The sequence below is a fragment of the Pseudoxanthomonas indica genome (assembly GCF_900167565.1).
Taxonomy (GTDB): Bacteria; Pseudomonadota; Gammaproteobacteria; order Xanthomonadales; family Xanthomonadaceae; genus Pseudoxanthomonas_A; species Pseudoxanthomonas_A indica.
This window is the reverse complement of sequence record NZ_FUZV01000001.1, coordinates 2,115,419-2,172,664: the sequence shown is the minus strand read 5'-3', so window position 1 is coordinate 2,172,664 and position 57,246 is coordinate 2,115,419. Positions and strand designations below refer to the sequence as shown.

The window sequence follows — 57,246 nt, the reverse complement described above, 5'->3', positions numbered from 1 at the left end:
TAAGCCGACTGGTCACGTTTGTGTAACACGGCGAAAGACCGGGGTCAATAATTTATTCTTGAAGTTCGGCAAAAAAGAAGTAAATATTCCTCGGACCCGGGGCGGGACGCGTTCGACCATGCAACGCCGCCCGGGGACAGCCAACCCGAGGGGAGTCGGATGAAACAACGCGGTGGCCACACCTGGTCCCAACCGTCCTGCGAGGCCGCGGGTGCGGCGCGCCTGCATCCGAACCTTTTTCCCACCGCGCTCCACCACGGAGGCGTCATGCGCTCACTTCTGCTCTCGCTTGTTCTGCTGGCGCTGCCGTCAGCGCCGCTGCTTGCCCGCGACAAACCCACTCCCCTGCCGGTCCCCGCGCATGCGGTCATCGGCGTGGAAGATCGGCATCTCACCGCCGACTACTGGATCAAGAAACTCCAGCAGCCCAACCGCGTGGTGCTGGATCGCCAGGCGATCGCCGCACAGAACGGTCGCCTGCATCAACAGGATGGCTCCGTGCACGACGTGGAAGGCCTGCCGGCAAGTTTCAGCGCGGAGCAGGTGCGCGACTGGGTCGGCAAGTTGTCGAGCGCGCCGACTCGCACGCTGTATGACGTCAAGGGCCAGGAAGTCGGCAAGGCCGCGCTGGACGCGATCGTCGCCAACGCCGCCCTCGATGCCGTTCCCGCCACCACCCAAGCGCGCTACGCGCTGGTGGTGAAGCGCGCGGACCTGCGCGCCTTCCCGACCCGCACCCGCGTGTTCCGCTCCAACGACGACACCGACATCGATCGCTTCCAGGAAAGCGCGCTGTTCCCCGGCACCGCCGTGGTGATCGTGCATGGCAGTCGCGACGGCCAATGGTCGTTCGTGGTCAGCCCGCTGTATGCCGCCTGGGTGGAAAACCAGTACCTGGCCGAAGGCGCGCGTGACACCGTGTTCGCCTACGGCCATCGCACGCCGACGCTGGTGGTCACCGGCCCGACCGTGCATACCGTGCACACACCCGAGCAACCTGGCGTGTCCGAACTGCAGCTGGACATGGGCGTGCGCGTGCCGCTGTTGAAGGATTGGCCGGCCGACAAGCCGGTCAATGGCCAGCACCCGTATACCTCGTGGGTGATCGAGCTGCCCATCCGTGGCGCCGGCGACAAGCTGGAACTGGTGCCTGCGCTGCTGCCGAAGAACGCCGACGTGGCCACCGAGTACCTGCCGCTGACCCAGGCCAACCTGCTGCAGCAGGGCTTCAAGTTCCTCGGCGAGCGCTACGGCTGGGGCCATTCCTACAACACCCGCGACTGCAGTGGCTTTGTCTCCGAGGTCTATCGCAGCTTTGGCGTGGAATTGCCGCGCAACACCAGCGACCAGGGCGTCAGCCCGGCGCTGAATCGCGTCGCCTTCACCGATCAGGACGACCGCGCCAAACGCATGCAGGTGGTGCGCGATCTGCAGGTCGGCGATCTGATCTACATCCCGGGCCACGTGATGATGGTGATTGGCAAGGAGAACGGCCAGACCTACCTGATCCACGACACCACCGGCATCACCTACAAGAACCCGCAGGGTCAGATCGTCCGCGCCTCGCTCAACGCCGTCTCGGTGACGCCGCTGGAGCCGTTGCTCGCAGGCAGCGACAAGACGTTCGTCGACCGCATCTACAGCATCCAACGCATTCGTCCGTAAAGGCCTTCATGAAAATCACCGACATCCAGTTCGGCATGCTGCGCGTGCCGCTGAAAACGCCCTTCAAGACCGCGCTGCGCACCGTCGACACGGTGGAAGACATCGTCGTGCTGGTGCATACCGACACCGGCCAGGTCGGTTACGGCGAGGCGCCAGCCACGGCGGTGATCACCGGTGACACCCACGGGTCGATCATCGAAGCGATCGCCCGCTTCATCAAGCCGCGGTTGATTGGCCAGGAGATCGCCAACCTCAACCAGATCACCCACCTGATCCAGACCGCACTGGAGCGCAACACCAGCGCCAAGGCGGCGGTGGAAATCGCCATCTACGATTTGTGGGGCCAGCTCTACAACGCGCCGCTGTACAAGATGCTCGGCGGCGGCGACCCGGTGATCACCACCGACATCACGATCAGTGTGGACTACATCGACAAGATGGTCGCCGACTCCATTGCCGCCGTGGATCGCGGCTTCGAGTCGCTCAAGATCAAGGTGGGCAAGGACATCGGCCTGGATATCGAGCGGGTCAAGGCGATCTACTCGGCGGTGGAAGGACGCGCCCTGCTGCGCCTGGACGCCAACCAGGGCTGGACCGCCAAGCAGGCGGTATTTGCCATGCACAACCTGGAAGACGCCGGCGTCGTGCTGGAGCTGCTGGAGCAGCCGGTCAAAGCGGCCGACATCGATGGCCTGAAGTACGTCACTGATCGCGTGCACACGCCGGTGATGGCCGATGAGAGCGTGTTCGGCCCCACCGAAGTCATCGATCTGATCAAGATGCGCGCGGCCGACATCATCAACATCAAGCTGATGAAGACCGGCGGCCTGTCCAACGCCATCCGCATTGCCGACATCGCCTCGCTGTACGGGGTGGAATGCATGATCGGCTGCATGCTGGAGAGCAGCATCAGCGTGGCGGCGGCCTGCCATGTGGCGGTCGCCAAGTCGCAAGCCATCACCAAGATCGATCTGGATGGCCCATCGCTGTCGCAGTTCAATCCGGTCGAGGGCGGGGTCATCTTCAACGAATCGGAAATCTCGATCACCGACGCGCCCGGCCTGGGCATCCAATCCATCCAGGGCCTGGAATTGATTTCGGTCTGAGCCACTGGACCGGACCGAACCGGGATGGGATAAAGAGCGCACGATGCCGCCACTGATCAAGATCCGATCCGAACGCGACCAGATGTCGGCGATTGAACGCCGCATCGCCGACTTCATTCTCGAAAACGCCCACCTGCTGCGCGACTATTCCTCGCAGCAGCTGGCCAGCGCACTGGGCATCAGCCAGTCCAGCGTGGTCAAGTTCGCGCAGAAGTTCGGCTTCAAGGGCTATCCCGATCTCAAGTTCTCCATTGGCGAAGCCGTGGCCCGGCTGGGTGGAGTCGAGCCGCCGACGCCGTTGGCGGCCAACGCCGAGGCCGATGTCTTTGTCCGTATCGAGTCGGGCCTGCGCCGCAGCAAGGCGGCGGCGGAAGAAGAGACCCGCGCGATCAATCCGCGCCAGAACCTGGAAGAGATTGCCGAGCTGATCGATCAGGCCGGCAAGGTCTTCGTCTGCGGCCTGGGCGACGACGGCCTGTATGCGCGCGAGTTTGCGATGCGCCTGTCCCTGCTCGGCGTGCTGACCGTGCACCACGCCGATCCGATCCTGATGATGGCCAACCTGTCGGCGGCGCGTCCGGGTGACGTGCTGCTGGTGTTTTCCGAGTTCGGCAAGCTGGCGACGCTCTCGCAGATCAGTCGCCAGTTCCAGGCGGCGTCGGGCAAGGTGGTGTCGATTACCCGGCATACCGCCAATCCGCTGCGTGCGCATGCCGATGCCGCCCTGGTGGTATCGGCGCACGACAGCGAGCCGCACGTGGAAGCGCTGCTCTATCGCAGCTCGCTGCAGTACCTGCTGGATTTTCTGTTCGTGCTGCTGTGCCATGTCAACGATGACCGGCACCGCCAGTTGAACATCAACCTTGAACGCATCCAGCATCTGCTGGATTCCTGAGCCTTTCGCCGGAGCCCGCCATGGCGTCCCTGTTTCGTTTGCTGCGTGCCGCAGTGTCTTGCGGGCTGATGGGCCTGGCCGGTGTTGCGACGGCGCAAAGCGGCGCCTCCGCGCCGCCGGAACTGCTGCATGCTTCCGGTCAGTTGATGCTGGTAGTCACGGCCGACTGGGATGCCACGGATGGCCAGATGCAGTTGTTCCAGCGCGCCGATGACGGCAAGGACTGGACCGCACTGGGTGCGCCGGATCGCATCGCCGTGGGTCGCACCGGCCTGGCTTGGGGCGCTGGCCTGCACGCGGCCCAGGCGCAGGGCCCTCAGAAGAAGGAAGGCGATGGCAAGGCGCCCGCCGGCATCTTCACCTTGGGTGAGGCCTTCGGTTACACCGAACGGGTGAAGACCGGCTTGCACTACGCGCCGATGAGCGCGACGAACTACTGCATCGACGTGCCGGGTTCACCGCTCTACAACCAGATTGTCGACAGCCGCGAAGTCGGCGACGCCGCAGTGAAGGAGTCGACCGAACCCATGCGCCGCGACATCCATGCCCAGGGCGACCAGCGCTACAAGGAAGGCTTCGTGATCCAGCACAACGCGAACAACGTGCCCGGCGCGGGCAGCTGCATCTTCGCGCACTTGTGGAAGGCGCCCGGCGAAGCCACGGCGGGCTGCACCGCGATGGCCGAGCCGAGCATGAACCGCCTGCTCGCCTGGCTGGATGCGCGCAAGCAACCGCTGCTGGTGCAACTGCCGCGCGCCGAGTACGAGCGCCTGCGCCAATCCTGGAAACTGCCTGCCCTTGACGGAGCCGCACCGTGAGCGAAACCAACCCTTCCTCGCCCGGTTTCGTCCGCGCGGTCAGTCGCTGGCAGATTGTCGGCCTGTCCATCAACGACGTGATTGGCAGCGGCATCTATCTGCTGCCTGCCGCGACGGCGGTGCTGCTGGGCCCGGCCAGCGTGTGGGCGGTGCTGCTGGCCGGCCTGGCGGTGGCGCTGCTGGTGCTGTGCTACGCACAGGCCGCAAGCTACTTCGATGAGCCCGGCGGCAGCTATCTGTATGCGCGCGAAGCGTTTGGTCCGTTCATCGGCTTCGAGATCGGCTGGATGGTGTGGCTGACGCGCATCGCTTCCGCGGCCGCGTTGAGCAACGCGCTGGCCGATGCGGTGGCTCGCTTCTGGTCCCCGGCGTCCGATGGCGCGGGGCGCCTGGTGATCGTGGTGGGTTCGTTGGCGCTGCTGACCTTCATCAATGTGATCGGCGTGAAGTCGGCGGCGCGTACCGGTGTGGCGCTGGTAATTGGCAAGCTGCTGCCGCTGGCGTTGTTCATCCTGATTGGCGTCTTCTACATCGACCCTGCCCTGCTGGGCGGTGGCGAAGCGCCGCCGTTGCGCAACCTCGGCGAAGCCGCGTTGTTGCTGCTGTTTGCCTACGCCGGCTTCGAGAACATCCCGGCCGCCGCAGGCGAATTCCGCAACCCTCGTCGCGACGTGCCGTTTGCGCTGTTGACCATGATCGCCACCGTGACGCTGATCTACGCGGCGGTGCAGCTGGTGGCGCAGGGCACGCTGGTCAATCTGGCCGCGTCGCAGACGCCGCTGGCCGATGCCGCCGCCAGTTTCAGTGGCGAGGGTCTGGCGCTGATCCTCACGGTGGGCGCGACCATCTCGATTCTGGGCACCAACAGCAACACCATGTTGTTCGGTCCGCGCGTGCTGTACTCGCTGGCGCAGGATGGCTTCGGTCCGCGCATGCTGGCCAGCATCCACCCGCGCTTCCACACGCCGGCCGTGGCGATCATCACGCAAGGTGTGTTGGCGCTCACCCTGGCCTTGTCCGGTTCGTTCGTGAAGCTGGCGCTGTTGTCGGTGGTGGCGCGCCTGTGCGCCTACATCGGCACTGTGTTGTCACTGCTGGTGCTGCAGCGACGCTACGCCAATCATCCGGGCGCATTGAAGTTGCCCGGCGGCCCCATCATTCCGCTGGCGGCGCTGCTGTTGTCGCTGGGGCTGTTGGCCAGCGCCACCTTGGGCAATTTGTTGGCGGCAGGCGTGGCGTTGGCGGTGGGCGCGCTGCTGTATCTGACTCGGCGCAAGGTCTGAGCGCGGATCAGCGTGGCGCGCGTACCCACGGCGCCAGTACCCGCAACCAGCGCGGGTGCGAACTCAGGGTAAAGGCCACCAGCAGTGATGCGCCGGTCACGGCCATCACCCATACCAGCGTCGCCATGGTGGCGTGATCCACCGTCAGGCACAGGGCCAGCACGACGACTATCCCGATGCCGCCCATCCAGCGCAGCAGGCGTGAACTGGTGGCGGACAATGCGGTTCCCCACACCTGTTGCGCGTGCACCTGCATGGAAAGCGCCAGCCAGCCCATGCTGACGACACTGACCAGCAAGGCGCACGCCAGCAGCCATGCAGCGTGGGTGGACTCAGGCATGCGCGGCTTCTCCACTGGTCTCGCGACGCTGGCTCGCCACGGCCCGCTGGCCCAGCTTGCGCGAGACGACGAGCGCGATCACCGCGGTCGCCAGCAATGACAGGTCGATGCCCGCCACCGGCCAATAGCCGGCTGACAGGGTCTTCAGCAGGTGATCGCCGGTGGTGATCCAGTTCAACGCCACCGCGGCAAGCGCAAACACCACGATCGCCCAGGTCTGCTCGCGCCATGCCGGATTGGTCAGGCCCTTCGAAACCGCCGCGCTGCGCCAGCCCGCATGCAGCAAGGCCAGCACCCAGGTGGCCCAGAACGCGTAGCGCTCCCAGTCACCGCGCAAGGGCAGGTTCTCCGGCAGCAAGCGGTTGGCGATCAGGATGCCCAGCGCCGCCAGCACCATGCCCGTCACCGTCGTCACCGCGAGTGCGTCGACGATGCGCGCGCCCTGGCTGCCCTGCAATGCGTGCTGACGCTTGCGCTTCTCGACAAAGAAGATGAAACCGGTGGCGATGCACACTGCGCCGGCCAAGCCGCCGAGCACGTACATCCAGCGCAACAACCAATGGCGGAAATGCTGCAGGTGCAGGCCGGTGAGGAACTCGCTGACCCGGCCCACCGAGGTGGCCGGCGGATCTTCACGGATCAGTGCGCCGGTCGATGCGGTGTAATGGATGCCATCGCCCACCAATGCGATGCGGTCGGTACCCGCGCGATACACGCTGACGTAGCCGTTGGCGTCGCCCACATGCTGCAGCACCAGGAAGCCGACATCGCCGGCCTTGTCCTTGGCCGCCCAGCGGCGCTGCGCGTCGGCCACCATCGCATCCACCGAGGCCAGGCCTGCGGCGACGCCGGCGCGCTCATGCGGCAGGCCGGTTTCCTGCGCTTCCACCTGCTCGTGCAGGTCATGCAGGTCGTGCAGCTGCGTATGGCCGACCGGGAAGTAGTAGGTGGTGGCGAAGATCACCAGCCCGGTGAAGGCGAAGAAGAAGTGGAACGGCAGCGCCACCACGCCGGTGAGGTTGTGCAGATCCAGTGTGCTGCGCAGACGCGCCTTGCCGGGGCGGAAGGTAAAGAACTCGCGGAAGATCTTGCGATGCATCACCACGCCGCTAACCAGCGCGGCCAGCATGATCAGCGCGGAGAAGCCGACAATCCAGATGCCCAGGTTTTTCCAGTCCAGGGTCAGTCCGTAATGCAGCGGGAAGAAGAAGCCGCTGCCGATCTTCAGGTGATCATCGGGAATGAGATTGCCGTTACGCGGGTCGATCGTCGCGTAGGCCCAGATCGCTTCCTCCGGATCCTTCGCATTCGGCACGTCGTAACCCGCGAATATAGCCAGTACCGGATCGCGGTGCGTGGTGTAGGCACTCCAGCTTTCCACCGTCTTGAAGGTTTCCGGCATGGCTCCGTTGACGCGCGGACGCATGTCGTCGATGGCCTGTGGTGTCGGCTGCATGCGCTCGAACGCCGGCCGCAGCACCGCTTCGAACGACGGCATGGGCTGGGGTTCGTAGCGGGTGGCGGGAATCGACCAGCGATCGAATTCGCGATCAAACACCGACAGCGCGCCGAAGAAGAACGCCGCCATCAGCACAAAGCCCAGCACCAGACCGAACCAGGTGTGCAGCCAGGCCATCGCCTGGCGAAAACTATTCATCATGGCATCAGCCTCCGATCAACCACGATTGCACGAGTGACCCGATGGCGGCCATCAGCAAACCACCGCCCAGCATGACCGCCCACACCACCGCCAGACGGCGCGCGGCGAAGGTCCACAGAAATACCACCAGATAGGCCAGCAATCCCATGAGCCCGCCCATGAATTCGGCGTCGTGGAATTCCAGCCCGGCGGCGAACATCAGGCTGGTGACCGCAGCCACCGTGCCCCAGGCGAACGCATAGCCACCGAACACCGCGGCGCACACGCGCGCGGCGATGCGCAGGCGCACGGCGCGGGAAGTGGAGCTCATGACCGGGTTGCTCGACATGGCGTTCGGCTAGTCTCTTGTCGTGGATCGGAGCGGATGATCAGAACCGCCAGTTCAGACTGAGGGTGTAGTTGCGCGGTGCGCCGTAATAGCCGCTGTAGCGCAACGTGTTGATGTATTTCTCGTCGCCGATGTTGTTGACGTTCAAGCGCAGCGTGGCGTTCGGCACAAAGTCCCAGGCGACGAAGCCATTGAACACCGCATAGCTGTCCTGTCGCACGACGAATCCATTGTTTTCCTGGTTCGAGATATCGCTCTGCCAGCGCGCGCCCAAGCCATACGACAGCGCGGCGTAGCTGGGCAGGCGTGCGCTCAGCAGCAGGTTGGCGGTGCGGCGCGGGACCCAGCGGAATGTGTCGTCGCCATCCCGGCCCGTCAGCTTCAGCGCGGTGGCGCCGACCACCAGGTCTACGTTGTCACTGATCTTGCCGGTCGCTTCGAATTCGACACCCTTGGATTCCACGTCCACGGGCACGTAGTAGTACTGGCCATGCTGGTTGTAGCCCTCGCCGGTCGCCAGGCCATCCTGCTCGGCCTTGAAGACCGCCAGCGTGGTCAGCAGGCGCTTGTCCAGCCAGTCGGCCTTGACGCCCACTTCGTAGTTGCTGCCCTTGGTGGGATCCAGGTACATGCCGTCGACGTCGGTCTGGCTTTGCGGGTGGTAGATGTCGGAGTAGCTGACGTAGCCCAGGATCTGCTCGTTGAAATCGTAGGTCAGGCCGGCGTACGGGCTGGTGTGGCTTTCGGTCTGATCGAAAGCAGCGCCGTAGCTCGCGCCATCGCGGTGGTACTCCGCATAGTTGAAACCGAGCACGCCCTTGAAACGATCGGTAAAGGAAAGATGGGTGGCGCCGAACGCGCGCTTCAGGCGTTGGTTCAAGCTGCCGTACAGCGAGAGCGCGCCCCACTCCGGCTCGGGCACCACGTTGCCGGCCCAGGGGAAACCAGGCATCTGGATGTAGCCGTACTCGTTGCCGCCGGCGTAGATCGCCTCGGCGTATTCCCAGTTGTTGGCTTCGCTCTTGGCCCAGCTGACACCGAACATCACTTCCTGGTCACGGCCCAGCCATTGGAAATGGCCGTTGATCGTGGCAGTGCCCAAATGCGCCGACATTTCATCATCGCCACGCCAGGGATAGCCGAACAGTCCCAGGTTGCTGCCGGGTTCCAGGCCAGTGGCGTTGTAATCGATCGCGTAGAACAGCTTGGTCGCGTTTTCGACGTCGCGGTAGTTGTAGGAGAGCTTGAGCTGCCAGTCTTCGCCGAGTCGGTGGGTGTATTCGGCAAAGGCGTTCTGGGTGGTGGTATCCCAGTTGGTCCAATCCTGGGTGGTGGAGGCGCTGCGATCCCACTCGGCCTGGGTGCCGTCGCTGTACATGAAACCCAGCGCGCCCCACATGTTGCCGTTGGTCTGGCCCTTCTGCCAGGAATAGCCCACGGTCAAGGTGCCGTTGTCGCCCAGCTGGCCGTCGACTACGCCGTAAAGGAAGTCGCGCTTGTCGTCCTTGCCGCGCAGATAGGAGTCGCCTTGCTCATGGGCGGCGACCACGCGCCCGGCCCAGGTTCCGTCGGCGATGAAAGGCGTGGAATAGTCGACTTCAGCGCGCGTCGTGGCCCAGCTGCCATAGCTGATGCCAACCAAACCCTGCGCATCGTTGGTCGGACGCTTCCGCACGTAGTTGATGGTGCCGGCGGCGTTGCCCACGCCGGTCAGCAGGCCGTTGGCACCGCGGATGACTTCCAGCTTTTCATAGCCGAACGTATCCATGGCGCCCGTCACCACACCCCAGTCATTGGGCAGGCCCACGCCGTCGATCTGCGTGTTCTCGATATCGAAGCCGCGCGAGGTGAAGGTGGTGCGGTTGGTTTCCCATTCGTCCACCTGGATGCCGGTGGACAGGCGCAGCGCCTCGTTGAGGCTGTCGGTGCCGAACTGCTGCATCTGCTCGTTGCTCACCACGCTGATCGACTGCGGGGTGTCCTTGATGTCCAAGTCCAGGTTGGTGGCGCCATTGCTGACGCGTTCGGCGCGTTGGGCCACCACCAGCACCGAGTCCAGCTCGGTGGCCGTATCGGCCGTCGCGCTCGGACCGCCCGACGCTTCTTGCGCCATCAGTGGACCTGACACACAGGCCAGCGCCAGGCAGATCGACAGCGGCAGGCGGCCACGGACGACCGGGAGCAACGAAGTTTTGCGCAAGGGCGCGGCATGCAGGTTTTGGGGGGACATGGGGTCTGGGAGTGGGCTGGAAAACAGGCAGGGCATAGCCGCACGCACGGGCCGCGCCGCTCCAATCGAGCAAGGCGCGAGGCCATGTGCGTGCCGTCAGGGGCACCAGAAGTGTGACAATTAAATGCGAATGGTTCGCATCTTGCAAGCCCCGCATCGCTGGGCAGCGATTGCGCGGAAGGGTCTTCCCTATGGCCGAGGCTCCCGGGTGGCGGCCCGGAGGCCGCGCCGCATGTGGCGAAAGTTCCCCATTCAACCGCCTAATTTATGTACTACTCAGTTTGGTATTCAGTGTGAGTTGAAGCACGTAACGGATAATTCACATCACCAGCAGCGAACGGGCACTGCCTTCAGCGCTGGGTTGGATACCTAACAATTACAAAGAGGTTTGAACACATGAAGAAGTCCTTGCTTGCCCTGGCCCTGGTTGCTGCTGTCCCGTTCGCCGCATCCGCCGCCGATGGCGTCTCGTACAACTATGTGGAAGGCGGTTACACCAAGACCAATGTTGACGGTCCGGATTCCGACGGTTGGGCGTTGAAGGGCTCGGTGGCCATTGCCCCGAACTTCCACCTGTTCGCCGATTACAGCAACCAGGAAGTGGACAACGTCAATGTCGACTTCGACCAGTGGCGCGTGGGCGTGGGCTACAACCACGAGTTGTCCAAGCGCGTCGACCTGCTGACCCGCGTTGCTTACGAGAAGGTCAAGACCGACAGCTTCCACGTCGGCAATGTCCGCGTGCCGGGCTTCAGCGCTGATGGTTACAGCGTGGAAGTGGGCGTCAACAGCGCGCTGACCAACAACCTCAACGGCTACGCGCTGGCCGGTTATGAAGACGGCGACGACTACGACGGTGACTTCTACGGCCGCCTTGGCGCCCAGGTGAAGTTCACCCCGAACTGGAGCGCCTCGGCCGACGTCAAGATTGTTGACGGTGGCGACGCCCAGTGGTTTGTCGGCCCGCGCTTCAGCTGGTAATCGCTACACGTTTTACCGCGACGTGACCCTCTCTCTCCCACGTCGCACCGAAGCCCGGCCATTGGCCGGGCTTCTTCTTTGCGGGAAATGAAAAAAGCCGGCTTGCGCCGGCTTTCTTCATGGCCTTACTTGAACAGCGTTTCCGGATACTCCGGCTTCTGCTCACGCGCAAGCAATTGCTGAAGACCCGCAGCCGGGGTCATTTCGCCGTGCAGGACCGCGCGCACGGCGCTGGAGATGGGCAACTCGATGCCGTTGCGTTCGGCCTGACGCATCACTTCGTCAGCGGCCTGCATGGATTCGACCACCTGGCCAATCTCGCGCACGGCATCCTGGATGGACTGCCCGCGTCCGAGCGCAAGGCCCAGACGGCGATTGCGCGAGAGGTCGCCGGTACAGGTCAGCACCAGATCGCCCAGGCCGGCCAGACCCATCAACGTTTCAGGCTTGCCACCAATCGCAGCAGCCAGTCGCAACATCTCGTTGAGTCCACGCGTGATCAAACCAGCGCGCGCATTCAGGCCTAGCTGCATGCCATCGGACACGCCCGTGGCCACGGCCAGCACGTTCTTCATGGCGCCGCCGAGTTCCGCACCGACCATGTCATCGCCGGTATAGGCGCGGAAGGCCGGGCCGTGCAGCACTTCGGCCATGGTCTGCGCGAAGGCGGCATCGTGGCCATGCACGGTCACCGCCGTAGGCAGGCCCAACGCGACTTCCTTGGCGAACGAAGGACCGGTCACCACCGCCAGCGGCACGTCGGCGCCGAGGATTTCCTCCGCCACTTCGTGCAGGAAGCGACCGGAACCGGGTTCAAAGCCCTTGGTCGCCCACGCCACGCCGGCCTGCGAAGGACGCAGGGGCGCGAGCAGACGCAGGGTCTCGGTGAAGGCGTGCGATGGCACGACCACCAGCACCAGATCGGCATCCGCCAAGGCGGTGGCCAGATCGGCAGTGGCGCGCAAGCTGTCAGGCAAGGCGATGCCTGGCAGGTAGCGTGGATTCTCGTGCTGCTGATCGATGGCGCCAATCACGGCTTCATCGCGTCCCCACAAGGTGACGCGATGGCCGTGGCGTGCCATCAGTGCGGCCAGCGCGGTGCCCCAAGAGCCCGCACCGAGGACGCCTATGCGCAAGGCGTCGCTCACTGAATCAGCCATGCATCACCCCCATCGGCGCAACGGGCGCCACGACGGGATTGTGCCCCATGGAATCAGGCGTTGCCTGCCGGTTCCGTGGTCGCCAGCGATTCACCGCCGGCCTGCTGGGCCGAGCGCTGACGCAGGGTTTCGGCGTACAGGGCTTCGAAGTTGATCGGCTGCAGGAAGAACGGCGGGAAGCCGCCGGCCTGGACCAGGTCGCTGACCAGCTGACGCACGTACGGGAACAGGATGTTCGGGCACTGGGTGCCGAGCAGCACGTCCACGGCCTGCGGGTCCAGGCCCATCAGGCCAAAGATGCCGGCCTGCTGCACTTCGGCCACATAGGCGGTCTTGTCGCCGGCTTTGCAGGTCAGGGTTACGCCCAACACCACTTCAAAGGCGTTGTCGTTCAGGCGCTGCACGCGCTGGTTGAGGTTGAGCTGCAGGTCCGGCTGCACGTTCTCGGTGAAGATCGCCGGTGCGCCCGGAACCTCGAACGAAACGTCCTTGACGTAGATCTTCTCGACGGTGAATGCGACGGCGTTGTCGGCCGGCGCCACTGCGCCATTGGTGGTTTCTTCGGACATTTCGTAACTCCGGAAATTCGGTTGAGCGGAAAAAGAGGGTGATTATCTCACGTCATGGAGACGTGACCGCGCTGGTTCAAGGGTGGTTCAGCGGCCTTTGACCAGCGGGAGATCGGCTTGCTGCCAGGCGGCAATGCCACCTTCAAGCCAGTAGACCTGGGTGAAGCCGGCCTTTTTCAGCCGCTTGGCGGCATCGGCCGAGGCGTTGCCGGCGCGGCAGACCAGCACCACAGGCAGGTTCCTGGCCGGCGCCAGCAGCTTGTTCTCGGGATCGAACTGGCTGGAGGTGACGTTCCGGCTGCCCGCGATGTGGCCTTTCTCGAAGTCGGCGCTGGCCGACAGGTCCACCACCAGGGCGTTGTCGCGGTTGATCAGCGCGGTCAGTTCGGCCGGACGCAGAGCCTTGTAGCCGCGGAACAGGCGCGCCACTTCGGTGAAGAGGAGGGCCACGGTGACGACCACGAAAATCGAAGTCAGCAGCGGGCTCGAGGCCGCAAAGGCCTGCAGTTTGTCGAAGTTCACAGGGAGGCGGGAATCAGGGTAAACCGCGATTGTCGCACAGGGGCCGGCTTATTCGCCCTTCCAGAAGTCCGGCAGGCCACCGACCACCCACCAGCGCTTGGCCTCGTCATCCCAGCGCCAGCGCTCGCGGTAGCGCACGGTCCGTTCGGCCTGGGTGTGCTTGTTGATGATCCGCACCTCCACCGACCGCACCACCGTGCCGTCAGGCTCCATGCTGGTATTCATGTCGCGGTAGCCCGACACCTGGATCTGCTCGAAGCGGCTGAGTTCGAACTCGCCCACCGGGTGTTCCTCGAGCCAGGCCGGGTCGAGGAAATTGACCGCGCCCTCGAAATCGCCCCAGCGGATGGCGGCAGCGTAGGCGTTCTGGGTTTCGTCCAGCTTGCCTTTCTGGCGGGCGTCGGCCTGGCCCAGCACCAGCATCAGGACCAGCAAGGTCGCCGTCTTCAGCAAAAGTCGCATCGTCATCTCCCCCCGGGTCGCGCCATCCTACCTTTTCGCAATCGCCACGAAGCGCCCTTCCAGGGTGGTGGCCTGCCCGCCTTCAGGCAGATCCACCCAGGCACGGACCTGGATGCGCGCCCGTCCGCGCTGGCGCAGCGTCGCCAGGAAGCTATCCCAGTCCTCACCCTCGGCCCACTGGGCCCGCGCCAGCAGGTCGTCCCGCAAGGGGGCCAGATAGCGGATGGCGCTGTCGGCCACGTAAACCTCGGCCTGTTCACCGGCCAGATCCAGCTGCATCGTCACCAGGCCCCAGCCGGCCACGGTCATGATCGAGGTCAGGCTGCCGCCAAAAGCGGTGCCCTTGTCGTTGACGTTGGCGCTCAAAGGGGCCTGCAAGCGCAACTGACCGGCTTCGAATCCGGCTACCGTGACCTGCATCGCCGCCACCGGTGGCATGCCGCGGCAGTAGTCCGCCAGTTTTTCCAGCGCGTGCGATACATCCATCGCAGATAATCCGCCCATGACCGATACGAAGAACGAGGGATGGTACGTGATCTCCCTGCGCGCCAGCGGCGATCATCAGGCCCTGCGCCGAGCGGCGGCACGCCGCGGCGCGCGTCTGCTGGCGCTCTCGCCCTGGCGCATACAGGCACGTGCTGATGAGGCCACGCGCACTGCGCTGACCAGTGCGCTGCAGGCCGAGCGAGTGCTGTTCACCAGTCCTGCCGCGGTCGATGCGGCCGCCGGGCTGGAGACGTTGACAGCCCGTCGCGGGCAGCAATGGCTGGCGGTCGGGTCCGGCACCGCCCAGGCCCTGCACCGGCGTGGCATCACCGACGTGGTGCACCCTTCGCGCATGGATAGCGAAGGCCTGCTGGCCATGCCCGAACTCCAGCACCTTGAAGGCAGCCAACTGGGTTTCGTCAGCGCGCCCGACGGTCGCAACCTGCTCGCGCCGAGCTTGGTCGCACGCGGTGCGCACGTGCTGCGTGCCGATGTCTATGCGCGCCACGACATTCCGTTGCTGTCCACCGCGCTGAACAAGTTGCAGAACCTGGCGGCGCCTGCCTGTGTCCTGATCAGCAGCAGCGGCGCCCTCGACCGGGTGTTGCAGCAACTGCCCGCGCCCGCACGCGCGGCGTTGCTGGCCCGTCCCGCGGTGGTCGCCAGCGAGCGCCTGGCCGAACACGCCCGGGTCAGCGGTTTCCGGGAGGTGCTCACGGCGGCGGGTCCGAGGCCCGTCCAGTTGCTCGACGCGGCCGCGACGCGAACGCGCGCCGCAATCCGCTAGCATGAGTCCGCCGCCTGCGCGGGCGACAACCCTGGATGTGCGTGTGAACGAGGCAAACGTGGCCCCACCTTCGACCCACCGAGGCCGTGGCGTGGCCGCGTTGATCGCCGTGTTGTTGCTGTTGGCGATTGCCGCCGTGGCGTGGCGCTGGTGGAGCCAACGCCAGGCGCAGGAGCAGGCGCAGTCGATGGAGACCGCCCAGCAAATCGATGCGCTGGATCAACGTCTGGATTCGGTTCGCCGCGATCAACGCACCTTGACCCAGCGTGTGCAGGATGCGGCGGCCACCAATCGCGTCCTGCGCGATGAAGTGCTCGGCCTGGGCCAGCGCGGCGCGTTGCTGGAGGAGAGCGTCGCCAAGCTTTCCGACCCCTCGCGCCATGGCGCGCAGGCGCTGCGTCTGGACGAAGTCGAATTGCTGCTGTCGCTCGCCCAGCAGCGTTTGCTGATCGCCGACGATCTGGAGGGCGCCCGCCGCGCCTACGCGCTGGCCGCTGGCGCGCTCGACGGGATCGATGACCACCGCCTGCTCAACCTCAAGCAGGTGCTGCAGCAGGAGCGGCAGGCGCTGGACGCGCTGGGCCCGGGTCCGCGGGCGCAGCTGGAGAAGCAACTGGATGCCTTCGCGCTGTCACTGGATGGGTTGCCTACCCGTACACCGGCCGCTTCGCAGGCTGCTTCCGGATCCGCGTGGCAGCGTTGGCTTGCGCCGTTGGTGCAGGTGCGCGCTAGCCGCGACGCCGCCTTTGTTTCGCCCACGGATCGAGGCGCGGGCGAAGCGGCGCTGCGCATCGAAGTGAGCTTGGCGCACGCCGCACTCGAACGCGATGATCGCGCTGGCTTCGATGCCGCGTTGACCCGCATGGATCACTGGTTGCTGCGGTTGTGGCCGGATTCACCGGACCTGCGGCAAGGTCGGGCGCAGCTGGCCGCGCTGCGCAAATTGCCATTGCGTGCCGAGTCACCGGTGCTGGGCAGCACGCTGCAACAGTTGCGTTCGCTGCGCAACGCCGGGGTGGCGAGTCGCCCCCTGCCATCGACGACGAACCCTGCCGTGCCCCCGCCAGTGGAGACGCCGGAGCAGACACCATGAAGATCTTCCGCACCACGGTCATCCTGCTGATCCTGCTGGCCATCGGCGTGTTTGCCGCGCAGTGGCTGGCCAATGAACCCGGACGCGACCTGGGTCGGGTTTTCGTGCAGTTTGGCGGCTACGACTGGGAAACCGACGTCCCGCGCGCCTTGCTGACCTTGCTGCTGGTGGCCTCCGCCACCTGGCTGGCCTGGAAGCTGATCACGCTGCCATTCCGCGCCTGGCACCGCTACCGGCGCAAGCAGGCGCGCGCGCGCTTGATTGAAGGCCTGGACAGTCTGCATGCGGGCCATTGGACACGTGCGGAGAAACTGCTCGAGCGCGCCGCCGAAGACCACGAGGTGGGTGCGATTGCACGCGTCGCGGCCGTGCGCGCGGCCGACGCACGTGCCGATGGCGCCGCGGCACAGCGCCATCTGGTGGCATTGCAGGAGCGCAGCGCCACCGCCCATGCCCTGTTGGTGGCAGACCGCGCCTTGGCGGCGTCGATGCCGCTGGAGGCCTTGACGGCGCTGGACGCAAGCGACGCGCAACCGCTGCCGCCGCGCGGTCTGGCCTTGCGCGCCGAAGCGCTTGCCGCGCTGGGGCGCAGCGGTGAAGCCTACGGACTGCTCGGTGCCATCAAGCAGCAACAGGCGTTGCCGACTGATCGCGTCACAACGCTGGAATCGCGCCTGGCGGCGCAATCCGTTCGCGAAGCCGGCGACGCCAATGTCCTGGCCGAACGCTGGGAAACCCTGCCCAAACCGCTGCGCAATGAACCGGCCGTGGTGGCCGCGTACGCCGAGCGCGCTGCGGCGATGCGTTGGGACGATGCCGCCGTCCGCAGCCTGGAGTCAGCCATCGACACGCGCTGGGACGAATCGCTAGTGCGCTTGTATGGCGACCTGCCCGTGGCCAAGGCCGACTCGCGCCGTGCCAGTGCGCAGCGTTGGCTGCAGGCGCACCCGGCCAGTCCCGCCCTGCTTGTCACACTGGCCAAGCTGAGTCGCCAGCAGGGCCAGTGGCCGCAGGCGCAGGAATTCCTGCATCGCGCATTGGCGCAAGGCGCGAGCGCTGAAGCGTGGGAAGAGCTGGGCGATGGCTTTGCCGCCGCCGGCGACGACGGCGCTGCGCAACGCTGCTACGCCAACGCGCTGCGCGTGCGCCGTGGCCAGGCAGCGGTGGAGCTGCCGGGCCGCGACATGCGACAGAAGATCTTCGACGAAGCCGTCAGCGAAGAACGCGACGAACACGGCATGCCGCGTCTGCGCGGTTAGCGCTCCAGAATCGCCACCACGCCCATGCCGCCGGCGGTGCAGATCGAGATCAGGCAGCGACCACCGCCGCGTTCCTTCAATTCCTTGGCGGCGGTGGCGACGATGCGCGCGCCGGTCGCGGCGAACGGGTGGCCGGTGGCCAGCGAGGAGCCGTTGGGGTTCATCCTGGCCGGATCGATCCTGCCCAGCGGTGCATCCAGGCCCAGGCGGTTGCGGCAGTAGTCTTCGCTTTCCCACGCACGCAGGGTGCACAGCACCTGCGCAGCAAAGGCTTCGTGGATTTCGTAGAAATCGAAATCCTGCAAAGTCAGGCCTTGGCGCTTGAGCATTTCCGGCACCGCCACGGTGGGCGCCATCAACAGGCCTTCGCCATGCACGAAATCCACCGCGGCCACCTGCGCGTCGCGCAAATAGGCCAGGGGCTCGTGGCCATGCGCGCGCGCCCACTCTTCGCTGGCCAGCAGCACCGCGGCGGCGCCGTCGGTGAGCGGAGTGGAATTGGCGGCGGTCAGGGTGCCGCGACCAGAGATCTTGTCGAAGGCCGGCTTGAGTGTGGCGAGTTTTTCCAGCGAGGTATCCGGACGCAGGATGTTGTCACGCTCCATGCCGCGGAACGGCGCGATCAGGTCGCTGAAGAATCCGCGCTCATAGGCGGCGGCCAGCTTGCGGTGCGAGGACACCGCCAACTCATCCTGCGAGTCGCGCGAGATGTTCCATTCCTTGGCCATGTCTTCGCAGTGATCGCCCATGCTCTTGCCGGTGCGCGGTTCGGCCACGCCGGGGAACTCGGGCTTGAGCTCGCTGAACTTGAAGCCTTTGACCAGCGCCTTGAGCTTGTCCTGGGGCGTCTTGCCACGGTTGGCGGCGAGCACGCGCGCACGCAACTTCTTGCCGTACACGATCGGCACGTCGGAGGTGGTGTCCGAGCCGCCGCCGATGCCCGAGTCGATCTGGCCCAGCGCGATCTTGTTGGCCACCGTGATGATGCTGTCCAGGCTGGTACCGCAGGCGCGCTGCAGGGTGATGCCCGGGGTCAACGGCGACAGGCCGGATGACAGGGCGGCCTCGCGACCCAGGTTCCAGTCGCTGGAATGCTTGATCACCGCGCCCATCGCCACTTCGCCCAGCTGCTGGCCGTGCAGGCCGAAGCGCTCGACCAGCGCACCCAGCGTGCGCACCGACATGCCCAGGTTGCCCACATCCGCATAGGCCGTGTTCTGGCGGCAGAACGGAATGCGTACGCCGCCGAGAATGGCGACGGGACGGGCGGCTGGCATGGGAAACCTCATCGAAAGTGGGGAAAGCTCGGAAGCCGCAGCAGCGGCAGGCATAATGCCAGTGTAATCCGCCCCTCCATCACCGCCAAACGCCGACATGACTGATGCATCACATCATGTGAAGGGATTTCTTGCGCTGGAACTGTCCGCGGGGGGATCTCCCACCGTCAGCGCACTGCGGCCGGCCGATGCCGGTGCGCTGGTGGAGCGTCTGGGCCGCGATCTCGCCGCGCTGGTGCCGGGCATCCGCGAGCTGGACCTCAGTCTGGCGGCCGCACACTTTGATCCCGCCGAGGCACTGCGTCCGGGCTGGCCGCTGCATCGGCGTCTGGAAGAGCTGTACCAGCGCGCGCCGGGGCGCAACAGTGGCCCGCGCATGATTGCCTTTGGCGCCGATGAAAGCGGCGACGTGCCCATGCCCTTTCAGGCCAGCGAGGATCTGCACGGGGGCGCGCTGCGCGTGTTGCCCTTTCTGCTGAGCGGTTCGGATGCGGCTGCCCTGGCCGACGTCGCCGATCAGCTGGAGGCCGTGTTGCTGGAAACCGGCATGGCGCAGGCCGACACCGCGCTGTTGGCGCAACAGTCGTTCAACGCGCGGATTGAGCACGCCCGCTATCTGACCCTGCACGACCTGGCGGCGCTGACCGCAATGCAGTACGGCCATGGCGGGCTGGAAGCGCTGTGGCCGGTGATCGAGACCGCGCTGCTGGCGCCGCAGCAGGAGGCATGGCTGGATCACTTGCCGGAGCCGTTGCTGCGCTATGCCGATGGTGAGGTGCGCATCGCCCTCTTCGAGCCGACAGCTTGGCGCCAGCGCTATGCGCCGGAAGAGCAGACCGATGAACGCCTGGAACGCGCCTTCGGATTTTTCCAGGCGCGCCAGCAGCAGTTCGCCGCCGTGCTGGATGCACACGGCATACCGGTGACGTTTGCGCATTGCCCGGCCACCGCGGATCCGCGTGGCTGGCTGGTCGACTGAAGCGAACTCCCCTACCGCATTCGGAAGGGGAGCCACTGCATCACGCGTTACTCGGTGACCGCAATCACGCCGCACGCCACGCGCGCACCGGCATTGCCGGCGGGTTGGCTGGTGTAGTCATCGGGCGAGGCATGCACCACCAACGCACGGTTGGCGATGTCGTTGGCAGCGCCTCCGCCCAGCGTCACGCCCATCACGTGCACGCTGACGCGCGCCACGCCTTCGGCATCCGCCACGATGTTGTCCATGTCACCGGCGTGGTGCGCACCGCCACCCGCGCGTCCGTGACCACTGCCTGCAGGATTGAAGTGCGGACCGGCGCTGGTGGCGTCGGCGGCGCTGCAGTCGCCCTTTTCGTGCACATGGAAACCATGCGTGCTGTTGGCCGGCAGACCGCCGACCACGCCGGTCAGGTGCACGCCATCGCCCATCGGGGTCAGCGTGATCTTTCCGCTGACCAGGCTGCCCGATGCCGGGGCGAGATTGGCGATGCCCTGCTTGGCCGTGCTGCCTGCAGGAGCCGCAGCGGCAGGCGTGGGCGGCGGTGAACTGCCGCAGGCGCCGAGTACCAGGGCCGAGGCGGCGGCGAGCAAAACAATACGCATGGTTGTCTCCTTTCAGAACGCGTGAATGCGACAACGTAACCGCGCTGTCATTCACGCGCAATGAAAGCCTCAGCGGCGCTTGCGACCCGGCCCCAGTTTGCGGGTCACCGTATTGCGGCCCACACCGAGGCGCGCGGCGGCTTCCGCGCGCCGGCCATGGGTCATCTGCAGGGCCACTTCCAGCAGGATCCGGTCCAGCTGCTCGCGCGCTTGTGCGTGCACGCCTTCGGCGCCGTCGGCCAGGCGCGTGCGCGCCCACTCGGCCAGATGTTGTTCCCACGCGGCGCCATGACCACTCAGGTGGCCGGCGCGGGTCAGCACGGCGTCGAGATCGGCCACGCTGATTACATCGGCAGGCGCCAGTGCGGCCAGCCGCCAGCAGACGTTTTCCAGTTCGCGCACGTTGCCTGGCCAGTCATAGGCCTGCAGGCGCACCAGCGCCGGCCCGGAAAAGCGCTTGCCGGCGATGTCGAGTTTGCGGGTGGCAGCGGCAAGGAAATTCTCCGCCAGCTGCGGCACATCCGCCAGACGCTCGCGCAAGGGCGGCAGCTGCAGGCGCACGACATCCAGGCGATGCAACAGATCGGCACGGAAGCGTCCATCGGCCACCTGTGCTTCCAGGTTCTGGTGGGTCGCGGCGATCACGCGCACGTCCACGCGGATCAGTTCGCGCCCACCGACGCGGAAGAACTCGCCCTCGGCCAGGACGCGCAGCAGCCGCGTCTGCAAGGGCAGCGGCATGTCGCCGATTTCATCGAGAAACAAGGTGCCGCCATCGGCTTGCTCGAAGCGCCCGATATGGCGCTTCTGCGCGCCGGTGAACGCGCCGGCTTCGTGGCCGAACAGTTCGCTTTCCAGCAGTTCGGCGGGGATCGCGGCGGTGTTCAGGGCGACAAAGGGTTTGCGTGCACGCGGCGATTCCTGGTGCAGCGCGCGCGCCACCAGCTCCTTGCCGGTGCCGGTTTCGCCGTTGATCAACACCGACAGCGGCGCCTGCGCCAGCCGACCAATCGCGCGGAACAGCGCGCGCATCGGCGGGGTGTCGCCGATCAACTGCGGCGGGCCTTCGTCAGCGGCGGCGGCCACCGGCGTTGCGGTATCGATGGTTTCCTCGGCATCGGGCAGCGTGCGCGCGGCCAGGGCGACGGCGTCGTCGAGATCGAAAGGCTTGGACAGGAACTCGTGCGCGCCACCGCGGAACGCGCCGGCGGTGCTGGACACATCGGTATAGGCCGACATCACGATGACCGGCAGCTGCGGATGCGAGGCCTTGAGCTTGTCCAGCAGGACCAGGCCATCGTCGCCGGGCATGCGCACATCGGTGAACAACAGATCCGGCGCGCCGCGCGCACTCAGCGCCTGCAACACGGCGCTGGCGCTGTCGAAACCGTCGACGTTGTAGCCGGCATCGCGCAAGGCAGTCGCCAGCACGAAGCGCACGGAACGATCGTCATCCACCACCCAGATGCGTTGCGCGTGGTGGCCGCCGGCGACGGAGACATTACTGGACATGGGAATTTCGCTCCTCGTCGCCTTCCACCGCGCGTGGCAGCAGCAGGGTGAACACGGTATGCCCGGGGCGCGAGCGGTAGCTCAACGTGCCGCGGTGTTCGCGCGCAACCTGCTGTGCCAGCGCCAGACCCAGGCCGGTGCCTTCGGCGCGGCCGCTGACCAGCGGCAGGAACAGGTGTTCGGCCAGTTCGTCGGGAACGCCTCGGCCGTCGTCGATGATTTCCACCCGCAGCGCCATCGCGTGCAGATGATCGTGGATGCGCGAGCCGTGTTCGACGCGGGTGCGCAGGGTGACCGTGCTGGCGCCGGCTTGAATGGCATTGCGCACCAGGTTCCAGACGGCCTGGGTCAGGCGATCCGCATCGCCCGGCAGTTCGGGCAGGCTGGGGTCGTAGTCGCGCTGCAGGCGCACCGACCAGCCGCCTTCGTTCTCGGCCAGGCGCAGCACCCGCTCCAGCACCACGTGGATGTTCAGCGGCGTGTGCGGACGTTGCGGCGCGGGTGAGAGCAGTTGCTCCAGCAAGCCGTTGAGGCGGCCAATCTCGGATTCGATCAGGGTGATCAGTTCGCGCTCGTCGTCATTGTCGTTGCGCAGTTGCGCGCGACGCGACAGCAGTTGCGCCGCGCCTTTCAGACCGGCCAGCGGATTGCGCAGTTCGTGCGCCAGGCCCTTGAGGGCGGCGGTCAATGCGCTGGGCAGGGCCAGGCTGGGATCCACGCCCGGGAATTCGTCCACCGGATGGCATTCCAGGATCCAGCCGCCGCCTTCCAGCCGTGACAGCCAGCCTTCGGCAAAGCGGGGTGACTCGCCCGGCATGCCCAGCGCCATGCGGTGCAGGCGCAGCACGTCGCGATCGGTGTTCTCCAGGAAGCGGGCCATCGCATCGCCCTCTATTTCCAGCGCCGCCAATGGCTGGCCGAGCAGGCGCCGGGCGCTGACTCCCATCCAGCGGGCGAAAGCGGCATTGACTCCGCCGACGTGGCCGTCGGCATCGGCCCAGGCCACCGCCGTACTCAGCGCGTCGGTGCTGGGTTCGTTCGACATGATGCGTTCGTAAGGCGCCGGGGACGACATTGCACCAGTTTAGTGCAATGCCGTCCCGCAGCGGTGGGACCAGTCGCGATCAGGCCTCGTAGGCCGATTCGCCATGGGAGGTGATGTCCAGGCCTTCGCGTTCGGCTTCCTCAGCCACGCGCAGGCCAAAGACCAGCTTGGCAATCAGGAACGAGACGACCGACACCACGCCAATCCAGACGATGGTGATGCCGACGCCCAGCGCCTGGATGCCGACCTGGGTGGCGATGTCATAGCCCTCGCCCTTCACGCCGCCCAGCGAGGCCGCGCTGAAGACACCGGTCAGGATCGCGCCGATGATGCCGCCCAGGCCATGCACGCCAAACACATCCAGGCTGTCGTCCGCGCCCAGCAGGCGCTTCAGGCCGGTGACGCCCCAGACGCAGATCACGCCGGCCGCCAGGCCGATGACGATCGCGCCGAACGGGCCGACCGTACCGCAGGCCGGGGTGATGCCGACCAGACCGGCCACCGCACCCGAGGCCACGCCCAGCGCGGAGGATTTGCCCTTGGTGAACTTCTCGGTGAGCGCCCAACCCAGGATCGCCGCGGCCGTGGCCAGCAGCGTGTTGAGGAAGGCCAGCGCCGCACCGGCATTGGCTTCCAGGTTGGAGCCGGCGTTGAATCCGAACCAGCCCACCCACAGCAGCGCCGCACCGACGAAGGTCAGCGTGACGTTGTGCGGCTTGAGCGCTTCGCGGCCGAAGCCCACGCGCTTGCCGACGAAGTACGCGCCAACCAGGCCGGCGATACCGGCGTTGATATGCACCACGGTGCCGCCGGCAAAATCCAGCGCGCCCTTCTCGAACAGGAAACCGCCCGCGGCCCACACCATGTGCGCCAGCGGCAGGTAGCCGAAGGTGAACCACAGCACCGAGAACAGCAGCACGGCGGAGAACTTCGCCCGCTCGGCGAAGGCGCCGATGATCAACGCGCCGGTGATGCCGGCAAAGGTGGCCTGGAAACCGACGAACACGTACTCCGGCAAGCTCACGCCTGCGGTGAACGTGGCCGCCAGCGACTCGAGCGTGACGCCCTTGAGCAGCGCCTTGTCGAGGTTGCCGATCCACGGACCTTCACCTGAGAACGCCAGGCTGTAACCGTAGAACACCCACAGGATCACCAGCAGCGAGAACACGGTGATCACCTGGATCAACACCGACAGCACGTTCTTCGAACGCACCATGCCGCCGTAGAACAGGGCCAGGCCCGGCACCACCATCAGCAGCACCAGCAAGGTGGAGGTCAGCATCCACGCCACGTCGCCTTTCTCCACGACCGGCGCCGGTTCTGCCGCAGCGGCTTCGGTGGTGGTGGCGGCGGCTTCGGTCGTCGCTGCGGCTTCGGTGGCCGCAGGCGCCGCAGTGGCGGCGGCATCGCTCGGCACGGCAGCCGTGTCAGTGGCCGGTGTTGCCGCCACTTCGGTGGTGGCCGCTGCCGGTGCGGCGGTAGTGTCCTGCGCGGAAACGCTCAGGGCCACGCCCATCGTCATCACGCCGCACAAGGCAGCCAGGCACAGGGATTGCGCACGGGTCTTCCACCCGTCGAACAGTCGAGTCTTCATTGGGGGCTCCGAGTGTTAGAGCGCGTCTGCGCCGACTTCGCCGGTACGGATGCGGATGACCTGGTCGATGGTGGTCACGAAGATCTTGCCGTCGCCGATCTTGCCGGTGCCGGCCGCCTGCTGGATGGCCTCGATGACGGCCTCCAGTCGCTCGTCGGTGACGACGGTTTCGATCTTGATCTTGGGCAGGAAGTCGACGACGTACTCGGCGCCTCGATACAACTCGGTGTGGCCCTTCTGTCGACCGAAGCCTTTGACTTCGGTGACGGTGATGCCCGACACGCCTGCTTGCGACAAGGACTCTCGTACCTCGTCGAGCTTGAACGGCCGGATGATGGCGGTGATCAGTTTCATGCGCATACCCCGATGGTGGATGGAACCGGCCGGCCTATGCCGGCCGGCGGTTTCAGGACACCCGTGCGCGCAACTCCTGCGTGGCGGACACGTTCTCGGTGCGGATGAACCCATGAACCGCACCCGCGCCCATCGCAAGAATCTGCGAGGGACGAAGGTGACGTGGGAGGGAGCTGCGGTTCATGGATCTCTCCAGGTTTCCCCTGTGGTGCTGTTGTTGCGATCTCCGTGAAGCGAAAGCGCGGCCCACCCGGCTCCCCAGCCGGTGTTGCGTGTGCTGCGTGTGTTGCGGAAGCAGGTGCGGCGATGGCGACGGGTGGGAGGGGTATTCCGTCGCCATCGCCGCGGGAACTCAGTTGGCGTAGTACAGCTGGTATTCCAGCGGATGCGTGGCCGCGCGGAACTTGGTCACTTCCTGCATCTTCAACGCGATGTAGCCATCGATGAAGTCGTCGGTCATCACGCCACCGGCCTTGAGGAATTCGCGATCGGCGTCCAGCGCTTCCAGTGCCTGATCCAGGCTGGAGCAGACCTGCGGGATGTTCTTCTCTTCTTCCGGCGGCAGGTCGTACAGATCCTTGTCGCTCGGTGCGCCCGGGTCGATCTGGTTCTTGATGCCGTCCAGGCCGGCCATCATCAGCGCGGTGAAGGTCAGGTAGCCGGTCTGCAGGGGATCCGGGAAACGGATTTCGATGCGGCGCGCCTTCGGGTTGGACACCCACGGAATGCGGCACGAGGCAGAGCGGTTGCGCGCCGAGTAAGCCAGCATCACCGGCGCCTCGAAGCCCGGCACCAGGCGCTTGTAGCTGTTGGTGCCCGAGTTGGTGAAGGCGTTGATCGCCTTGGCGTGCTTGAAGATGCCGCCGATGTACCACAGCGCCATCTGCGACAGGCCGCCGTAGCCGTCACCGGTGAACAGGTTGACGCCGCCCTTGGCCAGCGACTGGTGCACGTGCATGCCGCTGCCGTTGTCGCCGACGATCGGCTTGGGCATGAAGGTGGCGGTCTTGCCGTTGCGGAAGGCCACGTTCTTGATGATGTACTTCATCGTCAGCAGCTCGTCGGCCTTCTTGACCAGCGAATTGAACTTGGTGCCGATTTCGCACTGGCCGGCGGTGGCCACTTCGTGGTGGTGCACTTCGACTTCGATGCCGACCTGTTCCAGCGTCTTGCACATCTCGGCGCGGATGTCGTGCAGCGTGTCGGCCGGGGCGACCGGGAAGTAACCACCCTTCACGCCCGGACGGTAGCCGCTGTTGCCGCCTTCGTACTTGGTGCCGGTGTTCCAGGCGGCTTCTTCGGATTCGATCTTGAAGAAGGTGTGGCCCATCTCGTTGGCGTAACGGATGGAATCAAAGATGAAGAACTCCGGCTCCGGGCCGAAGAACGCCTGCTCGGCGATGCCGCTGGCCTTGAGGAAGGCTTCGGCGCGCTTGGCGATGCCGCGCGGGCAGCGCGAGTAGCCCTGCATGGTGGCCGGGTCGAGCACGTCGCAGGTCAGCACCACGGTCGGGTCGGCGGTGAACGGGTCGAGGTAGGCCGTGCTCGGATCGGGCAACAGCACCATGTCGGATTCGTTGATGCCCTTCCAGCCCGAGATCGAGCTGCCGTCGAACATCTTGCCGTCCTCGAACAGCGAGGGCTCGACAATGTTGGCCGGGAAGGTGACGTGGTGTTCGACGCCGCGGATGTCCGCGAAGCGCAGATCGACGAACTCGACCTTGTTGTCCTTGATCAGCTTTTCGACATGGTCCGCAGACATCTTGAAACCTCGGTTGTAGGAACGTGGCGGTACTACAGCAATCGCCGTGCCAACTTTCCAACAATCACAAAGCATTGATTTAGTTGAACCTTAGCCTCAATCGGGGGCGTCTTGCGCACTACATCGGGGCATTTTTCCGCCGCCTTGCACTATTGTGGTGCGATACCGCTTTTGCACTATGCTTGCCCGCACCTCCTGCCATTGCGACGCCATGACCGACCTGCTCGCCGCGCTCCTGCTCGGCATCATCGAAGGCCTTACCGAATTCCTGCCCATCTCCAGCACCGGCCACCTGCTCATCGCGCAGCACTGGCTGGGCGCGCGCTCGGACTTCTTCAACATCGTGATCCAGGCCGGCGCCATCCTGTCGGTGACCCTGGTGTTCCGGCAGCGCATCTGGGAACTGGCCACCGGCTGGCGCAATCCGCAGCACCGCGACTACACCTTCAAGTTGATCGTGGCGTTCCTGGTCACTGCCCTGGTCGGCCTGCCGGTGCGGCTGGCGGGCTGGGAGCTGCCTGATTCGGTCACCCCAATCGCCTGGGCGCTGATCATCGGCGGCGTCTGGATGCTGGTGGCCGAACACTTCGCCGAGAAGCGCGGCGATCAACCGCTGGTGACCTGGAAAGTCGCCGTGCTGGTGGGCCTGGCGCAGGTGGTGGCCGGGGTGTTCCCGGGCACCTCGCGATCCGCCGCGGCGATATTCATGGCCATGCTGGCTGGCACCAGCCGACGTTTTTCGGCCACCGAGTTCGTGTTCCTGGTCGGCATCCCCACCATGTTTGCCGCCAGCGGCTATGCCTTCCTGGAGTTGGTGAAAGACGGCGCGGTCGGTTCGGAAGACTGGGGCGCGGTGGCCGTGGCGTTTGCCGCGGCGGTAGCCACCGGCTTCGTGGTGGTGAAGTGGTTGCTGGGCTACATCAAGCAGCATCGCTTCACCGGCTTTGCCCTCTACCGCATCGTCTTTGGCGCGCTGCTGTTGCTGTTGATGCCGGCGGGCAGCTGAACGGGGCAGGGGCGGCCTTCACCCCTTCCTAAGCGTGGCTGCGTTTGCATGGGGAACCGTCAAGGAGGTCTCCATGAAACGACTCGCCTATCTGATCTTGCCGCTCGCACTGATGGCGTGCGGCAAGACCCCCGAACCCACCCCGTTGGCCAGCCCGGAGCCCGCGCCACCGGCCGCCGATGCGCCGACGGCAGCGCCGGCCGCAAGCGTGGATGCCAGCGCCAGCCTGGGCGCCCATCATTGGCAACTTCAGCAAGCCACGACCGCCGCCGGCCAGCGCATCGACGCCCTGTTCGTGCGTGAGGACGCGCCGATTACGCTGGACTTCAGCGACGGCCGCCTGGGCATCAGCAACACCTGCAACCGCATGAGCGGCGCCTATGCGCTGGAAGGTGCGGTGCTGCGCGTGAGTCGTCTGGCCGCCACCATGATGGCCTGCGCCGATGCCACGCTGATGGCGCTGGATCAGGAAGTCGGCAAGCGCCTGGAAGGCAACAGCGGTTTTGTCCTGGAGCAAGGCGCGGAACCCACCTTGAAGTTGACCGCCGCCAATGGCGACGTGCTGACCTTCAAGGGCCAGGCCACGGCCGAAACCCGCTTTGGCGGGCCGGGCGAACGCATGTTCCTGGAAGTCGCCGCCGAAACCAAAGCCTGCAGCCATCCGCTGATTCCGAACAAGCAATGCCTGCAAGTGCGCGAGATCAAGTACGACGACGCTGGCATCAAACAGGACAGCGGCGAGTGGCAGAATTTCTACGATGAGATCGAGGGCTATACCCACGAACGCGGCGTGCGCAACGTCTTGCGGGTGAACCGCTATGAACGCAAGCCGGTGCCAGCCGATGCATCTTCCAATGCCTATGTGCTGGACATGGTAGTGGAAACGGAAAACATGGCGAAATAAGCGGCGGCGCCAAAAGCAAAAGGGCGGTTGCCCGCCCTTTTGCCTGGACAATCGCGGCATCGCTCTCGCCGCCGCGAAGGTTATTTACAGACCGCGGCCAAAACCCACGCCGATGGCCTTGTCCGAACCACTGAACGAAGCACCGATGCTGATATGGCTCTTCTCGCCAATCGGTGCGGCATAACCCGCCGACATGGCCTCGTGCCCGTTCTGAGCGCCGATACCCACCGCCCATGCGCCGTTCGGATTGCCAATGCTGGCGGCCGTGGCATTGGACATCATCTGGGCTTGCGCCATCGACATGGCGCCAATGCGGCTGATGCGGCGATCGGTGCTTTCCAGGCGGCGGTCGACTTCGTTCATCGCCGACCAGACATCGGCCAGCTTGGCATCGGTATAAGCGTTGGCCGAAGACAGCGTCTGCGCATTGCTACGCGTCAGCTGCGCCACATTGACTGCATCGGTACTCGCCTTGCCTTCAGCCACGCCCGTCACCACACGCGGACCGTCGGTGCCGGCGACACTGATTTCCTTGCCACCCGTACCCCCGCCGACGCTGACGTTGCCGGTAGTGGGATCCTGCCTGACACCGCCACCTGCAGCGCTGGCGGTTGCACCTGCCGCAATGTTGGTGACTTCGGTCATGGCGTCACCCACGTTGGTGACCGTCTTGCCGTTGATGTTGTAGGTCGGGCCGGTGATGCTGCCGTCGGCATTGACCTTGGAACCACCGCCCAGCGCCGCTGCCGTGCTGGTGGCCAGACCGTTGAGCTGGCTGCCATTCACCGCTTCCTTGCTCGTGGCACTGACCGCACCGTTGGCCACACCGGTGACGGTTCGATCGCCGTCCTGGCCCTTCAAATTGACCTTGGTCCCGCCCTTGTCCGCAGCCACGTTGATGTCCTTGGTCGCGGCATCCTGCTTGGCCAATCCGACTTCGCCGTTGTTGATCTGGGTGGTCAGATTGGTAATGGCGTTGGTATTGGCGGTGGTACGCGAGTCCAGATTGGTAACCGCATCACCCACGCTGTTCACCGTCTTGCCGTCCACGGTATATGACGGAGCGGTGACGCTGCCGTCGGCATTGACCTTGGAACCGCCGCCCAGCGCAGTGGCCATGCTGTTGGAGGCGCCGTACAGCTGGGCACCGTTGATGGCTTCATCGCTGGTGGCGCTCACCGCACCCTTGCCCATGCCGCTGACCTTGCGGACACCGTCGGTTCCGCCCAGTTTCACTTCGGTGCCCTTCTTGTCGGCCGCCAGGGTGATGACATTAGTCGTGCCATCCTGCTTGGCCAGGCCCGCGGCACCATTCGTAATGCTGGTGCTGAGCGCAGTGACCTGCGTGCTCAGGTTGCTGACGTTGGTATTGGTGGTAAACAGCTGGCTGCCATTGACGGCGTCCTTGCTGGTGGCCGACAGCGTGCCATCGGTCACGCTGGTCAGCTTGCGCGTGGCGCCCGTCTTGTCAGCCATGTCAATTTCGGTGCCGTCGGTGTCTTTGCCCACCGTCAGCTTCTGGCCGGCCGAAGCCTGCTGCACCATGCCGGCCTTGCCGCTGCTCAGATCAGTGCTCAGCTTGTTGACCGTGGTGTTCAACGAGGTGACGTTGTCGTTGGTGGCCTGCAGCTGGCCGCCGTTGACGGCGTCCTTGCTGTCCTTGGCCACGGTGCCGTCGGCGACGCTGGACAACTTGCGGGCGGCGCCGGTCTTGTTCGCCATATCGATTTCAGAGCCGTCGGTGTCCTTGCCGATCGTCAACTTCGCTCCTGCGGTTGATTGCAACACCATGCCCGTGGTTCCGTTCGTCAAAGAGAACAACTGACTGCCATTGACAGCATCGGTGCTCGTTGAAGATATTGCGCCCGTTCCTACACCAGACATCAACACGCCACCTGTGCCAGCCTTCATCGTCAGGTCCTGCGTGCTTGAAGGTGGACGGAAGGTGATGATTCCATTGTCCTGATTGACGACAATGCCGCCGCCCGCATCGGTGTGCAATGCGGACCAATTGCCGTCCGCGGTAGTTGCACCGCCGAAGTTGGGATTACATCCGATCTGATTGTCCAACCCCTTCGCGCCGTAGTCTTGCCTGTCTGCCCCATTCTTTAGGCACAGCACACCACCAGCCTGGGCCTGCGAGCACATGAGCCCGAGAATTACGGCAGATACCAAGGTACGCTGCCTATGACGCGGCTTTTGCGTGACGTATGAATGCGTGGTCGAACTCTGACCGCGCGTTTTGTGCTTTGTAGCCATTGAAGTTGCCCGATATTTGCTGGAGGTATGTGATGCGTCTGGCTCACAATTTTTGCGAGCCGCAGCGATCCTCCAAGCCAACGCATGGCGAAAAAATAGGATTGCTCCTAATTTTCTCGGCCGATACTTCCAGGTGGACGGGCGATCATTTGCTCTTGAAACTTTTGGGTTACCTCTGAGTGCGGGGCAGGCTCATCATCGGCGATTCAGCGAATACCTCCCCATTACCGCTGCCTCACCCAACACATGGGATTCCAACGCCTTCAGCACATCGGCGGCAGTGAATCGTTGCGGCACTTCGATCTTTTCGGTGTCCAGTGCAAACAAACGGAAGTAGTACCGATGCACGCGCTGGTCGTTGAACGGCGGATACGGGCCGTCGTAGCCGTAGTAGTCGCCGCCCATCTGCGCGTCGCCGGCAAACCAGCCGGTGTAGTCATTCAACCCTTGGCGTGATCCTTCTGGCCCGGGTGGGTTCTGCTTCCCCCTGGCAGTGACGCCATCGCTGACGCTACCGGCTTCGATCACGCAGACCTCGGGCGGAATATCGATCATCACCCAATGCACGAAATCCGTGCGCGGCTGATCTTCCGGAATTTCCATATCGTCGCGGCCGACGGTTTCCGGCACCGTCGGTGCATCCGGATCGATGCATAGCAACGCGAAAGAGCGCGTGCTCTCGGGGATACCATCCCAGGACAACTGCGGGTTGCGGTTGGCGGCGAAGCCGTCGGCCTGCCCCATCGCGAATTCCGCCGGAATCGGCTGGCCGTCTTCGAAACTGTTGCTCCAGATACGCATACATCACTCCTTGCTCGAGTTCATTTTGAAGTCGGACCCGCCCCGCGGCGTTGATCACACGCTGACGTGCACCGCCGCGGTTAGACGCTTGCGGTTGCCAGCACCGTGCCCAGCCGATCCGCCACCCAGCGTTCGGCAAAACCGTCGCCCGACGCGTTCTCGATAAAGCCGCAATGCCCGCCCCAGGCCGCAATCTCCAACTGCGCGCAGTCAGGCAAATGCCAATGGGGAAAATCCTCGTACGGGATCACTGGATCATCCTGCGCCATGAGGATATGCGCCGGCACCTGCAGTCCGGCCAGGCGATCGCCGGCAATCGAGTAGCCATTGAAATAGGCCTCCAAGGACTCGAAGCCGGTATGGCGTTCAGTCAGCCAGCGCATCATTCCGCGCATGTCCTGCGCCAGCACGCGGTCGTCGTAGCCATGCCGCTCCGGGAACAGCTCGCGTTTGCGGATCAGCGAGCTGCGCCACTTGCGGCGGAAATACCAGTCGTAAATCTGCAGGCCGTTCTCGATGTATTCCATGGTCTTGAGCGGATCCAGCAGCGGGCACACCGCCGCCACCTTGGCCAATGGCAAGCCGGCCTCGGCCGCGCGCCGCGCCACCCGCAGGGCGAAGTTGCCGCCCAGCGAGTAGCCGGCCAGCACCATCGGCCGCGCCGGATACAGGCGCGCGATGTCGCCGACTGCGTGCACCACTTCGTCCAGGCGATTGGAGTGGAACAGATCTTCGTTGAGATGATGACTGCTGCCGTGGTCGCGAAAGTTGAGCCGGAACACTTCGAAGCCACGCAGCAACAACTGCGCCGCGGTCAGGCGCATGTAACTGGAATCGGCGCTGCCTTCCCAGCCATGCAGCAGCACCGCCAGTCCGCGCGTGGGTTGACCGGGCAGGGCGCTATGAAAACCCTGCAGGCGAATGCCGTCGCCACCGTCCACGATGACCTCGTGGCTCTCGGCGCCCACGCGCGCCAGTGCATGCACGCCACGGCGGCGACGCATCGGGCTGGAGCCCAGCACGGATTGCACATGGGGATTGCGCAGCCAGCGGGGCGGCTGATAGTCGGCAGCGTTCATCGATGGCTACGGGGAGCGGACAGGCCGACTATACCCCCAGCGAACTGGACACGCTGTGCAGCGTGCCCAAGGCATGCCGCCCTCTCGCGAGGAGAGGGCGGCAGCTTGGAACGGGTCCGGGCGCGATCGCCTCAGGCCACGGGCGCGGCGACCGGTGCTTCCACCACGCGCACTTCTTCCACTGCGACAACCGTCGTTTCCACGACCACCGCAGCCCGGCGTTGCGCATCATCCAGCACCACTGCGGCCAGTGCGCGCAGGCGCGCCAGGCGCGTCCACGCCATCGCAGCCACCACGGCCTGCGCGCCAAGCACGGCCAGCAACAGGCCCACACCATTGACACCGGCCACGCGCGTGCGCAGCCAGGCCAGCCCCAGCACCACCGCAAAGCCGATTACGCAGGTCAGCAGATACAGGCCGAGCACGGCAAAGGGACGACGCAGATACAGCATGAGGCTGCGCCACCAGGCGCGGATGACCGATCGCGTGTCGTCACGCACCGCGATGCGTGCACGGGTCAGTTCGATGCCCGCATGCGCCAGCACGAACACGAGCACTGCGGCGATCAACGCCCAGCGCTGGCCACGCTCGGCCACGCTGGCCAGGATCGCTTCGTCGGCATGGCTGGAGGCGATGTTCATCCACCAGGCGCCCAGACCCAGCGCGATGCCCAGCGGCAGCAACGACCAGATCATCAGCCGCAGCTGGCGACCGTATTCGCGCATGCCCTCGCCTGCGATCGTGGCCAGGCGACCGGCCTTGCCCAGGCGGATGCCGGCCAGCATCACCCCGGTCAACCAGGGCATCAGCAGCACGCTGAGCACGCCGCTGACCACGACACCAAAGCCGACGCTGGCGTCCTTGCCCAACACACGGCTCAGATCGACCAGGGCAAAGGCATCCAGCGCCTGCGCATAGGCGGCCGCCCCCACGGTGTTGCTCAACGCGCCATCCAGCGCGCGCCAGACCGGGAAGGCCGCCACCAGCGCGATCAGCCCCAGCGCAACCAGCCACAGCAGCAGCACGCGCCAATGCAGGGCGCCCACCAGCGAGCCACCGAGTGCGCGCCAGAAGCCATAGTTCCGAGTCGTATTCATAGGCTCACCACGAAGGCCTGCACGGCCTGGAAAAGGGCGGCGAAATCAGCGCTCCAGCGACGCGCGGCACTGCCGTCGCCTTCCAGCGTGCGGCTGTCATCGAGCTTGCTGGCGTCGAGGTAGTGCAGCTTGTCCGGATCCAGCTGCGCCGACACGGCACGGCTGTTGCCTTCGAACACGAAGCGCTTCCAAGCGGCGGTGTCATCCCACTTCACCGTCTGGTGGCTGCCATCGGCAAAGGTCACCCGCAGCGTCTGCGGTACCGCCGCGCCCTCGCGGCGCACGGTCACCGTGGTCCGCCAGGGGAAGGGCCCACTGCCGGGCTTGGCCTTGGGATTGGCTTTCTCCCAGGCTTCGCGGCGTGCGCTGATGGTCTTGTCGAGCGCTTCCTGGCCGACGGTCACCTGCTTGCCATTCTGCATCCGCACACCGGCCAGCGGCAGCACTTCGTTGCTGCTCAGGTCGTCAATGCGATCGGCCAGTTTGCGGGTGGCGTAGACCTGTTCGGCGAACGCGCGCTCGACCAGGTCGCGGCGACCGGTCGATACCGCCAGCGATTCGCGCAGATCGGCGATGCTGGGATGGCGGAACTTCCAGGTGGCGTAGTACTCCTTGAACGCCTTCTCGGTCGCCGCCTTGCCCAGTTGCGCTTCCAGATCGCGCATGACGGTGGCGGTGCGCGAGTACACCGCGCCATACGCACTGCTGGAATAGCGACCCCAGGAATTGGCGCCGGTCCCATCGGTGGGCTCGTTGAGCTGCGCGCCAATGCGTTCCAGGCCGAAGTCGCCCAGCTTGGGCGCGATGCCGAGCTTGCGCATCCATTCCGGCGCGAACACGTAGCCGCGATCCAGCTCGCGCAACATGCGCTGGTCCCAGTACTCGTTCAGGCCTTCGTCGAGCATGGGCTCTTCGAACTCGTTCGAAGCCAGGATGCCGTAGAAGTAGCCGTGTCCAAACTCGTGGATGGTGACGAAGTCGAGCAAAAACTCGTTCATGCCACGCGCCGGCACCTTGGCGAAGGAGTCGGCGGTGAAGAAGGTCGGATATTCCATGCCGCCGGCTTCGGTGGCGTTGTACGGCGGGATCACCACCGTCACCGTGCGGTAGGGATACGGACCCAGCGTGTTGGAGAAGTAGGTCAGCGAATCCTGCGTGGCTTTCAGCGCCGGCGCGGCGCTGGCCTGGTACTCGGGCGGATACAGCACGCGGATCTTGACCGGCGGGCTGCCCGGACCGGTCCAGTCACCCACCAGCGGTTCGGCAAAACGCTTGTCCGCAGTCCAGGCGAAATCGTGCACGTCGTGCTGCACGAAGCGGTACTGGCTGCGGCCATTGGCGGTGACGGTCTGGCCCTGCTGTTCACCGGTTGCGCCCACGCGATAATCGCTGGGCACGTCCATGCTGACGTCGTAGCTGCCGAAGTCGGCGTAGAACTCGCTGTGCAGGTGGAATTCGTGCACGTTCCAGCGCGGCGCGGTGGCGCCGCGCTCGCCAGGCAATTCCAGCACGCCGATCTTGGGGAACCATTGGCCCACCAGATGGAAGCTGCCGTAGTAGCCGGTGCGGGCAATCACCCGCGGCAACTGCGCGTCGAAGTCGATGTCCAGCGTGGTGCTGGCCCCCGGCTCCACCGCCTGCGGCAGATCCAGGCGCACCACGGTCATGTCGGTGGACGGGCCGTTGTCCGGTTGCACGAAGGTCTGCGCGACCTTTGCCCCGGCCTGTTCGACCCGGGTCATGTCGATCCAGCCCCACTCGTCGTCCTTCATCTGCACGTCGGAGCGGAAGTCGAAACCCAAGTTGCGCTGCTCGCTGAAGAAGGTGCTACCTTCGTTGCGGAACGCGTTGAGGTACAGATGCAGGTAGACCGATCGCACCGGCTGCGCGCTGCGATTGCGCCAGGTCAGCTGCTGCTGTCCCTTCAGGCGGTGCTTGTCCGGATCCAGGCTGGCCTTGATGGTGTAGGACACCACACGGTCGGACAAGGTGGGCGCATCGTCGCTGCGCGGGCCGCCCCAGGCATCGGCGGCGCTGGGCACGCTGACCGCAGCGGCGTCGGCCGCGGCAAACGGAATATCAGCGACCGCTGTGGTCGTGGCAGGCGCGGTGACGGCGGCGGCGGACGGCGAGGGCGTCGGCACCAACGCCGCCGCCACCGTGACCGTCGCCAGACCACATAGCGCCAGGGCGGAATGTTTCGCCCAGCTTACTGCTCGCATGTTGTCCCCCAAGTTGGCATTCAAGACCGGCGTAGCGCCCGTCTCCCCGCCGGGGACTTTAGCGCATCGCCGCGACGATGCGCTCGCGCGCCAGATCGGCGATGCGGCGCCGACCTTCCACGTCGGTGACGCGGATCGGTTCTAGAAAGCAGATCGCCGCCGTGCGCCCGGGTTCACCCAGCAGGCGAAGGAAATTGGCGGCAAAGTTTTCCCGCGGCCCGAACGCCACCACCGGCTGCGCGCTGGCATGCTCGCCGTAGCGCAAGGCGACCGGTTGCACGGGGACTTCGGCTTCGACCGCGGCCAGGAAGATGCGCGCGTGGAAAGGCCCGACGGCATGCCCGTCGCGGGTGCGCCCTTCCGGGAATACGCCTACCGAATGGCCAGCGCGCAGGCGGGCCAGCATCTCGTGCAGCACGCCGCCCAGCGACTCCTGGCTGCCACGCTGGTGGAAGATGGTCTGGCCACGCTCGGCCAGCCAACCCACCACCGGCCAGCCGCGGATTTCGCGCTTGGCCACGAAGCCCATCATCCGTTGGCTGTGCAGCATCTGGATGTCGACCCAGCTGACATGGTTGGCCACGAACAAGGTCGCGCCGGGCAGCGGCGTGCCTTCGCGATGCAGGGCAAAGCCGAAGATCCACATCAGCCCGGCCGACCATGCCCGTACCACGCGATGCTCGAACGGCTCGCCGCCCACGTCGATGCTGGCCCACAGCGGGACCATCGACAGCAGGGTCAGCGGCAGCAGGACCAGGACATGGATCAGCAGCATCGGCACGCGGTACACATAGCGAAACACACGCGCCACACCGCCGCGTCCGGCGGCATGAATGGGGGTCGGGCTCATGCTGTCACGATACCGGAAGGGAGCAGGGCCGAGAAGCGTCGTGACGCCGTACACTTGAGTATCTTCCTGTCAGCGAAGCACCGACATGGCTTTTCGCCAACCCATCGATCTGGCCGCCATCAACGCGCAAGCGCGCAACAGCCTGGTCGCGCACCTGGGCATCGAGCTGACCGAGGTCGGCGATGACTGGCTGCGCGGGACCATGCCGGTGGATGCGCGCACCCACCAGCCGTTCGGCATTCTGCATGGCGGCGCTTCGGTGGCGCTGGCCGAAACGCTGGGCAGCATGGCCGGCAACCTGACCGTGGACACCGGCAAGGAGATGGTGGTGGGCGTGGAGATCAACGCCAACCACCTGCGCGCCGTGCGTGAGGGCGTGGTCACCGGCACCGCCCGTGCCTTGCACGTGGGACGGACTACGCAGGTGTGGGAGATCCGCATCGAGAACGAGCAAGGCAAGCTGGTCTGCGTCTCGCGCATCACCCTGGCGGTGGTGCCGGTGGCGCGCTGACGCGGGTCCGTGCCGATCAGAGAATCGGCACCAGTCCCGCGCCGAACGCCGTCAACATGCGCGTATACAGCCACTTGGGTCCGATGTTGACCTCGGGAAAATCACCGACGTCGCGGTAACACTTCATGAAAGCGGGGTCGGTGCGCTGTAGCGGCGCCGGGCAGTCGGGCCCCGGCATGAACTCGTAGGTGGTGGCGTAACGCCACGGCCACAGGTCGAACAACGGCAGCGATTCGGAGACCTTGCCCAGGCTGTAGTCCAGGCCCGAGAACAGCGGCGACTTCTGCCGGCGCGCGATGGTCCAGGAATTCTCGGCGCTCATGTCGCGGCGGATGCTGCTGGCCAGCGCCTGTGCGAAGGCCTGGTCGTGGATGATCACCACGCTTTCGGTGTTGTACTTCTCCGACCGCGGATCGAAGTTGTGCGTGCCGATCACGCCGATGCGCCCATCGATGACCATCGACTTGGCATGCAGGCCCATGCGCACGCCGGCGCGCTTCAACGGCACCGGCGAGCTGCCGGCGCCGCTGCTGAAGAACGAAGGACGCGACTCGGTGCGCTGCATCTTGCGGGTGGTCTCGCCTGCGGTGTCGCTGTCCTTGCCCTTGCCCTTGTCATCGCCGCCGCCCGAAGCGCTGGCGCGCGACGAACCGGACGACGGGCCCAGCGAACCCGACGGGCCGATCGGTTTGCCCGACTCCACCGCACCCGGTGGCGGATCCATCGGAGGACCTTCTGGCATCAGGGTGGCGTAATCCACCGGCGCGTCTTCGGGGAACGGCTTGTACTCGTGGATCTCGAAGCCGAACTCGCGCAGATAGCGGCGTTTGTACTTGAACGACATCGAGTAGACGATCGGATTGTCGGTCGCCGCCAGGCTGTTGGTGGAGACAATCACCTTGGGTGCGTCCGCGCGCTCGTGCATGCCGCGGAACATGTCCTGCGCCTCGTCGGACATCACCAGATACGGGGTCTGCAGCAACACCTCGTGCTGGGCAGTGCTGATCAGCGATTCCAGTTGCGGCGCCGAGGGCGCCGCATCGGGACCGTGCTCGCGGCGGTGTTTCTGCGGCAGGTCCGCCACGTACTTCACATCGCTCACCACCAGCGCCGCATCGACCAGGCGTTGCTGGATCAGCACCGGGTCGCTGGCGTCGCGCGACATCGCTTCCACCCGTTGCGGGCGCAGGAAATGCGCCGGCGGCATCGTTGGCACACCGCCTTGCAGCAAGGTGGTGCCGACATCGTTCAGGCGCTCGACCGGCACGCTGCGCTGGGCATTCCAAAAGGCTTCGAAATTGCTGGCCATGGTCTGCGCCACCGGGCCGGCCACCAGCACGTCGCGATCGCGGAAGTTGTATTCGGCGTCCCAGTCGTAATAGTCGTCCTGGTAATTGCGCCCACCGGTGATCCCCACCGCCTGATCGACCAGCAGCAGCTTGGTGTGCATGCGCTGGTTGAAGCGGCGGAAGCAGCAGATGACGCTGCCGGCGTAATCGAAGTAGTTCAGCTTGGCCTTGCCGAAGCTGGGGTTGTAGATGCGCACTTCCAGGTTGCGGTGTGCACCCGACAGGGCGCCGAGGATGCGCAGGTCGGCAATCGCCGAGAGCTGGTCGATCAGCAGCCGCACCCGCACGCCCCGGCGCGCCGCCAGCAGCAGCTCATCCATGATGAAGCGGGCACTGTCGTCCTTGTCGAAGATGTAGGTCTGCAGGTCGATGCTGGAGCGCGCACTGCGCAGCAGGTTCAGCCGCGCCAGCAGCGAGTCCTCGCCGCGATCCAGGATCAGCGCGAAGTGCCTGGGCTCGGCGGGTGTGGAATCGGCCAGCGCGCGCTCGCCCAGATCATGCAGCGGCGATGGCTGGGCGCAGGCGTCGGGCGTCTGGCAATCAATGACCTGCGAACGCGCCTGGGTGGCGATCTGCGCCGCTCGCTCGCGCTGCGCATCGCTCAGGCTGACGCAGGCGGTGGAAGACAGCGCAAGCAGGAGCGCCACGCAACGCGCGGCCCGTCGGGTCCAGAGCGCGATCACTGCCGGGCCCCATCCTGCACACGCGCGCGCAGCAGGAACACCACGCGGTCATTGATGGCCAGCTTCCAGTCGTCCATGTCGTAGTCGCTGCGGCGCACGGTGCCGGTCGCCACCACATCGCAATCCACCGCCGGGCGCGCGCAGGTGGTGGCTTGCACGGTCAGGCTGCGCGGCCGGCTGATGCCGCGGATCGACAGATCCCCATCCAGCTCACCGCCGCTGCGCAGCAATTGCGGCGAATACGGGCGCGAGATGAAGGTCACCACCGGGTAGCGATCGGATTCGAAGAAGTGCGAGCCACGCGCCCATTCGGTATAGCGCGGATAGCCGACGATCTCCACGTCGCGGGTGAACATGCGCAGCTGCACCTGGTGCTGGCCATCCGGCAGCACCCGTACATGACCCTCGTAACGGGGGAAAACGCCTTCCAGGCGCTGGCCCCAGCGCGTGCGCAATTCGAAGCCCAGGCGGGTGTGCGCCGGGTCCAGGATCGCATCACCGCCGGCCCAGGCCGGCACCGCCCACAACAGCCCCAGCGCCAGCGCGCCGAGGCAGCAACGACTGATGCCTGGAATCATGGCCACCAGAATTGGGTGAGGCTGGCGATGCCCGGTTCCAGCGCCGCCTCGGCCGGCAGGCTCAGCACGGCCACGCTGGCCGGCGGCATGCCGCGGAAGTCACCGGACTGGCCGCTGTGCAGCAGGGCGGCCATGCGTTCAAAGCCGGGGTTGTGGCCAACCATCATCAGCCGCTCCACCTCGCGGTGGCGATCGGCCAGATCAATCAAGGTGCCCGGCGTGGCTTCATAGATGTCGTCTTCCAGGCGCTGCTCCACGTAACCGATGGCGGCCAGCACGGCTTCCAGGGTTTCGCGCGAGCGGCGCGCCGGCGAACACAGCACCCGATCCGGCACCAGGCCATGCTCGGCCAGCCAGCGGCCAGCGGCCTCGGCTTCGGCCAGGCCTTGCGGCGACAGCGGGCGATCGAAATCGGTAAGGCCGGCGTTACCCGGCTCGGCATGCGCGTGGCGCAGCAGGATCAGTTCACGCATGTTGGCCTGGCTCCCTGATTAGGCTTTCTTGATCCATTTTAGTAGCGGTTCCCAGTCGGACTGATGATCGCGGACCTGGGCCGAACGGTAGTCGAACAAACTGCGGCCCAACCCGGCCAGCACCACATAGGCCTGGGTATCGCGCAACTGCGCCACCACCGGGTACGGCCAGCTGGACAGCATCTCCACCGCCTGTTGCGAGGCGTTGGTCCAGGGTTTGGTGCGGTTGACCACCAGGCCCACCGGCAACTTGCGCTTGTGCACGCGCGGAATCTTGGCCAGCGTGTTGAGAAAGCCGACGGTGGCGTCGATGTCCATGGCCGAGGGCAACACCGGCACTACCACGGCATCGGCGGCTTCCAGGTACGACTCCAGATCGCCGGCCATGGCGCCGGCGGCGCCGTCGATCACCACCCGATCCGCATCGTCGGGGACCAGCGCGCGCCAGTTGCGCTTGCGTGCGCCATCGATGGGCAGCACCGCGGTTTCCAGTTCGGCGCGGCGTTCGGCCCAGCGCGTGGACGATCCCTGCGGGTCGGCATCCACCAGTACGGTGCGTTTGCCATCCAGAGCAAAGGCTGCCGCCAGATTCGTCGCGATGGTGCTCTTGCCCGCGCCACCCTTGGAGCTGGCGACCAGAATCGTCTTCATGCGCTCACCTCTTTGACCGGGAAGCCGCAGGTTACACCGGACCCGTGAGCTTGGGGCGAACGGGCCGGCCGTCCTCGGGCCTGTGCTCTCCGGCCCCACGCCCGGCTGCCGTGGACGCTCGGGAACGCTGCCTTGCTTTGCTATCTTGGCGCTTCCAAGGACCGGTTGCCCATGAACGAACTGCAGGACCTGACCGCATTGATCCGGGCCAATACCCCGTTGATCGTGATTGAAACGCAGGACGAGGCACGCGTCATCGATTTGTTCCGCCAGTCGCTGTCGCGGGTCTGGCGGGCCCTGTTCCGCTGGTCCGCGACCGAGGGCCTGCGCCGCTTCGACATGGACCGGGAAGATGCCCCGGAGGGGGCGCCCGACGCCAGCGCCGCCCTGCAGGCCATCCGCCAGGCCACCCAGCGCGGGGTCTATGTGCTGCTGGATTTCCATCCCTACCTGGGCTACGCCGGCAGCCAGCGCGCCTTGCGCGATCTGATCCAGCGGCGCCACTGCCTGCCGCATGTGATCGTGCTGGTGGGACACCGGATTGAATTGCCGCCCGAGCTGGAATCGGCGGCGGTGCGCTTCAGTCCCCGCCTGCCCGATGCGACCGCGCTGACCCGGATGCTGCGCGAGGAAGCCGAATCCTACGCCCGCGAAAACAATGGCCGGCGGGTTGAAACCGATGGCGATGCGGTCAAGCAGATCGTGCGCAACCTGCAGGGCCTGAGCCTGTCCGATGCGCAGCGCATCGGTCGCCAGCTGATCCACGCCGACGGCGCGCTCAATGCCGAGGACCTGCCGCAGCTGAACCGGCTCAAGTTCGAGATGCTCAACCGCAGCGGCCACCTGCACTACGAATACGACACCGCGCGCTTTGCCGACGTGGCCGGTGCGCGCCGGCTCAAGCGCTGGATCGAGCAGCGGCGGGCAGCGTTTGCCGGCGATCTGCCGGCGGGCCTGGAGCCGCCCAAGGGCGTGCTGCTGCTGGGCGTGCAGGGCTGCGGCAAGTCGATGCTGGCCAAGGCCATCGCCGGTGGCTTCGGCGTGCCGCTGTTACGCATGGACTTCGGCACCCTGTACGACAAGTACCACGGCGAGACCGAGAAGAACCTGCGCGCGGCGCTGGCTTCGGCCGAGCAGCTGGCGCCGTGCGTGCTGTGGATCGACGAGATCGAGAAGGGCATCGCCAGCGGCGGCGAAGACGGCGGCACCTCGCGTCGGGTGCTGGGTTACGTGCTGACCTGGATGGCCGAGCGCACCTCGTCGGTATTCCTGGTGGCCACCGCCAACCAGGTGCAGGAATTGCCGGCCGAGCTGCTGCGCAAGGGACGCTTCGACGAAATCTTCTTCGTCGACTTGCCGGACGCCGATACGCGGGTGGATATTTTCCATGTGCACCTGGCCCGCCGCGGCCTGAAGCCCGATGACTTCCAGCTGCCGGCGCTGGCGGCGGCCAGCGAGGGATTCTCCGGCGCGGAAATCGAACAGGCGATCGTGGCCGCGCTCTACACCGCGCATGGCGAGCAGAAGCCGCTGGATACCGGGCTGGTGATGCAGGAGATCCGCGGTACCCGACCGCTCTCGGTGATCATGGCCGAGCAGGTCAGGGCATTGCGCGACTGGGCCAGCGATCGGACCGTGCCGGCGGACTGACTCGCCGGCGTCGGTGCACCGCCCCCATGGGCGGGCTGATCACGCGGCGATGTGCTTGAGCAGCCAGCTCCAGGCCGGCAAGGTGATCAGGCAGAACAGGATGCCGTAGCCAATCAAGGCCGCGGCCAGGCGCGGCGCCAGGCCATGGGCAATGGCCAGGGCGCCGGCGGTGATCATGGTCGGCATGGCCGACTCCAGCACGTTGGCCTGCAACATCGCACCGTCCATGCCGAAGGCCCAGGACAGCGGCAGGGCCAGTGCCGGCATCACCACCAGCTTGAGCAGCAGGCCGGTGCCGAGCGGTCGGATCTCGTCGCGCGGCAGGCGCAACTTGATCGACAGGCCCACCGCCAGCATCACCAGCGGCAGCAGCGCGTCGGAAAGTTTGAGCAGCGCCGCGCCAATCCACTCGGGCGGGGTCTCCGGCATCACGGTCAAACCGATCACCAGCGCCCAGATCGGCGGGAAGCGCACGATGCGCCCGGCGATGACCTTGATCGTCGGCGGTTCATCACCGCCGTATTTGGCCAGCACGTACAGCCCGTAGGTGGACAGCAGGACGAAGGTGCCGAACTGGTCGTAGACCACTGCGTAGGGCAATGCATGTTCGCCCAGCAGCGCGCGCACCATGGGGTAGCCGACGAAGCTGCTGTTGCACAGGCCCACGCAGATCAGCAGCACGGCGTGTTCGTCGCGGCGGAACTTCATCCAGCGGCTGGCCAAGCTGACCAGGGCCACGGTGGCCACCGCCAGCAACCAGGGCGTGGCCGCCAGCCCCAGCAGACTGGCATCCATGTGCAGGCGCGGCACGTAGGTGAGCACTGCGGCCGGCAGGCAGACGTACAGCACGACCTGGTTCAACACCTGGGCCGCGTTGTCGGGCAGCACCCGCAGGCGTGCGAACAGCACGCCGAGGGCGAGCATCGTCAGGATCAGGGCGAAGGCGTCGAAAGCCATGACGACAGACTAGTGCGCGCGGGCCGGCTTGCCCATCAGACCTTGCTGGTCGCGTCGCAGGCGGCGCTGTCGCAGGCCAACGCGCTGTGGCGCGCGCCACGCTCCATCTGCATGCTGATCACCGTCAGGCCCAGGCCGACCGCGGTGATGATCGCCGCCGCCACGCCCAGCACCGGATAGGCCGCGCCCTGCGCGAGCAGGCTGGCGCCAATCCATGCACCGCCGGCATTGCCCAGGTTGAACGCGCTTTGATTGAGGGTGGACGCCAGCAAGGGCGCCTCGCGCGCAGACTGCACCGAGCGCGCCTGCAGGCCGGGACCGCCGACAAAACCGATGAGGCCGATCAGGAACACGCCTGCCACCGCCACGCCGGTGTGGTGCATGCCGGCCGCGAACAGCAGGAAGAACAACGACAGCGCGGCCAGCGCGATCATCAGCGCCGGCATCAGCTTCCAGTCGGCCAGCTTGCCACCGAGCAGGGTGCCCACGGTCGCGCCCAGGCCGAACAGCACCAGCACAGAGCCGACCGAATGCGGCGACAGGCCGGCGTAGTCGGTCAGCAGCGGCACGATGAAGGTGAACACCGCAAACACGCCGCCAAAGCCGAACACGGTCATGCCCAGCGCCAGCAACACCTGCGGTTCGCGTAGCACGCGCAGTTCGCGGCCCAGTCGCGGCGGGCTCAGATCGTGCAGGCGCGGCACGCCGCGGGCCAGCGCCAGCAAGGCCAGCACCCCCAGCACCACCACCGCCCAGAACGTCGCGCGCCAGCCCAGCGCCTGGCCCAGCCAGGTGCCCGCCGGCACGCCCAAAATGTTGGCCACGGTCAGGCCGGTGAACATCAAGGCGATCGCTTGAGCGCGTTTGCCGGGCGCCGCGACATGCCCGGCCACCACCGCGCCGGCGCCGAAGAACGAGCCATGCGCGAGCGCGGCGATCACCCGCGCCACCATCAGCCACTCATAGTTGGGCGCCAACGCGCACAGCAGGTTGCCCAGCACGAACACACCCATCAACACCAGCAACACCGTCTTGCGCGGCAGGCGCGCGGTGGCCATGGCCAGCAGCGGCCCGCCCAGCACCACGCCCAGTGCATAGCCGGAGACAAGCATGCCGGCCGATGGAATCGAGACGCCCAGGTCGCTGGCCATCTGCGGCAGCAGGCCCATCACCACGAACTCGGTGGTGCCAATGGCAAATGCGCTCACGGCAAGCGCAAGGAGGGGAAGTCGCATTGAAGTTCCTGGGGGAACGCCCCGAAAGGGCCGGGGCCCGGGGCGGAAACAACGGACCGGATGCGGCCCGTAGGGAATTGTGCGCCGCAGCAATGAGCTCGACAAGCCTACCAATTGCATACACAGCATTGCGCTGGCGCGACGCCGTCTCCCGCGGCGTCGACATCGGCGCATGCAGGGCAGGCTTTATCATGTGCGCATGTCGATACCGGACTTCCCCCACGAAAACGCCAACCTGAGCCTGCCCGGCCCGGTCGGCGAACTCGAACTCTCGGTCGAATGGCCGGACGAACCGACCCAGGCCGGCGCCTTCACCGCGATCATCTGCCACCCGCTGCCCACCGAGGGCGGCACCATGCACAACAAAGTGGTGGTGATGACGGCGCGCAGCCTGCGCGAGTTGGGTGCGGTCACCGTACGCTTCAACTTTCGCGGCACCGGCGGCTCGGCCGGCCACTTCGATCAGGGCGTGGGCGAGTCCGCGGATCTGCAGGCCGTGGTGGACTGGGTGCGATCGCACCGACCGGGTCCGATCTGGCTGGCCGGTTTCAGCTTCGGCGCCTACGTCGCACTGCGCAGCTGCCAGGCCATTCAGCCCGAGGCGATGATCTCGATCGCGCCGCCAGTGGGTCGCTGGGATTTCGACGCCATTAGCCTGCCCACCTGCCCCTGGCTGGTGATCCAGGGCGAGCAGGACGAGATTGTCGATCCGCAGGCGGTCTATCGCTGGATCGATGCACTCGAGGATCCGCCGGAACTGATCCGCATGTCCGACACCAGCCATTTCTTCCATCGCAAGCTGATGGACCTGCGTGGCGCCATCAAGCACGCGATGAAAGCCTTCGTGCCGGCCGCATGATGGCCGCCGATGGCGACACCCCGACTCCGTTGACGCCCTCGCAGGCCTATGCGCGCGGCGTGGCCGAGGGCCATTGGCGCGACGATCCGGCCCAGCACGAAGCCCTGCGCGAACTGGACCGCATCCATCTGGCGCTGCTGGAAGAACGCGAGGACGGCTGGCTGGATCGGCTGTCCTCGTTCTGGAAGAAGCCCGAGCCGATCAAGGGCCTGTACCTGTGGGGCGGCGTCGGCCGCGGCAAGACGTTCCTGATCGATCTGTTCTACGACGGCCTGCCGCTGGAGGCGTTCCACCCGGATCAGGCCGGTGGCCGCGACGGCAAGTACCGCACCCACTTCCACCGCTTCATGCGCGGCGTGCATGAGCAGTTGCGCGAGCACGCCGGTCACGCCGATCCGCTGGCCCGGGTGGCGCAGGACTGGCGCGAGCGCCTGCGCGTGCTGGTGCTGGACGAGTTCTTCGTCACCGACATCGGCGATGCCATGTTGCTGGGCCGCCTGCTGGAGCGCTTGATCGCCGAAGGCGTGACCCTGGTGACCAGCTCCAACACCGCACCGAAGAACCTGTACAAGGACGGCCTGCAACGCGACAGCTTCCTGCCGGCGATCGCGCTGTTGCAGAAGTACTGCGTGGAAGTGCATGCGGTGGGCGCGGAAGACTACCGCCTGCGCGCGCTGACCCGTTCGCCGGTCTATCGCGCACCGCTGGATGCGCAGTCGGATGCGTGGTTGAACGAACGCTGGAACGAACTCAGCCCCGGCAGCAGCTGCCGCGACGGCAACATCGTCATCGATCACCGCAAGGTGCCGGTGCGCGGGCGCGGCAAGGGCATTGTCTGGTTCGACTTCGCCGGGATCTGCGAAGGACCGCGTGGCACCACCGACTACATCGAGGTGGCGCGCGAATTCCATACGGTGCTGCTGGGCGGCATCCCGCGCTTCGATGCAATGAACGAGGACGCCGCGCGGCGCTTCGTCAACCTGATCGACGAGCTCTACGATCGCCACGTCAACCTGGTCTGCACCGCCGATGCCGCGCCGGTGGCGCTCTACAGCGGGCACCGATTGCAGGGCGCATTCGAGCGCACCGCCTCGCGGCTGATCGAAATGCAGAGCGCCGACTACCTGGCCAGCCAGCACAAGGCCTGAGGAATCAGGTCTGAGGATTCAAGCCTCGATCTGCGCGGTGGTGGCCGGACCGGCGGGGCCACCCGACGCGTTGGGCTCACCCGCTGGACGCATCATCTGCCGCCACGCCGCCAGCATCGCGCCGGCCAGCACCGGGGTGAGCACGGCCAGCAGGCCCAGCTGCCAGATCGTCACCGCCACGGTCGGTCCTGCGACCAGCTGCAATACCGCCGCGACAATCAGCGAAGCAAAGGTCACCGCGAAAATCGTCAGGCCGGTCAGCAGGTAGAACACCAGCATCGCCGACCAGTTGCGCAGGCAGGCGCGCAGGCTGTCGGCCATCGCGGTAAAGGCATCAGCGCCACTGAACAGAATTTGCGGCGCGGCGATGAAGGTCATCCATTTGATCGCCACGAAGGTCACGACCACCAACAGCAGCCACAGCAGCAGTCGTCCCGCCGGCAGGCTGGCGATCAGCGCCGGATCGGCCTGGCCACCGGCGGCGGCGATCGCCTGCAGCTTTTCAAACACCTCCAGCAGGTGGTTGATTTCGTCCATGCCGATCATCAGCAACAGCAGCAGGCCCAGCGCCAGCGAGGCCACGATCTGCGGCAGCAGCGTGGCGATCAGCGCGCGCGCATGGCCATCGCGGATAGGCTGCAGCAGATCGCGCGGATGCACGGGACGGCCGGCATCGACTTCGCGCACCGCCCACACCATGGCGGCAAAGAACAGCGGACCGGCCAGGACCAGCACGAACTGCGCCGCGTAGAACAGCGCCGTCACCCCGGTCATGGCTACCAGCACCACCAGCAGGGTCGAGGCCAGACCCCAGACGATCGGCAGCAGGCCCAGGGCGATCGGCGCCTTGCGCAGCAGAGCGAATCCAGCCAGCAGCCATTCCGCGCCGGCACTGGCCGGCACCTTGTTGATCGTGCTCATCGAAAATCCGTGGGAGAAAGTGTCAGCGGGCCGCTTGCAGCCCGCGTGCGTGTCTGACAAAGCGTCGCAACAGTTTGCGGGCTTGCGGCGCCGCCGTCACGCCGCGCGCGATGGTGCCGGGGCAGCGGCCCTCGTTGCGCAGGTGATCGGCCCGCGCATGCACGTAACCGCGCATGTGGTGGGTGGCGAACTCGGGATGGAACTGCACGCCCCAGACGCGCTCGCGCCAGCGGAAGGCGTGGCAGTCATCCTGCTCCGAACGCGCCAGCACCGTCGCCCCTTCGGGCGGACGCAGCACGGTCTGCACATGGGTGGCGTGCGCGGCAAATTGAGTGGGCAGGCCCGCGAACAGCGGATCCTGTCCGGCGTGATCGTGCAAATCGATGGTCACCGTGCCGGATTCGCGCCCGGCCGGGTTGTAGGCCACTTCGCCGCCCAGCGCATGCGCCAGCAACTGGTGGCCGTAGCAGATGCCCAACACCGGCACGCCTTCGTGGGCGGCGCTGCGCAGCCAGTCGGCGCTGCGTTCGCTCCAGTCGGCGCGGTCGGTGACCATCGCCGCCGAGCCGGTGACGATGATTCCGGCAAAGCCTTCGCGCCGCGGCAGAGCGTCGCCCCGCTCGACATTGCTGACCACCGTTTCATCGGCTTCCAGTCCCGCGGCCACGCGTATCCAGTGCGGAAAGCCGCCATAGCGCCGCATCGAGGCGACCGGCTGGCCGGTCTCGACAATTAGAAAAGGCACTTTGGCGTGGGTGTCCACAGGCGGGAAACGAAGATGGGGCGGGAGCTTCGCCCGTATACTAGCCCGCTTTTCCGCAGTGCACGATAAGCCGATGGCCGCCACCCCCGCACCGACCGTCACCTTCCAGGGCCTGATCCAGACCCTGAACCAGTATTGGGCCGCCCAGGGCTGCGTGCTGATCCAGCCGCTGGACCTGGAAGTGGGCGCTGGCACTTTCCATCCGGCCACCTTCCTGCGTGCGCTCGGCCCGGAGCCGTGGAATGCCGCCTACGTGCAGCCCAGCCGTCGCCCCACCGACGGCCGCTACGGCGAGAACCCCAATCGCCTGCAGCGCTACTACCAGTACCAGGTGGTGATGAAGCCCAACCCCGACAACATCCAGGAGCTGTATCTGGAATCGTTGAAGGCGCTGGGCATCGATCCGCGCGTGCATGACCTGCGCTTCGTCGAAGACAACTGGGAATCGCCGACCCTGGGCGCCTGGGGCCTGGGCTGGGAAGTCTGGCTCAACGGCATGGAGGTCACCCAGTTCACCTACTTCCAGCAGGCCGGTGGCCTGGAGTGCCGGCCGGTGCTGGGCGAGATCACCTACGGCCTGGAACGACTCTGCATGTACCTGCAGAACTGCGACAACGTCTACGACCTGATCTGGACGGTCGGTCCGCAGGGCCCGGTGACCTACGGCGATGTCTACCACCAGAACGAGGTGGAACAGAGCACCTACAACTTCGAATACGCCGACGTGGCCGAGCTGTTCCATCGCTTCGACGCCTGCGAAGCCGAGGCGCTGAAGCTGGTGGACGCCAACCTGCCGCTGCCGGCCTACGAGCAGGTCTGCAAGGCTTCGCACAGCTTCAATCTGCTGGATGCACGCCGGGCGATTTCGGTGACCGAACGCCAGCGCTACATCCTGCGCGTGCGCAAGCTGGCGCAGGCGGTGGCCGAGGCCTACCACGCACAACGCGAGAAGCTGGGTTTCCCGGGTCTGAAGAAGGCAGGCGTCTGATCATGAGCGAACAAAAATCCCTGCTGATCGAACTGGGCACCGAAGAACTGCCGGTCAAGGCGCTGCCCGGCCTGGCGCAGGCGTTCTTCGACGGCGTGATCACTGCGCTGGAAAAGCGCGGCGTCGGTTTCCAGCGCGGCGACGCCAAGCCGCTGTACACCCCGCGTCGCCTGGCGGTGCTGCTACCCGCGGTGGACGTGGAGCAGCCGGAGCAGAAGTCCGAAGTGCTGGGCCCGTATCTGAACATCGCGCTGGACGCCAACGGCGAACCGACCAAGGCGTTGCAGGGGTTTGCCAGCAAGGCCGGCATCGACTGGCAGCAGCTGGAACGCACCACCGACGGCAAGGGCGAGCGTTTCGTCCATCGTGCGACCAAGCCGGGCGCGCGCACCGCGGAACTGCTGCCCGAGGTGATCAGCGAAGCGCTGGCCGGCATGCCGATTCCCAAGCCGATGCGCTGGGGCGATCACGACTACGCCTTTGCCCGTCCGGTGCATTGGCTGGTGGTGTTGCTGGGCAAGGATGTGGTGGACGCCGGCGTGCTCGGCGTGCGCAGTGATCGCATGAGCCGCGGCCATCGCTTCGAGCACGACAAGCCGGTGTGGATCGGTAATCCCGGTGAGTACGTCGACGCGCTGCGCGCCAGCAAGGTGCTGGTGGACGCCGAAGAGCGCCGCGCGCGCGTCGTCGCCGAAGTGCAGCAGGCCGCGGCCAAGGCCGGTGGTTCGGCGCGCATCACCGATGACAATCTGGAACAGGTCGTGTGCCTGACCGAATGGCCGAGCGCAGTGCTGTGCAGTTTCGAGGTGGCGTTCCTGGCGGTGCCGCAGGAAGCGTTGATCGAGACGATGGAGATCAACCAGAAGTTCTTCCCGGTGCTCAACGACGGCGGCAAGTTGACCGAGCACTTCATCGGCATCGCCAATATCGAGTCGCAGAACGTGGCCGAAGTGCGCAAGGGCTACGAGCGCGTGATTCGCCCGCGCTTCTCTGATGCCAAGTTCTTCTTCGATGAAGATCTCAAGCAGGGCCTGGTCGCGATGGGCGATGGCCTGAAGACCGTCACCTACCAGGCCAAGCTGGGCAGCGTCGCCGACAAGGTCGCGCGCGTGGCGGCGCTGGCCGAACACATCGCCCCGCTGGTCGGCGCCGATGCCGCGCAGGCGCGTCGCGCCGCCGAACTGTCGAAGAATGACCTGCAATCACGCATGGTCAACGAGTTCCCGGAACTGCAAGGCATCGCCGGTCGCCATTACGCCAAGGCCGCCGGCGAAGACAGCGGCATCGCCCTGGCCATCGACGAGGCCTACCAGCCGCGTTTCGCCGGCGATGACATCGCGCTGTCGCCGCTGGGCAAGGTGCTGGCGATTGCCGAGCGCCTGGACACGCTGGCCGGCGGCTTTGCCGCAGGCTTGAAGCCGACCGGCAACAAGGACCCGTTTGCGCTGCGGCGCAATGCGCTGGGACTGGCGCGGACGATCATCGAGAGTGGCTTCAATCTGGATCTGCGCGCGTTGCTGGCCCGTGCCAACGCCGGCTTTGCCGAGCGCAACGTGCAGGCGGATGCGAGCGAGCTGTTCGATTTCATCCTCGATCGTCTGCGCGGCTACTACACCGACAAGGGCGTACCGGCCACGCATTTCAATGCAGTGGCCGAACTCAAGCCCGCGTCCCTGTACGACTTCGACACCCGCCTGGATGCGATTGGCACCTTTGCGACGCTGCCGGAGGCCGAGGCTCTGGCTGCAGCCAACAAGCGCATCAACAACATCCTGAAGAAGGCCGACATCGCCATTCCCGCCGGCGAAGATCGCGCACTGCTCAGCGAACCGGCCGAGAGCGCATTGGCCGAGGCGGTGGAAGCGGCGTTGGGCGACACCGACGAGGCGCTGCACAAGCACGACTACGTGCGCGTGCTCAATCGCCTGGCCCTGCTGCGCCCGCAGGTGGATGCGTTCTTCGACAACGTGATGGTCAATGCCGAAGACCCGGCCATCCGCGCCAACCGCCTGGCCCTGCTCAAGCGGCTGGCGGATCGCTTCCGCGCCGTGGCGGCCATCGAGCATCTGTCCGCCTGATCGCATGACGGCGATCACGCTGCTCACCGCCCACGGCGGTGGGCGGCAGTGAGACGGCTCATCCTTATCTGACCTTAACCAGAAAATCCCTGTGCCGGGTATCCTGCCCGACATGCCAAGGACGCCCCCCCACGCCCTCCTGCTCCTGATCCTGCTCCTCGCCTGCCCCGGCCTGGCCCGGGCCGCGGCGACGATCGACAAGGTGCAGATCGAGGGTATCGAAGACGAGTTGATGGTGGAGAACATCAACGTCGCCCTCTCCCTGAACGACGTGCTCGGCGATCGCCTGGGCGAATCCCGCCTGGAGTACCTGCTCGGCGAAGCCGAAGCGCAGACCCGCGAGGCGCTCGAACCGTTCGGTTACTACACGCCCACCATCAAGGTGGATGCGCGCCGCAGCGGCGCCACCGAGGACGAACGCGTCACCGTGGTGATCCAGATCGCGCTCGGCGAGCCGGTGCGGGTGCGCCGTTCCAGCATCAGCATCGATGGCGAGGGCCACGAGGATCGCTATCTCAAGGAAGACCTGGCCGACTTCGCGCCGCGCGTGGGCGAGATCTTCGACCACACCACCTACGAGGCCAGCAAGCTGAAGATCGTGCGGCGCCTGGCGGATCGTGGTTACTTCGATGCCGACTTCACCCAGCGCAAGGTCGAGGTGACACGCGCCGAGCATGCGGCCGATGTCGATCTGGCCTGGGTCAGTGGCATCCGCTACGACATGGGGCCGACCACCTTCCACCAGACCTACTTCGTCGATGGCCTGCTCGACAAACTGGTGTACTGGGAAGAAGGCAGCTATTTCCACCAGGGCAAGCTGGATCGCCTGCGCGAATCGCTGCTCGGCCTGGACTACTTCGCCAACATCGACATCCAGGCCAATCCAGACAAGGCGGTGGACGGCCAGGTGCCCATCGACGTCAATCTGAGCCTGGCCAAGCGCACGCTCTACACCGCCGGTGTCAGCTACGGCAGCGAGAGCGGACCGGGTATCCGGCTGGGCCTGGATCGGCGCTACATCAACTCGCGTGGGCACAAGCTATCCACCCAGCTGGACTATGCGACCAAGCGCAAGATCCTGACCTCGCAATACCGCATCCCCGCCTTCAAATGGCTGGATGGCTGGTTCGCCATCGGCCTGCAGGCCAGCGACGAACAGACCGACTACATCGATCTGCGCCACGTCGAATTCTTCGCCAGCCGCAGCGGCCAGATCACCGAGGACTGGACCGCGGTGGCGTCGATTCACACCCTGCGCGAGCGCTGGGCTTACTACGACGAGTCCGAGGTCGATGATCAAGGCAACCTGGTCAACCTCTACCGCTATGCCACCTTCACCTACCCGCAATTGAAGGCCGACTACCTCAATGCACCGGTGGGCTCCAATCGTCCCGACAAGCTGGCCGGCTCGGTAGTGTTGCGCGGTGGCGTGGAAGGCGCCGGCAGCGATGCCAACTTCGCCCAGTTGCACATCCGCGCGCGCTGGTCGCGCGAGTTCGGTCGCAACAGCGCGTTGATCTTCCGCGGCGAGGTCGGCCACACGTATACCAACGCGCTGGTGGACATGCCGCCTTCACTGCGCTTCTTCGCCGGCGGCGACGGCAGCATCCGCGGCTATGCCTGGCGCGAAGTGGGGCCGCGCAGCGGCGACTACGCGTTGGGCGCCAAGAACGTGGTGACCGGCAGCGCCGAGTACGAGTGGTATCCCAACAGCGGTCAGTTCGGCGGCGCGGTGTTTGTCGACACCGGCAGCGCGTTCAACAGCTACAAGGCCTCGTCCAGTACCGAAGAAGGGGTGACCTCGTTCGACGGCGACGACGATGGATCGTTCAACCTGCGCACCGGCATCGGCATCGGTCTGCGCTGGCGCTCGCCGGTGGGTCCGGTGCGGCTGGACATCGCGCATGGCCTGAACGATCCCGACTCGCAGTTCCAGATTTACCTCAACATCGGCACCAGCCTATGAGCCGCCGCGAAGAAGCCATCACGCCGGAAGAGCGCGAAGCGCGTATCGCCGAACTGCGCACGCGTCGACGCGCACGCATGCGCAAGTTGGCGGTGCGCGGCGCCATCGGCAGCGCGGTGCTGCTGGTGCTGGTGCTGATTGCCGCGTACTGGCTGCTGCAGACCGTGGCTGGCCGTGACGTGCTGCTGGCGCAGATCGTGGCGCGGCTGCCGGCCAATTCGTCCTTCACCTACAAGCAGGTGGACGGCCCGATCGCCGGTCCGTTGACCCTGCGCGGCGTGGATTTCCGCTGGGACAAAATCCACTTCACCGCCGATCGCGTCTATCTGGATCCGGATCTGCGCCCGCTGCTGGGCCGTCGTCTGCGCCTGGATGCGCTGGAGATCCAGGGCGCGATGCTCGACATCCCCGAGAGCGAGGAACCGTTCGAGCTGCCAAGCTGGCCCGAGTCGTTGCCGGCCATCGAGATGCCCATCGCGATCCAGGCTGATTCCCTGGTGATTGATGGCTTTGTAGTGAAGCAGTCCGGCGAGTCGATGATCAACGTGCGGCGCGCGCGCGGCGGCATCGATATTGGCAATGGCTATTTCCATGCCAGCAAGCTGGCCGTCGACAGCGACCGCGGCGACTTCCGTGTGCATGGCGGCTACGCCCCGCGCAATGACTATCTGACCGACGTGGTGGTCACGGCCGTGTTCCCGGCGCCGCTGGGCAAGTCACCGGCGCGTCTGGGCCTGGTCGCGCGCGGCAACGTCGACAAGATGGACCTGGGCATCGGTGGCAACGCACCGGCGCCGTTGCGGGTGGCGGTGTCCATCCGCGGCAGCAAGGAGCCCACCTGGCGCTTCAGCGGCCGCACCGAATTGCTCGACCTGCAGGCGCTTGCGCTGACCGTGGACAGCCTCCCGCTGATCTTCGACCTGCGCGCCGATGGCGCACGCGGTGAAGCGCGTCTGCAGGGTCGCGTCGCGCAGGGCGATCTCTCGGTGGTGATAGATCCTTCGCACGTGGCGCTGAAGAATGATGTATTGACCGTGCAACCGCTGGTGGTACGCGCCTTCGAAGGCGTCACCACCCTGCGCGGCACCGCCGACTTCACCGATCGCGAGAATCCGCAGTTCAAGTTCGCGGTCAACGCGCGCGGTCTGCGTTGGGGTGAGAACGCCGACACCGCCATCAGCGGCGATGCGGATCTGGGCGTGGCCGGACAACTCAAGGCGTGGGCGGCCAATGGCAAGGCGCGGCTGGCGCGCGCCGATGATCGCGCCAGCGTGGAGTTCCGCGCCAGTGGCGATGATCAACGCGCCAGCATCCAGTCGCTGCAGGCGAAGATGCCGACCGGCACGCTCGACGCCAGCGGCGAGGTGGCCTGGACGCCGCTGCTGGACTGGGACGTCAAGGCCAAGCTGGCCGGCTTTGATCCGGGCTATTTCCTGGCCGACTGGGACGGCAATCTGTCCGGCGAGTTCAGCAGCAAGGGCCAGGCGCGCGAGACCGAAGGTTTCGATGCCACGCTGGACCTGCCGCGCCTGACCGGTCGCCTGCGTGGGCGTCCGGTGGATGCACGTGGCAAGTTCGCCCTGCATGGCAATGACGGTGACGGCGAGCTGGCAATGACCCTGGGCGGCAGCCGCGTGCAGGCCAAGGGCCGTGTCGGCGACACGCTGGCCATCGACGCTGCGCTCAGTCCGCTGCATTTGAACGACCTCGCGCCGAATGGCAGCGGTACTTTGACCGGCACGCTCAAACTCACCGGTGCGCGCACCGCGCCCAACATCGATGCCAACCTCACTGGCAATGCGCTGCGCTGGGACGACTACAGCGCCGGGCAGCTGAGCCTGCGCGGTCGCCTGCCCTGGCGCAACGGCAATGGCGAACTGGCGGTACGCGCCAGCGCGGTCAACGTGGGCATGGTGCTGGACGAACTGCGCCTGGATGCACGCGGCGCGGTCGAGAACCTGCGCGTGGATGGCAATGCACGCAACGACATGGGCGCGGTCGCGCTGTCCGGCACCGCGCAACGCCGTGGCGAGAACTGGCAAGGCACGCTCGATACCCTGCGCATTGCGCCCTCCAAGGGCGGACCGTGGAGCCTGCGCGAGTCCGCGCGTTTCAGCCAGCGCGGCAGCAACTGGACCCTCAGCGATGCCTGCCTGGCGGCTTCCAGTGGCGATACGCTGTGTGCGCGCGCGGATTGGCCAAGACAAGGGCTGGTGGTGCATGCCGATGCGCTGCCGCTGACCTTGATCCATCCGTGGCTGCCCGAGAACAGCGGTCGCCCGATCACTTTGCGCGGCGTGGTCGCCATCGACGCCAACCTGCGGCCGCGCGGCAAGGCCTTCGAGGGCAAGATCCACATCGCCTCGCTGGAAGGCGGCTTGAAGCTCGGCAACAACGCGCGCGGCGAGTTGATTGTCTACGACAACTTCACCTTCGATGCCGACTTCAATCCGCAGCGCATCCATGCGCGCCTGGGCACCGGCTTCAAGGGCAACGGCTATGTCGATGCCACCGTCGATACCGGTTGGGACGAGTTCTCGCCGTTGAAGGGCGATCTGTACTTCCACAATTCGCGTCTGTTCTGGCTGGAACTGTTCTCGCCGGATCTGGTGCGCCCGCGTGGACAGCTGGCGGGCCATATCGGCCTGGCCGGCACGCGTGGCCGGCCGGCATTAAGTGGCGAGGCCGACCTGACCGAATTCACCGGCGAACTGCCGTCGCTGGGCATCACCCTGTCCGAAGGCACGGTGCGCCTGGTCGCGCTGGCCGACGGCAGCGCCAGCATCAACGGAACGGTCAAGTCCGGCGAAGGCGTGTTGAAAGTCGACGGCAGCCTGGGCTGGAACAACGACACCACGCCGCTGCGGTTCAATGTGTCGGGCAACAACGTGATGGTCGCCAATACGCCCGACCTGAAAGCCATCGCATCACCGAACATCCAGGTGGGCTTTGCCGACAACACCATCCAGGTGCGCGGCAACGTGACCGTGCCGTCGGCGACCATCAATGTCGAGAAGCTCGACGACGGCGTGTCCGCGTCCGAAGACGTGGTGGTGCTGGACCCGGCCGATCCGGAGCGCGCGCCCAGCTCACGCCTGGACCTGGATCTGGGCATCGCCCTGGGTGACGCAGTGGCACTGACCGGCTATGGCCTGGAAGGCACGATCACCGGCCAGATGCAGGTGCGCTCACGCCCGGGTCGCGACATGGTCGCTACTGGCCGACTGGATGTGGACGGTCGCTACGAGGCTTATGGCCAGAAACTGGTGATCACCCGCGGCGAACTGACCTGGAGCAACAACGAGGTCAGTGATCCGCGCATCAACATCCGCGCCCAGCGCGAGGTGGTCAGCGCCAATGTCACCGCGGGCATCGATGTGACTGGCCGCGCCAGCGCACCGCGCGCCAAGGTCTGGTCGGATCCGGCTTCGTCCGAATCCGAGGCC

General features: G+C 65.9%; 50 protein-coding genes and 1 pseudogene (1 of these 51 running past the window's edge). 20 read left to right on the top strand and 31 right to left on the bottom strand.

What is annotated here, in order from left to right; all coding sequences use genetic code 11:
• Positions 1-267: 267 nt before the first annotated feature.
• From B5X78_RS09980 to B5X78_RS09960, 5 genes are read left to right on the top strand one after another with little or no spacing between them, the layout of a single operon-like run.
• Positions 268-1,665, top strand: coding sequence for a C40 family peptidase (locus B5X78_RS09980; protein WP_079724242.1), 1,398 nt, complete (start codon positions 268-270; stop codon positions 1,663-1,665).
• Positions 1,666-1,673: 8 nt separating this feature from the next.
• On the top strand, positions 1,674-2,771 hold the full coding sequence (locus B5X78_RS09975) for a dipeptide epimerase (RefSeq protein ID WP_079724241.1): 1,098 nt from the start codon (positions 1,674-1,676) through the stop codon (positions 2,769-2,771).
• Positions 2,772-2,814: 43 nt separating this feature from the next.
• Positions 2,815-3,666 carry a MurR/RpiR family transcriptional regulator gene (locus tag B5X78_RS09970; protein ID WP_079724240.1) on the top strand — a complete coding sequence of 284 codons (852 nt, stop codon included), beginning with the start codon at positions 2,815-2,817 and terminating at the stop codon, positions 3,664-3,666.
• A gap of 20 nt (positions 3,667-3,686) precedes the next feature.
• On the top strand, positions 3,687-4,484 hold the full coding sequence (locus tag B5X78_RS09965) for a L,D-transpeptidase family protein (RefSeq protein WP_079724239.1): 798 nt from the start codon (positions 3,687-3,689) through the stop codon (positions 4,482-4,484).
• Entirely contained in the window at positions 4,481-5,767 is a 1,287-nt protein-coding gene (locus B5X78_RS09960) for an APC family permease (RefSeq protein ID WP_079724238.1), read from the top strand. Before B5X78_RS09965 ends, B5X78_RS09960 begins: the two co-directional genes overlap by 4 nt.
• Before the next feature lie 7 nt (positions 5,768-5,774).
• Here the strand turns inward: B5X78_RS09960 and B5X78_RS09955 are convergent, their stop codons facing one another.
• The 4 genes from B5X78_RS09955 to B5X78_RS09940 are packed head-to-tail and all read right to left on the bottom strand — an operon-like array spanning position 5,775 to position 10,325.
• Positions 5,775-6,107 (bottom strand): DUF3325 domain-containing protein, encoded by a 333-nt coding sequence (locus B5X78_RS09955; RefSeq protein WP_079724237.1) that lies wholly within the window; start codon positions 6,105-6,107, stop codon positions 5,775-5,777.
• Positions 6,100-7,767: a PepSY-associated TM helix domain-containing protein gene (locus tag B5X78_RS09950; RefSeq protein WP_079724236.1), complete on the bottom strand. Its 1,668-nt coding sequence runs from the start codon at positions 7,765-7,767 to the stop codon at positions 6,100-6,102. The genes B5X78_RS09955 and B5X78_RS09950 overlap by 8 nt, the downstream gene beginning before the upstream one ends.
• A 4-nt stretch (positions 7,768-7,771) precedes the next feature.
• Positions 7,772-8,077, bottom strand: a complete 306-nt coding sequence (locus B5X78_RS09945; protein ID WP_079724500.1) for an iron uptake protein — start codon at positions 8,075-8,077, stop codon at positions 7,772-7,774.
• A gap of 58 nt (positions 8,078-8,135) precedes the next feature.
• Positions 8,136-10,325: a TonB-dependent siderophore receptor gene (locus B5X78_RS09940; protein WP_229730905.1), complete on the bottom strand. Its 2,190-nt coding sequence runs from the start codon at positions 10,323-10,325 to the stop codon at positions 8,136-8,138.
• A gap of 396 nt (positions 10,326-10,721) precedes the next feature.
• Between B5X78_RS09940 and B5X78_RS09935 the strand changes: the two genes are divergently transcribed.
• Positions 10,722-11,306, top strand: coding sequence for an OmpO family porin (locus B5X78_RS09935; RefSeq protein WP_079724235.1), 585 nt, complete (start codon positions 10,722-10,724; stop codon positions 11,304-11,306).
• A 125-nt stretch (positions 11,307-11,431) separates the two neighbouring features.
• On the opposite strand, the gene B5X78_RS09930 is transcribed toward B5X78_RS09935, so the two are convergent.
• The 5 genes from B5X78_RS09930 to B5X78_RS09910 all read right to left on the bottom strand — a co-directional run bounded on the left by B5X78_RS09930 (position 11,432) and on the right by B5X78_RS09910 (position 14,505).
• Positions 11,432-12,466: an NAD(P)H-dependent glycerol-3-phosphate dehydrogenase gene (locus tag B5X78_RS09930; RefSeq protein WP_425478703.1), complete on the bottom strand. Its 1,035-nt coding sequence runs from the start codon at positions 12,464-12,466 to the stop codon at positions 11,432-11,434.
• Positions 12,467-12,519: 53 nt separating this feature from the next.
• Positions 12,520-13,035: a protein-export chaperone SecB gene (gene secB, locus B5X78_RS09925; protein WP_079724234.1), complete on the bottom strand. Its 516-nt coding sequence runs from the start codon at positions 13,033-13,035 to the stop codon at positions 12,520-12,522.
• Positions 13,036-13,122: 87 nt separating this feature from the next.
• The gene (locus tag B5X78_RS09920; RefSeq protein ID WP_079724233.1) at positions 13,123-13,557 is read right to left on the bottom strand and encodes a rhodanese-like domain-containing protein; all 435 of its coding nucleotides are present in this window, start codon (positions 13,555-13,557) and stop codon (positions 13,123-13,125) included.
• Positions 13,558-13,605: 48 nt separating this feature from the next.
• The gene (locus B5X78_RS09915; protein WP_229730903.1) at positions 13,606-14,019 is read right to left on the bottom strand and encodes a hypothetical protein; all 414 of its coding nucleotides are present in this window, start codon (positions 14,017-14,019) and stop codon (positions 13,606-13,608) included.
• A 27-nt stretch (positions 14,020-14,046) separates the two neighbouring features.
• Entirely contained in the window at positions 14,047-14,505 is a 459-nt protein-coding gene (locus B5X78_RS09910) for a YiiD C-terminal domain-containing protein (RefSeq protein WP_079724231.1), read from the bottom strand.
• A 16-nt stretch (positions 14,506-14,521) separates the two neighbouring features.
• On the opposite strand from B5X78_RS09910, the gene B5X78_RS09905 reads away from it, so the two are divergent.
• From B5X78_RS09905 to B5X78_RS09895, 3 genes are read left to right on the top strand one after another with little or no spacing between them, the layout of a single operon-like run.
• Positions 14,522-15,292: a uroporphyrinogen-III synthase gene (locus B5X78_RS09905; protein WP_079724230.1), complete on the top strand. Its 771-nt coding sequence runs from the start codon at positions 14,522-14,524 to the stop codon at positions 15,290-15,292.
• 43 nt (positions 15,293-15,335) lie between these two features.
• Positions 15,336-16,385 carry a uroporphyrinogen-III C-methyltransferase gene (locus tag B5X78_RS09900; protein ID WP_425478717.1) on the top strand — a complete coding sequence of 350 codons (1,050 nt, stop codon included), beginning with the start codon at positions 15,336-15,338 and terminating at the stop codon, positions 16,383-16,385.
• On the top strand, positions 16,382-17,644 hold the full coding sequence (locus B5X78_RS09895; RefSeq protein ID WP_079724228.1) for a heme biosynthesis HemY N-terminal domain-containing protein: 1,263 nt from the start codon (positions 16,382-16,384) through the stop codon (positions 17,642-17,644). Before B5X78_RS09900 ends, B5X78_RS09895 begins: the two co-directional genes overlap by 4 nt.
• Here the strand turns inward: B5X78_RS09895 and B5X78_RS09890 are convergent.
• Positions 17,641-18,921 (bottom strand): acetyl-CoA C-acetyltransferase, encoded by a 1,281-nt coding sequence (locus B5X78_RS09890; protein ID WP_079724227.1) that lies wholly within the window; start codon positions 18,919-18,921, stop codon positions 17,641-17,643. The genes B5X78_RS09895 and B5X78_RS09890 overlap by 4 nt on opposite strands.
• Positions 18,922-19,018: 97 nt before the next feature.
• Here B5X78_RS09890 and B5X78_RS09885 point away from each other — a divergent pair, with 97 nt between their 5' ends.
• Complete coding sequence (locus B5X78_RS09885) at positions 19,019-19,900, top strand: hypothetical protein (protein WP_079724226.1); 882 nt, start codon at positions 19,019-19,021, stop codon at positions 19,898-19,900.
• 47 nt (positions 19,901-19,947) lie between these two features.
• On the opposite strand, the gene B5X78_RS09880 is transcribed toward B5X78_RS09885, so the two are convergent.
• The 6 genes from B5X78_RS09880 to glnA all read right to left on the bottom strand — a co-directional run bounded on the left by B5X78_RS09880 (position 19,948) and on the right by glnA (position 26,772).
• Positions 19,948-20,505 (bottom strand): superoxide dismutase family protein, encoded by a 558-nt coding sequence (locus B5X78_RS09880; protein WP_079724225.1) that lies wholly within the window; start codon positions 20,503-20,505, stop codon positions 19,948-19,950.
• A gap of 69 nt (positions 20,506-20,574) precedes the next feature.
• Positions 20,575-22,017, bottom strand: a complete 1,443-nt coding sequence (ntrC, locus tag B5X78_RS09875; RefSeq protein WP_079724224.1) for a nitrogen regulation protein NR(I) — start codon at positions 22,015-22,017, stop codon at positions 20,575-20,577.
• The gene (locus B5X78_RS09870; protein WP_079724497.1) at positions 22,007-23,062 is read right to left on the bottom strand and encodes a two-component system sensor histidine kinase NtrB; all 1,056 of its coding nucleotides are present in this window, start codon (positions 23,060-23,062) and stop codon (positions 22,007-22,009) included. Before B5X78_RS09870 ends, ntrC begins: the two co-directional genes overlap by 11 nt.
• A 79-nt stretch (positions 23,063-23,141) precedes the next feature.
• On the bottom strand, positions 23,142-24,656 hold the full coding sequence (locus B5X78_RS09865) for an ammonium transporter (RefSeq protein WP_079724223.1): 1,515 nt from the start codon (positions 24,654-24,656) through the stop codon (positions 23,142-23,144).
• 15 nt (positions 24,657-24,671) lie between these two features.
• A complete protein-coding gene (locus B5X78_RS09860; RefSeq protein WP_055941078.1) occupies positions 24,672-25,010 on the bottom strand; it encodes a P-II family nitrogen regulator in 339 nt (112 codons plus the stop codon).
• 352 nt (positions 25,011-25,362) lie between these two features.
• On the bottom strand, positions 25,363-26,772 hold the full coding sequence (gene glnA, locus B5X78_RS09855; RefSeq protein WP_079724222.1) for a type I glutamate--ammonia ligase: 1,410 nt from the start codon (positions 26,770-26,772) through the stop codon (positions 25,363-25,365).
• A 211-nt stretch (positions 26,773-26,983) separates the two neighbouring features.
• On the opposite strand from glnA, the gene B5X78_RS09850 reads away from it, so the two are divergent.
• The gene (locus B5X78_RS09850) at positions 26,984-27,778 is read left to right on the top strand and encodes an undecaprenyl-diphosphate phosphatase (protein ID WP_079724221.1); all 795 of its coding nucleotides are present in this window, start codon (positions 26,984-26,986) and stop codon (positions 27,776-27,778) included.
• 73 nt (positions 27,779-27,851) lie between these two features.
• Entirely contained in the window at positions 27,852-28,682 is an 831-nt protein-coding gene (locus tag B5X78_RS09845; RefSeq protein WP_079724220.1) for an META and DUF4377 domain-containing protein, read from the top strand.
• An 84-nt stretch (positions 28,683-28,766) separates the two neighbouring features.
• Here the strand turns inward: B5X78_RS09845 and B5X78_RS09840 are convergent, their stop codons facing one another.
• From B5X78_RS09840 to B5X78_RS09815, 7 genes and pseudogenes are all read right to left on the bottom strand, one after another.
• Positions 28,767-30,443 (bottom strand): hypothetical protein, encoded by a 1,677-nt coding sequence (locus B5X78_RS09840; RefSeq protein ID WP_229730901.1) that lies wholly within the window; start codon positions 30,441-30,443, stop codon positions 28,767-28,769.
• 42 nt (positions 30,444-30,485) lie between these two features.
• Positions 30,486-30,566: pseudogene (locus B5X78_RS18900) on the bottom strand (hypothetical protein); the annotation flags it as partial.
• A 570-nt stretch (positions 30,567-31,136) separates the two neighbouring features.
• Positions 31,137-31,742 carry a YbhB/YbcL family Raf kinase inhibitor-like protein gene (locus tag B5X78_RS09835; protein WP_079724218.1) on the bottom strand — a complete coding sequence of 202 codons (606 nt, stop codon included), beginning with the start codon at positions 31,740-31,742 and terminating at the stop codon, positions 31,137-31,139.
• A gap of 80 nt (positions 31,743-31,822) precedes the next feature.
• Positions 31,823-32,821 carry a YheT family hydrolase gene (locus B5X78_RS09830; protein WP_079724217.1) on the bottom strand — a complete coding sequence of 333 codons (999 nt, stop codon included), beginning with the start codon at positions 32,819-32,821 and terminating at the stop codon, positions 31,823-31,825.
• Between the two features lie 131 nt (positions 32,822-32,952).
• Entirely contained in the window at positions 32,953-33,918 is a 966-nt protein-coding gene (locus B5X78_RS09825; RefSeq protein WP_079724216.1) for a hypothetical protein, read from the bottom strand.
• Positions 33,915-36,140 carry a M1 family metallopeptidase gene (locus B5X78_RS09820; protein WP_229730899.1) on the bottom strand — a complete coding sequence of 742 codons (2,226 nt, stop codon included), beginning with the start codon at positions 36,138-36,140 and terminating at the stop codon, positions 33,915-33,917. Before B5X78_RS09820 ends, B5X78_RS09825 begins: the two co-directional genes overlap by 4 nt.
• Positions 36,141-36,198: 58 nt before the next feature.
• Positions 36,199-36,990: a lysophospholipid acyltransferase family protein gene (locus tag B5X78_RS09815; protein WP_079724214.1), complete on the bottom strand. Its 792-nt coding sequence runs from the start codon at positions 36,988-36,990 to the stop codon at positions 36,199-36,201.
• An 85-nt stretch (positions 36,991-37,075) separates the two neighbouring features.
• Here B5X78_RS09815 and B5X78_RS09810 point away from each other — a divergent pair, with 85 nt between their 5' ends.
• On the top strand, positions 37,076-37,501 hold the full coding sequence (locus B5X78_RS09810) for a hotdog fold thioesterase (protein WP_079724213.1): 426 nt from the start codon (positions 37,076-37,078) through the stop codon (positions 37,499-37,501).
• A gap of 16 nt (positions 37,502-37,517) precedes the next feature.
• Here the strand turns inward: B5X78_RS09810 and B5X78_RS09805 are convergent, their stop codons facing one another.
• The 4 genes from B5X78_RS09805 to B5X78_RS09790 are packed head-to-tail and all read right to left on the bottom strand — an operon-like array spanning position 37,518 to position 41,235.
• Positions 37,518-39,533, bottom strand: a complete 2,016-nt coding sequence (locus B5X78_RS09805; protein WP_425478702.1) for a phospholipase D family protein — start codon at positions 39,531-39,533, stop codon at positions 37,518-37,520.
• Positions 39,530-40,111 (bottom strand): YceI family protein, encoded by a 582-nt coding sequence (locus B5X78_RS09800; protein WP_079724211.1) that lies wholly within the window; start codon positions 40,109-40,111, stop codon positions 39,530-39,532. Before B5X78_RS09800 ends, B5X78_RS09805 begins: the two co-directional genes overlap by 4 nt.
• Positions 40,108-40,584: a SixA phosphatase family protein gene (locus tag B5X78_RS09795; protein ID WP_079724210.1), complete on the bottom strand. Its 477-nt coding sequence runs from the start codon at positions 40,582-40,584 to the stop codon at positions 40,108-40,110. Before B5X78_RS09795 ends, B5X78_RS09800 begins: the two co-directional genes overlap by 4 nt.
• 18 nt (positions 40,585-40,602) lie before the next feature.
• On the bottom strand, positions 40,603-41,235 hold the full coding sequence (locus B5X78_RS09790) for a ParA family protein (protein WP_079724209.1): 633 nt from the start codon (positions 41,233-41,235) through the stop codon (positions 40,603-40,605).
• A 171-nt stretch (positions 41,236-41,406) separates the two neighbouring features.
• Here B5X78_RS09790 and B5X78_RS09785 point away from each other — a divergent pair, with 171 nt between their 5' ends.
• On the top strand, positions 41,407-42,885 hold the full coding sequence (locus tag B5X78_RS09785; protein WP_079724208.1) for an AAA family ATPase: 1,479 nt from the start codon (positions 41,407-41,409) through the stop codon (positions 42,883-42,885).
• A 39-nt stretch (positions 42,886-42,924) separates the two neighbouring features.
• On the opposite strand, the gene B5X78_RS09780 is transcribed toward B5X78_RS09785, so the two are convergent.
• Together B5X78_RS09780 and B5X78_RS09775 are read right to left on the bottom strand one after the other, a co-directional pair.
• A complete protein-coding gene (locus tag B5X78_RS09780) occupies positions 42,925-43,842 on the bottom strand; it encodes an AEC family transporter (protein WP_079724207.1) in 918 nt (305 codons plus the stop codon).
• A 35-nt stretch (positions 43,843-43,877) separates the two neighbouring features.
• A complete protein-coding gene (locus tag B5X78_RS09775) occupies positions 43,878-45,077 on the bottom strand; it encodes an MFS transporter (protein ID WP_079724206.1) in 1,200 nt (399 codons plus the stop codon).
• 199 nt (positions 45,078-45,276) lie between these two features.
• Here B5X78_RS09775 and B5X78_RS09770 point away from each other — a divergent pair, with 199 nt between their 5' ends.
• Positions 45,277-45,936, top strand: a complete 660-nt coding sequence (locus B5X78_RS09770; protein ID WP_079724205.1) for an alpha/beta hydrolase — start codon at positions 45,277-45,279, stop codon at positions 45,934-45,936.
• Positions 45,936-47,084, top strand: coding sequence for a cell division protein ZapE (zapE, locus tag B5X78_RS09765; protein WP_079724496.1), 1,149 nt, complete (start codon positions 45,936-45,938; stop codon positions 47,082-47,084). The genes B5X78_RS09770 and zapE overlap by 1 nt, the downstream gene beginning before the upstream one ends.
• 18 nt (positions 47,085-47,102) lie before the next feature.
• Here the strand turns inward: zapE and B5X78_RS09760 are convergent, their stop codons facing one another.
• Both B5X78_RS09760 and B5X78_RS09755 read right to left on the bottom strand, forming a co-directional pair.
• The gene (locus B5X78_RS09760) at positions 47,103-48,005 is read right to left on the bottom strand and encodes a BPSS1780 family membrane protein (protein ID WP_079724204.1); all 903 of its coding nucleotides are present in this window, start codon (positions 48,003-48,005) and stop codon (positions 47,103-47,105) included.
• A 22-nt stretch (positions 48,006-48,027) separates the two neighbouring features.
• Positions 48,028-48,750 (bottom strand): glutamine amidotransferase, encoded by a 723-nt coding sequence (locus B5X78_RS09755; RefSeq protein ID WP_079724495.1) that lies wholly within the window; start codon positions 48,748-48,750, stop codon positions 48,028-48,030.
• Positions 48,751-48,841: 91 nt separating this feature from the next.
• On the opposite strand from B5X78_RS09755, the gene glyQ reads away from it, so the two are divergent.
• From glyQ to B5X78_RS09735, 4 genes are all read left to right on the top strand, one after another.
• Positions 48,842-49,756, top strand: a complete 915-nt coding sequence (gene glyQ / locus B5X78_RS09750) for a glycine--tRNA ligase subunit alpha (RefSeq protein WP_079724203.1) — start codon at positions 48,842-48,844, stop codon at positions 49,754-49,756.
• A 2-nt stretch (positions 49,757-49,758) separates the two neighbouring features.
• Positions 49,759-51,834: a glycine--tRNA ligase subunit beta gene (gene glyS / locus B5X78_RS09745; RefSeq protein WP_079724202.1), complete on the top strand. Its 2,076-nt coding sequence runs from the start codon at positions 49,759-49,761 to the stop codon at positions 51,832-51,834.
• 112 nt (positions 51,835-51,946) lie between these two features.
• Complete coding sequence (locus tag B5X78_RS09740; RefSeq protein WP_079724201.1) at positions 51,947-53,800, top strand: autotransporter assembly complex protein TamA; 1,854 nt, start codon at positions 51,947-51,949, stop codon at positions 53,798-53,800.
• Positions 53,797-57,246 carry the 5' portion of a translocation/assembly module TamB domain-containing protein gene (locus tag B5X78_RS09735; protein WP_079724200.1) on the top strand. The gene runs 354 nt beyond the window's last position, so only the first 3,450 of its 3,804 coding nucleotides appear in the window; it begins with the start codon at positions 53,797-53,799; the stop codon falls past the right edge of the window. The genes B5X78_RS09740 and B5X78_RS09735 overlap by 4 nt, the downstream gene beginning before the upstream one ends.

Coding starts and splice junctions, on each gene's coding strand:
- B5X78_RS09825 (WP_079724216.1), bottom strand. CDS start 33,918: ATGAATACGACTCGGAACTATGGCTTCTGGCGCGCACTCGGTGGCTCG.
- B5X78_RS09835 (WP_079724218.1), bottom strand. CDS start 31,742: ATGCGTATCTGGAGCAACAGTTTCGAAGACGGCCAGCCGATTCCGGCG.
- B5X78_RS09915 (WP_229730903.1), bottom strand. CDS start 14,019: ATGCGACTTTTGCTGAAGACGGCGACCTTGCTGGTCCTGATGCTGGTG.
- B5X78_RS09810 (WP_079724213.1), top strand. CDS start 37,076: ATGGCTTTTCGCCAACCCATCGATCTGGCCGCCATCAACGCGCAAGCG.
- B5X78_RS09785 (WP_079724208.1), top strand. CDS start 41,407: ATGAACGAACTGCAGGACCTGACCGCATTGATCCGGGCCAATACCCCG.
- B5X78_RS09860 (WP_055941078.1), bottom strand. CDS start 25,010: ATGAAACTGATCACCGCCATCATCCGGCCGTTCAAGCTCGACGAGGTA.
- B5X78_RS09910 (WP_079724231.1), bottom strand. CDS start 14,505: ATGGATGTATCGCACGCGCTGGAAAAACTGGCGGACTACTGCCGCGGC.
- B5X78_RS09945 (WP_079724500.1), bottom strand. CDS start 8,077: ATGAGCTCCACTTCCCGCGCCGTGCGCCTGCGCATCGCCGCGCGCGTG.
- B5X78_RS09930 (WP_425478703.1), bottom strand. CDS start 12,466: ATGGCTGATTCAGTGAGCGACGCCTTGCGCATAGGCGTCCTCGGTGCG.
- B5X78_RS09950 (WP_079724236.1), bottom strand. CDS start 7,767: ATGATGAATAGTTTTCGCCAGGCGATGGCCTGGCTGCACACCTGGTTC.
- B5X78_RS09970 (WP_079724240.1), top strand. CDS start 2,815: ATGCCGCCACTGATCAAGATCCGATCCGAACGCGACCAGATGTCGGCG.
- B5X78_RS09980 (WP_079724242.1), top strand. CDS start 268: ATGCGCTCACTTCTGCTCTCGCTTGTTCTGCTGGCGCTGCCGTCAGCG.
- glyS (WP_079724202.1), top strand. CDS start 49,759: ATGAGCGAACAAAAATCCCTGCTGATCGAACTGGGCACCGAAGAACTG.
- B5X78_RS09800 (WP_079724211.1), bottom strand. CDS start 40,111: ATGATTCCAGGCATCAGTCGTTGCTGCCTCGGCGCGCTGGCGCTGGGG.
- B5X78_RS09850 (WP_079724221.1), top strand. CDS start 26,984: ATGACCGACCTGCTCGCCGCGCTCCTGCTCGGCATCATCGAAGGCCTT.
- B5X78_RS09760 (WP_079724204.1), bottom strand. CDS start 48,005: ATGAGCACGATCAACAAGGTGCCGGCCAGTGCCGGCGCGGAATGGCTG.
- zapE (WP_079724496.1), top strand. CDS start 45,936: ATGGCCGCCGATGGCGACACCCCGACTCCGTTGACGCCCTCGCAGGCC.
- glnA (WP_079724222.1), bottom strand. CDS start 26,772: ATGTCTGCGGACCATGTCGAAAAGCTGATCAAGGACAACAAGGTCGAG.
- ntrC (WP_079724224.1), bottom strand. CDS start 22,017: ATGTCCAGTAATGTCTCCGTCGCCGGCGGCCACCACGCGCAACGCATC.
- B5X78_RS09975 (WP_079724241.1), top strand. CDS start 1,674: ATGAAAATCACCGACATCCAGTTCGGCATGCTGCGCGTGCCGCTGAAA.
- B5X78_RS09905 (WP_079724230.1), top strand. CDS start 14,522: ATGACCGATACGAAGAACGAGGGATGGTACGTGATCTCCCTGCGCGCC.
- B5X78_RS09770 (WP_079724205.1), top strand. CDS start 45,277: ATGTCGATACCGGACTTCCCCCACGAAAACGCCAACCTGAGCCTGCCC.
- secB (WP_079724234.1), bottom strand. CDS start 13,035: ATGTCCGAAGAAACCACCAATGGCGCAGTGGCGCCGGCCGACAACGCC.
- B5X78_RS09790 (WP_079724209.1), bottom strand. CDS start 41,235: ATGAAGACGATTCTGGTCGCCAGCTCCAAGGGTGGCGCGGGCAAGAGC.
- B5X78_RS09965 (WP_079724239.1), top strand. CDS start 3,687: ATGGCGTCCCTGTTTCGTTTGCTGCGTGCCGCAGTGTCTTGCGGGCTG.
- B5X78_RS09780 (WP_079724207.1), bottom strand. CDS start 43,842: ATGGCTTTCGACGCCTTCGCCCTGATCCTGACGATGCTCGCCCTCGGC.
- B5X78_RS09775 (WP_079724206.1), bottom strand. CDS start 45,077: ATGCGACTTCCCCTCCTTGCGCTTGCCGTGAGCGCATTTGCCATTGGC.
- B5X78_RS09740 (WP_079724201.1), top strand. CDS start 51,947: ATGCCAAGGACGCCCCCCCACGCCCTCCTGCTCCTGATCCTGCTCCTC.
- B5X78_RS09815 (WP_079724214.1), bottom strand. CDS start 36,990: ATGAGCCCGACCCCCATTCATGCCGCCGGACGCGGCGGTGTGGCGCGT.
- B5X78_RS09885 (WP_079724226.1), top strand. CDS start 19,019: ATGACTGATGCATCACATCATGTGAAGGGATTTCTTGCGCTGGAACTG.
- glyQ (WP_079724203.1), top strand. CDS start 48,842: ATGGCCGCCACCCCCGCACCGACCGTCACCTTCCAGGGCCTGATCCAG.
- B5X78_RS09895 (WP_079724228.1), top strand. CDS start 16,382: ATGAAGATCTTCCGCACCACGGTCATCCTGCTGATCCTGCTGGCCATC.
- B5X78_RS09940 (WP_229730905.1), bottom strand. CDS start 10,325: ATGTCCCCCCAAAACCTGCATGCCGCGCCCTTGCGCAAAACTTCGTTG.
- B5X78_RS09880 (WP_079724225.1), bottom strand. CDS start 20,505: ATGCGTATTGTTTTGCTCGCCGCCGCCTCGGCCCTGGTACTCGGCGCC.
- B5X78_RS09865 (WP_079724223.1), bottom strand. CDS start 24,656: ATGAAGACTCGACTGTTCGACGGGTGGAAGACCCGTGCGCAATCCCTG.
- B5X78_RS09820 (WP_229730899.1), bottom strand. CDS start 36,140: ATGCGAGCAGTAAGCTGGGCGAAACATTCCGCCCTGGCGCTATGTGGT.
- B5X78_RS09890 (WP_079724227.1), bottom strand. CDS start 18,921: ATGCCAGCCGCCCGTCCCGTCGCCATTCTCGGCGGCGTACGCATTCCG.
- B5X78_RS09845 (WP_079724220.1), top strand. CDS start 27,852: ATGAAACGACTCGCCTATCTGATCTTGCCGCTCGCACTGATGGCGTGC.
- B5X78_RS09795 (WP_079724210.1), bottom strand. CDS start 40,584: ATGCGTGAACTGATCCTGCTGCGCCACGCGCATGCCGAGCCGGGTAAC.
- B5X78_RS09935 (WP_079724235.1), top strand. CDS start 10,722: ATGAAGAAGTCCTTGCTTGCCCTGGCCCTGGTTGCTGCTGTCCCGTTC.
- B5X78_RS09830 (WP_079724217.1), bottom strand. CDS start 32,821: ATGAACGCTGCCGACTATCAGCCGCCCCGCTGGCTGCGCAATCCCCAT.
- B5X78_RS09955 (WP_079724237.1), bottom strand. CDS start 6,107: ATGCCTGAGTCCACCCACGCTGCATGGCTGCTGGCGTGCGCCTTGCTG.
- B5X78_RS09870 (WP_079724497.1), bottom strand. CDS start 23,062: ATGTCGAACGAACCCAGCACCGACGCGCTGAGTACGGCGGTGGCCTGG.